General features: G+C 70.2%; 54 protein-coding genes and 1 other RNA gene (2 of these 55 running past the window's edge). 38 read left to right on the top strand and 17 right to left on the bottom strand.

Annotated features, from left to right (window positions below; genetic code table 11):
* From G3576_RS16120 to G3576_RS16105, 4 genes are all read right to left on the bottom strand, one after another.
* A protein-coding gene (locus G3576_RS16120) for a BCD family MFS transporter (protein WP_164695452.1) crosses the window boundary here: on the bottom strand, positions 1-756 show its 5' portion. It extends 588 nt beyond the left edge of the window; 756 of the gene's 1344 nt are visible here — the first part of the coding sequence; the start codon lies at positions 754-756; the stop codon falls past the left edge of the window.
* Positions 753-1664, bottom strand: coding sequence for a chlorophyll synthase ChlG (gene chlG, locus G3576_RS16115; RefSeq protein WP_164695451.1), 912 nt, complete (start codon positions 1662-1664; stop codon positions 753-755). The genes G3576_RS16120 and chlG overlap by 4 nt, the downstream gene beginning before the upstream one ends.
* A 2-nt stretch (positions 1665-1666) precedes the next feature.
* Positions 1667-3094: a transcriptional regulator PpsR gene (gene ppsR / locus G3576_RS16110; protein ID WP_164695450.1), complete on the bottom strand. Its 1428-nt coding sequence runs from the start codon at positions 3092-3094 to the stop codon at positions 1667-1669.
* A gap of 105 nt (positions 3095-3199) precedes the next feature.
* Positions 3200-4129: a cobalamin B12-binding domain-containing protein gene (locus G3576_RS16105; RefSeq protein WP_164695449.1), complete on the bottom strand. Its 930-nt coding sequence runs from the start codon at positions 4127-4129 to the stop codon at positions 3200-3202.
* A gap of 326 nt (positions 4130-4455) precedes the next feature.
* Here G3576_RS16105 and bchF point away from each other — a divergent pair, with 326 nt between their 5' ends.
* From bchF to bchJ, 20 genes are all read left to right on the top strand, one after another.
* The gene (gene bchF / locus G3576_RS16100; protein WP_235952076.1) at positions 4456-5022 is read left to right on the top strand and encodes a 2-vinyl bacteriochlorophyllide hydratase; all 567 of its coding nucleotides are present in this window, start codon (positions 4456-4458) and stop codon (positions 5020-5022) included.
* The gene (locus G3576_RS16095; protein WP_164695447.1) at positions 5019-6305 is read left to right on the top strand and encodes a ferredoxin:protochlorophyllide reductase (ATP-dependent) subunit N; all 1287 of its coding nucleotides are present in this window, start codon (positions 5019-5021) and stop codon (positions 6303-6305) included. Before bchF ends, G3576_RS16095 begins: the two co-directional genes overlap by 4 nt.
* A 4-nt stretch (positions 6306-6309) precedes the next feature.
* Positions 6310-7920 carry a ferredoxin:protochlorophyllide reductase (ATP-dependent) subunit B gene (gene bchB, locus G3576_RS16090; protein WP_164695446.1) on the top strand — a complete coding sequence of 537 codons (1611 nt, stop codon included), beginning with the start codon at positions 6310-6312 and terminating at the stop codon, positions 7918-7920.
* A gap of 27 nt (positions 7921-7947) precedes the next feature.
* Positions 7948-11553: a magnesium chelatase subunit H gene (locus G3576_RS16085; RefSeq protein WP_164695445.1), complete on the top strand. Its 3606-nt coding sequence runs from the start codon at positions 7948-7950 to the stop codon at positions 11551-11553.
* Positions 11550-12458: a ferredoxin:protochlorophyllide reductase (ATP-dependent) iron-sulfur ATP-binding protein gene (gene bchL / locus G3576_RS16080; RefSeq protein ID WP_164695444.1), complete on the top strand. Its 909-nt coding sequence runs from the start codon at positions 11550-11552 to the stop codon at positions 12456-12458. Before G3576_RS16085 ends, bchL begins: the two co-directional genes overlap by 4 nt.
* Positions 12451-13161, top strand: a complete 711-nt coding sequence (gene bchM / locus G3576_RS16075) for a magnesium protoporphyrin IX methyltransferase (RefSeq protein WP_207622858.1) — start codon at positions 12451-12453, stop codon at positions 13159-13161. The genes bchL and bchM overlap by 8 nt, the downstream gene beginning before the upstream one ends.
* Complete coding sequence (locus G3576_RS16070; protein WP_164695442.1) at positions 13158-14597, top strand: BCD family MFS transporter; 1440 nt, start codon at positions 13158-13160, stop codon at positions 14595-14597. Before bchM ends, G3576_RS16070 begins: the two co-directional genes overlap by 4 nt.
* 31 nt (positions 14598-14628) lie before the next feature.
* Positions 14629-15396 carry a photosynthetic reaction center subunit H gene (gene puhA, locus G3576_RS16065; RefSeq protein ID WP_164695441.1) on the top strand — a complete coding sequence of 256 codons (768 nt, stop codon included), beginning with the start codon at positions 14629-14631 and terminating at the stop codon, positions 15394-15396.
* Positions 15393-16067: a photosynthetic complex putative assembly protein PuhB gene (puhB, locus tag G3576_RS16060; RefSeq protein ID WP_164695440.1), complete on the top strand. Its 675-nt coding sequence runs from the start codon at positions 15393-15395 to the stop codon at positions 16065-16067. The genes puhA and puhB overlap by 4 nt, the downstream gene beginning before the upstream one ends.
* Positions 16068-16081: 14 nt before the next feature.
* Complete coding sequence (gene puhC, locus G3576_RS16055) at positions 16082-16531, top strand: photosynthetic complex assembly protein PuhC (protein ID WP_164695439.1); 450 nt, start codon at positions 16082-16084, stop codon at positions 16529-16531.
* Positions 16528-16848 (top strand): hypothetical protein, encoded by a 321-nt coding sequence (locus G3576_RS16050; RefSeq protein WP_164695438.1) that lies wholly within the window; start codon positions 16528-16530, stop codon positions 16846-16848. The genes puhC and G3576_RS16050 overlap by 4 nt, the downstream gene beginning before the upstream one ends.
* Complete coding sequence (gene acsF, locus G3576_RS16045) at positions 16848-17939, top strand: magnesium-protoporphyrin IX monomethyl ester (oxidative) cyclase (RefSeq protein ID WP_164695437.1); 1092 nt, start codon at positions 16848-16850, stop codon at positions 17937-17939. Before G3576_RS16050 ends, acsF begins: the two co-directional genes overlap by 1 nt.
* 15 nt (positions 17940-17954) lie before the next feature.
* Positions 17955-18758, top strand: a complete 804-nt coding sequence (gene puhE / locus G3576_RS16040) for a putative photosynthetic complex assembly protein PuhE (protein ID WP_164695436.1) — start codon at positions 17955-17957, stop codon at positions 18756-18758.
* Positions 18759-18861: 103 nt separating this feature from the next.
* Entirely contained in the window at positions 18862-20073 is a 1212-nt protein-coding gene (gene hemA / locus G3576_RS16035) for a 5-aminolevulinate synthase (RefSeq protein ID WP_164695435.1), read from the top strand.
* Positions 20073-21185, top strand: coding sequence for a magnesium chelatase ATPase subunit I (gene bchI, locus G3576_RS16030; protein ID WP_407926121.1), 1113 nt, complete (start codon positions 20073-20075; stop codon positions 21183-21185). The genes hemA and bchI overlap by 1 nt, the downstream gene beginning before the upstream one ends.
* A complete protein-coding gene (locus G3576_RS16025) occupies positions 21182-22960 on the top strand; it encodes a magnesium chelatase subunit D (RefSeq protein WP_164695434.1) in 1779 nt (592 codons plus the stop codon). Before bchI ends, G3576_RS16025 begins: the two co-directional genes overlap by 4 nt.
* 6 nt (positions 22961-22966) lie before the next feature.
* Positions 22967-23836 carry an alpha/beta fold hydrolase BchO gene (bchO, locus tag G3576_RS16020; RefSeq protein ID WP_164695433.1) on the top strand — a complete coding sequence of 290 codons (870 nt, stop codon included), beginning with the start codon at positions 22967-22969 and terminating at the stop codon, positions 23834-23836.
* A 64-nt stretch (positions 23837-23900) separates the two neighbouring features.
* Positions 23901-24920 (top strand): phytoene/squalene synthase family protein, encoded by a 1020-nt coding sequence (locus tag G3576_RS16015; protein ID WP_207622857.1) that lies wholly within the window; start codon positions 23901-23903, stop codon positions 24918-24920.
* A gap of 95 nt (positions 24921-25015) precedes the next feature.
* A complete protein-coding gene (gene bchE, locus G3576_RS16010; RefSeq protein WP_164695431.1) occupies positions 25016-26704 on the top strand; it encodes a magnesium-protoporphyrin IX monomethyl ester anaerobic oxidative cyclase in 1689 nt (562 codons plus the stop codon).
* Between the two features lie 4 nt (positions 26705-26708).
* Entirely contained in the window at positions 26709-27311 is a 603-nt protein-coding gene (bchJ, locus tag G3576_RS16005) for a bacteriochlorophyll 4-vinyl reductase (RefSeq protein WP_164695430.1), read from the top strand.
* Between the two features lie 6 nt (positions 27312-27317).
* Here the strand turns inward: bchJ and G3576_RS16000 are convergent, their stop codons facing one another.
* Both G3576_RS16000 and G3576_RS15995 read right to left on the bottom strand, forming a co-directional pair.
* Positions 27318-28109, bottom strand: coding sequence for a DUF2189 domain-containing protein (locus G3576_RS16000; protein WP_164695429.1), 792 nt, complete (start codon positions 28107-28109; stop codon positions 27318-27320).
* A 123-nt stretch (positions 28110-28232) separates the two neighbouring features.
* On the bottom strand, positions 28233-29567 hold the full coding sequence (locus tag G3576_RS15995; protein WP_164695428.1) for an NAD(P)/FAD-dependent oxidoreductase: 1335 nt from the start codon (positions 29565-29567) through the stop codon (positions 28233-28235).
* Between the two features lie 157 nt (positions 29568-29724).
* Between G3576_RS15995 and G3576_RS15990 the strand changes: the two genes are divergently transcribed.
* From G3576_RS15990 to G3576_RS15930, 13 genes are all read left to right on the top strand, one after another.
* Positions 29725-30588, top strand: a complete 864-nt coding sequence (locus G3576_RS15990) for a polyprenyl synthetase family protein (protein ID WP_164695427.1) — start codon at positions 29725-29727, stop codon at positions 30586-30588.
* Between the two features lie 8 nt (positions 30589-30596).
* Positions 30597-31739: a methyltransferase gene (locus tag G3576_RS15985; RefSeq protein ID WP_207622856.1), complete on the top strand. Its 1143-nt coding sequence runs from the start codon at positions 30597-30599 to the stop codon at positions 31737-31739.
* Between the two features lie 103 nt (positions 31740-31842).
* Positions 31843-32781, top strand: a complete 939-nt coding sequence (gene bchC / locus G3576_RS15980; RefSeq protein WP_164695426.1) for a chlorophyll synthesis pathway protein BchC — start codon at positions 31843-31845, stop codon at positions 32779-32781.
* Positions 32778-33797 (top strand): chlorophyllide a reductase iron protein subunit X, encoded by a 1020-nt coding sequence (locus tag G3576_RS15975; RefSeq protein WP_164695425.1) that lies wholly within the window; start codon positions 32778-32780, stop codon positions 33795-33797. The genes bchC and G3576_RS15975 overlap by 4 nt, the downstream gene beginning before the upstream one ends.
* A gap of 3 nt (positions 33798-33800) precedes the next feature.
* On the top strand, positions 33801-35327 hold the full coding sequence (gene bchY, locus G3576_RS15970; RefSeq protein WP_164695424.1) for a chlorophyllide a reductase subunit Y: 1527 nt from the start codon (positions 33801-33803) through the stop codon (positions 35325-35327).
* Between the two features lie 4 nt (positions 35328-35331).
* The gene (gene bchZ, locus G3576_RS15965; RefSeq protein WP_164695423.1) at positions 35332-36843 is read left to right on the top strand and encodes a chlorophyllide a reductase subunit Z; all 1512 of its coding nucleotides are present in this window, start codon (positions 35332-35334) and stop codon (positions 36841-36843) included.
* A 148-nt stretch (positions 36844-36991) separates the two neighbouring features.
* Positions 36992-37186: a hypothetical protein gene (locus G3576_RS15960; RefSeq protein ID WP_164695422.1), complete on the top strand. Its 195-nt coding sequence runs from the start codon at positions 36992-36994 to the stop codon at positions 37184-37186.
* 65 nt (positions 37187-37251) lie between these two features.
* Positions 37252-37431: a light-harvesting antenna LH1, alpha subunit gene (gene pufA, locus G3576_RS15955; RefSeq protein WP_164695421.1), complete on the top strand. Its 180-nt coding sequence runs from the start codon at positions 37252-37254 to the stop codon at positions 37429-37431.
* 120 nt (positions 37432-37551) lie between these two features.
* Positions 37552-38376 carry a photosynthetic reaction center subunit L gene (pufL, locus tag G3576_RS15950; RefSeq protein ID WP_164695420.1) on the top strand — a complete coding sequence of 275 codons (825 nt, stop codon included), beginning with the start codon at positions 37552-37554 and terminating at the stop codon, positions 38374-38376.
* An 18-nt stretch (positions 38377-38394) separates the two neighbouring features.
* On the top strand, positions 38395-39375 hold the full coding sequence (gene pufM / locus G3576_RS15945) for a photosynthetic reaction center subunit M (protein ID WP_164695419.1): 981 nt from the start codon (positions 38395-38397) through the stop codon (positions 39373-39375).
* Entirely contained in the window at positions 39372-40439 is a 1068-nt protein-coding gene (gene pufC, locus G3576_RS15940; protein WP_164695418.1) for a photosynthetic reaction center cytochrome PufC, read from the top strand. The genes pufM and pufC overlap by 4 nt, the downstream gene beginning before the upstream one ends.
* Positions 40440-40568: 129 nt before the next feature.
* A complete protein-coding gene (locus tag G3576_RS15935) occupies positions 40569-41006 on the top strand; it encodes a YqaA family protein (protein WP_164695417.1) in 438 nt (145 codons plus the stop codon).
* Between the two features lie 22 nt (positions 41007-41028).
* Entirely contained in the window at positions 41029-42552 is a 1524-nt protein-coding gene (locus G3576_RS15930) for a phytoene desaturase (protein WP_164695416.1), read from the top strand.
* Here the strand turns inward: G3576_RS15930 and crtD are convergent.
* On the bottom strand, positions 42539-44020 hold the full coding sequence (gene crtD, locus G3576_RS15925; RefSeq protein WP_164695415.1) for a 1-hydroxycarotenoid 3,4-desaturase CrtD: 1482 nt from the start codon (positions 44018-44020) through the stop codon (positions 42539-42541). The two genes, G3576_RS15930 and crtD, sit on opposite strands and share 14 nt — an antisense overlap.
* Before the next feature lie 5 nt (positions 44021-44025).
* Entirely contained in the window at positions 44026-44772 is a 747-nt protein-coding gene (locus tag G3576_RS15920) for a hypothetical protein (RefSeq protein WP_164695414.1), read from the bottom strand.
* A gap of 73 nt (positions 44773-44845) precedes the next feature.
* Here G3576_RS15920 and G3576_RS15915 point away from each other — a divergent pair, with 73 nt between their 5' ends.
* Both G3576_RS15915 and G3576_RS15910 read left to right on the top strand, forming a co-directional pair.
* Entirely contained in the window at positions 44846-46219 is a 1374-nt protein-coding gene (locus G3576_RS15915; protein ID WP_164695413.1) for a cytochrome P450, read from the top strand.
* A complete protein-coding gene (locus tag G3576_RS15910) occupies positions 46216-47346 on the top strand; it encodes an ATP-grasp domain-containing protein (protein WP_164695412.1) in 1131 nt (376 codons plus the stop codon). The genes G3576_RS15915 and G3576_RS15910 overlap by 4 nt, the downstream gene beginning before the upstream one ends.
* On the opposite strand, the gene G3576_RS15905 is transcribed toward G3576_RS15910, so the two are convergent.
* The 5 genes from G3576_RS15905 to phnC are packed head-to-tail and all read right to left on the bottom strand — an operon-like array spanning position 47339 to position 51287.
* Entirely contained in the window at positions 47339-47620 is a 282-nt protein-coding gene (locus tag G3576_RS15905) for a hypothetical protein (RefSeq protein WP_207622854.1), read from the bottom strand. The genes G3576_RS15910 and G3576_RS15905 overlap by 8 nt on opposite strands.
* 45 nt (positions 47621-47665) lie before the next feature.
* Positions 47666-48529: a phosphonate ABC transporter, permease protein PhnE gene (phnE, locus tag G3576_RS15900; RefSeq protein ID WP_164695411.1), complete on the bottom strand. Its 864-nt coding sequence runs from the start codon at positions 48527-48529 to the stop codon at positions 47666-47668.
* 4 nt (positions 48530-48533) lie between these two features.
* Entirely contained in the window at positions 48534-49439 is a 906-nt protein-coding gene (phnE, locus tag G3576_RS15895) for a phosphonate ABC transporter, permease protein PhnE (RefSeq protein ID WP_164695410.1), read from the bottom strand.
* Positions 49440-49442: 3 nt separating this feature from the next.
* The gene (phnD, locus tag G3576_RS15890) at positions 49443-50408 is read right to left on the bottom strand and encodes a phosphate/phosphite/phosphonate ABC transporter substrate-binding protein (RefSeq protein WP_164695409.1); all 966 of its coding nucleotides are present in this window, start codon (positions 50406-50408) and stop codon (positions 49443-49445) included.
* A gap of 51 nt (positions 50409-50459) precedes the next feature.
* Positions 50460-51287, bottom strand: coding sequence for a phosphonate ABC transporter ATP-binding protein (gene phnC / locus G3576_RS15885; RefSeq protein ID WP_164695408.1), 828 nt, complete (start codon positions 51285-51287; stop codon positions 50460-50462).
* A gap of 158 nt (positions 51288-51445) precedes the next feature.
* Here phnC and G3576_RS15880 point away from each other — a divergent pair, with 158 nt between their 5' ends.
* Entirely contained in the window at positions 51446-51775 is a 330-nt protein-coding gene (locus tag G3576_RS15880; protein WP_164695407.1) for an NIPSNAP family protein, read from the top strand.
* Between the two features lie 311 nt (positions 51776-52086).
* On the opposite strand, the gene recR is transcribed toward G3576_RS15880, so the two are convergent.
* The 4 genes from recR to ffs all read right to left on the bottom strand — a co-directional run bounded on the left by recR (position 52087) and on the right by ffs (position 55322).
* Positions 52087-52686: a recombination mediator RecR gene (gene recR / locus G3576_RS15875; RefSeq protein WP_164695406.1), complete on the bottom strand. Its 600-nt coding sequence runs from the start codon at positions 52684-52686 to the stop codon at positions 52087-52089.
* 224 nt (positions 52687-52910) lie between these two features.
* A complete protein-coding gene (locus G3576_RS15870) occupies positions 52911-53237 on the bottom strand; it encodes a YbaB/EbfC family nucleoid-associated protein (RefSeq protein ID WP_164695405.1) in 327 nt (108 codons plus the stop codon).
* Between the two features lie 8 nt (positions 53238-53245).
* Positions 53246-55177 (bottom strand): DNA polymerase III subunit gamma/tau, encoded by a 1932-nt coding sequence (locus G3576_RS15865; protein ID WP_164695404.1) that lies wholly within the window; start codon positions 55175-55177, stop codon positions 53246-53248.
* 46 nt (positions 55178-55223) lie between these two features.
* Positions 55224-55322: signal recognition particle sRNA small type (gene ffs, locus G3576_RS15860), an RNA gene on the bottom strand.
* A 189-nt stretch (positions 55323-55511) separates the two neighbouring features.
* On the opposite strand from ffs, the gene nudC reads away from it, so the two are divergent.
* Together nudC and G3576_RS15850 are read left to right on the top strand one after the other, a co-directional pair.
* Positions 55512-56441: an NAD(+) diphosphatase gene (gene nudC, locus G3576_RS15855; RefSeq protein WP_164695403.1), complete on the top strand. Its 930-nt coding sequence runs from the start codon at positions 55512-55514 to the stop codon at positions 56439-56441.
* A protein-coding gene (locus G3576_RS15850) for a hypothetical protein (protein ID WP_164695402.1) crosses the window boundary here: on the top strand, positions 56438-56687 show its 5' portion. Its footprint extends 50 nt past the window's final position; only the first 250 of its 300 coding nucleotides appear in the window; its start codon is at positions 56438-56440; the stop codon falls past the right edge of the window. Before nudC ends, G3576_RS15850 begins: the two co-directional genes overlap by 4 nt.

The following is a 56687-nucleotide window of genomic DNA, read 5'->3' as shown; positions in this document are numbered from 1 at the left end:
GGGTTCCAGGATCAGGTCCTGCGCGCTGTAGGCCAGCATGGAGACGAAGACGAAGATGGTGAACTGCCTTGCCTCGGGCTCCGCCCAGACCTGCTTCAGCGCCACCATGAAGGGCGCCTTGGCGCCCGCCTCGGCCTCCCGCCGCGCCGCACCCGGCCCCTCGATCCCCGCCACCGCCAGCAGCGCCAGCAGGAAGGCGAGCACGGAGACGCCCGCCGCGACGGCCACCAGCCGCGGCCCCGAATAGGGGTCGAGCAGCCGGCCGGAAATCGCCGTCGTCACCACGAAGCCCGCGATCATCATGATCCAGACCAGCGAGGCCGCCGCCGGCCGCCGCGCCGGCGCGACCCGCGCTGCCAGCAGCACCAACAGCGAGGTTCCCGCCGCGCCGACACCCACGCCCACCAGCAGGAAGGCCAGCACGGCCAGTGCGATGCCCGGCACCAGCGCCGTGCCCATCCAGGCCGTCGCCACCGCCGCCAGCACGCCGCCCAGCCCCAGCACCGCCATGCCGCCGATGATCCAGGGCGTGCGCCGCCCGCCCTGGTCCGACCCATGGCCGAGCCGGGGCCTCAGCATCTGCACGGCATAGTGCAGCGCCACCAGCACGCCCGGCAGCGTCGCCGGCAGCGCGTGTTCCACCACCATCACCCGGTTCAGCGCCGCCGTGGTCAGCACCACGATGGCGCCGAGCGCCGTCTGCACCAGGCCGAGGCGCAGGATGCCGAGCCAGCCGAGGGGCGGAAGGGCGTTCATGGAAGACCTCCCGACAGCGCGACGGCGCTGACCATCATGCCCGAGACGTAGAGCGTGATGCCCGTGCCGTTGTACCAGGGCGCCAGCCCGCGCGGATCGCGCAGCAGCTTCCGCATCAGCAGCCCCTGCGCCACCAGCACGCCCGCGACCATGGCCGCCTGCAACGGCGCACCGCAGGCCAGCAGCAGCGCCACCACCACCGCCTGCGGCGCCGCCATGAACAGGCACGCGACCTTCGCCGCGCGCTCCGCGCCCAGGATCACCGGCAGGGACCGCAGGCCGAAGCGCGTGTCGCCCTCGATCGACTTGAAGTCGTTCAGCGTCATGATGCCATGCGCGCCGAGCCCGTAGAGCACGGCCACGACCACGACCTTCGCATCCGGCGCGCCGCCCGACAGCACAGCGGTCGCGGTGATCCAGGGCAGCGTCTCGTAGCTCATCCCGCAGGCGAGGTTACCCCGCCAGCCATTCTGCTTCAGGCGCAGCGGCGGCGCGGAATAGATCCAGGCCATCACCACCGCCAGCACCGTCGCCGCGAAGCCCCAGGGCCCGAGCGCCGCACCCACCAGCAGCGACGCGATCGTCCAGCCGATGGCGACATAGAGCCCGCTCCGCCCCGGCATGCGGCCCGAGGGGATCGGCCGCTGCGGTTCGTTGATGGCGTCGACGTGCCGGTCGAACCAGTCATTCACCGCCTGGCTCATGCCGCAGACCATCGGCCCCGCCAGCAGGATGCCGAGTGCGATGAGCGGATAGACATCGAGGAAGGCCGCGCCCGACGCCACCGCGCCGCAGGCGAAGGCCCACATGGGCGGGAACCAAGTGACGGGCTTCAGCAGTTCCAGCACCGCCGAGGGCTGCAGCCGCTGGCCCCCCACACGCCCGGCGATCTCGGTCCCGCTCGGCATGGTCAATCCTGGCCCTCATCCGCACCGAGGTCGCCGAGCCCGTAGCGCCGCAGCTTCACGTAGAGCGATTGCCGCGACAGGCCGAGCATCTCCGCCGCCGAGGCGCGATTGTCCCCGGTCAGCTCCAGCGCCGCCTCGATGCAGAGCCGCTCGATCGCATCGGTGGCTTCGCGCACCAGGTCCTTCAACGGCACGCGGCCAATCAGCTCCGTCAGCTGCTCCACCGACCGCGTCGCGCCTTCCTGCGCGCGCACCGGCGGGCGCAGCCGCGGCCCGATATCGCGGATGGCGAAGCCGAAGCAGGGCTGCCCGCCATTCATGACGGAGACCGCGGAGATCTCGACCTCCGACTGCCCGCCCAGTTCGCCCCGCAAGGTGGAGGCATAGAGCCGGACGGAGCCGCGGCTGCGGAGGTTGGAGAGCAGCACCTCCACCTCCACCCCCTGGCGGCCGAGCCAGCGGTCCAGCGGCTCGCCCCGCGCCTGCTCCTCGCTCGTCACCTGCGCCATGTCGAGGAAGGCGGCGTTCGCCGTCAGGATGCGCGCCGCGCTGTCCGTCACCACGAAGGCGTCCGGCACCACCTCCACCACCTTCAGCAGCTTGGTCTTGGCTTCCGGCAGCATCAGCGCCTGGCCGGCATCGCCCACCACGGTGAAGCGCACCAGGAAGAGCAGCCCGCCTTCCTGGCGGAAGGTGGAGGCGGAGACGAGGACATCCTGCGCCCCCTCCGCCAGCCTGGCGCGGACATCATCCGCGCGCCCGGCGCTGCGCACGGTGGCGAGCAGCGCCTGCACGGCGGCGCGATCCTCGGGCGCGAAGACATCGGCCAGCACGCGGCCCGGCATCCGCCGCGCGGTGCGGCCGAACAGCCGCTGGGCGGAGGGATTGGCCTCCATGATCCGCTGCGACTCGGCGTCCAGGATCAGGACGGGGTCGACCGACATCTGGAACAGCAGGCGGTAGCGGGTCTCCGCCTGGCGGAGCCGGGAATAGTCCCGCTCCATGGATTGCTGCACCTCGACCAGCCGCTGCTGCAACTGGGAGACGGGGCGGAGGTCCCGTCCGAACACCACGCGCCGCCCCTGGCTGCCGATCGGCGCCACGGAGCAGAGCAGGGGGATGGAGGTGCCGCGGGCGGAAAGCTGGTTCACATGCCGCCAGCGCGGCGCGTCACGCGCGGGCGCCTGGTCCAGCATCGCCTCCACCTTCGGGCGGCTGTCCTTCGCGACGGTGTCGGCCCAGGGGCGGCCCAGCCAGCCCTCATGCGCATCGAACTCGCGCGCGAGTTCCTCGCTGCTGAAGGCCAGGTCGCGAATGGCTCCGCCCTCGTCAAGCACGAGCGCGATGTCCGCCGCAGCCGCGATCAGGCCCGCGGTGGCATCCGCGTCGAGCTGACCGAGCGACGTGCTGGGGGCATTGAACGCTTTCACGAGGCATCCCGTCCTTCATCCCAGGGGCCTCCCCTTCTCAACCCACCCCTCGTGGTCGTCAACCTACTGATCCAATGCACAAAAACCGGACAGCTTGCCGCCCGGTCAACCTTCCCGCATCAGCAGCGCGAGCAGCGTCTCCGCCTTGAGCGCCGCCTGCTGCCCATCCGGCGCCGTGGCATCGGCGCCGACCAGCGCCGCCAGCTCCGGCCGGTCGATGAACACCCGTCCGCCGACGAGCACACCGATCTGCGGATTCCGCGAGGCCCGGCGGACCTCCCGGATCGTTGTGGCCAGCGTCTCCAGCCTTTCCTCGCAGGCGAGGGAGAAGCCCACCGCCGCGAACCATTGCCGCCGCACCATGGCCGCCAGTTCCTTGGCCGTGGTGCCGGTGCCGGAGCTCACATCCCAGCCCTGGCGCCGGAAGAACTCGCCCACCATCAGCAGGCCGAAGCTGTGCTGTTCCCCCGGCACCGGTGCCAGCAGGATGCGCCGCTCGACATCGGGGCGACCCATGCGCGGCTGGAAGGCCGGGCTGTTCTCCAACACCACCTGCTGCAGGCAGCAGAGACCCACGGTCACGGCGGTGAAGTCGCAGCGATCCTGTTCCCACAACTCGCCCAGCCGCCGCGCCACGGGCGCCAGCAGCTGCAGATAGATGATCTCCAGCGGCATGCCGCGCCCGCGCAGCCCGCTGACATAGGCCAGCGCACCGGAGAGGTCGCCCGTCATGGCCAGGCCGGCGACCACGGAAATATCCTCGACCGTCGGGAAGGAACTGCCCGGGCTGTCGATATAGGCGGGGGAATTCGCCTCCCGCCGTGCCAGCACGAGGCGGGGAATGACCTCCGTCTCCAGCGTCCGTGCCAGCAGCGCGACGCGCCGGCGTTCCGCACCTGGCGGCTTCGCCTGCCGCGGGGGAGCCCGGGGGCTGGAGGGGGGCGCTTGTCGATCGCCATCGGCGCCCTGGTCGCGCGACAGGCCCGGGGAGCCTGCGGCTCCGCCCTCCTTGGCCTGTGTGCTGACCTCGCTCATGGCTTTTCCCGTGGTCGTGGGCTTCGGCGACATCGCCCTGCTCCCGTACTGACACTTCAACCGTGCCGGCCTTCCGTGTCAATCGCGATTTACGTCAATCGAGCTTGACACTGCGAGGTCCGGGCTTCTAGCCTCCCTGAACAAGCACGAGCGGGGGAGAAAGAAATGCGCGGTTTGAGGCCCACGGGGCCATGCGGCGCAGCCTTTCTCGGCTCTTCCTCCCCTCGTCGGCCGCCGTGCAGGGGCAGTGGCGGCCTGAACGGGCCAACGGACCGCCTTTGACGGAGGGTTGTCAAGCAATGCTTACAACGAACGGTTTGTCCGGCTTGCTTGACGCCCTCGATGCCTCCCCCTGGGGTGCCACGACGGGTCGTTCCGCTCGCCACGCGCGCAGCCAGTCCGGCCAGCGTCAACCGCTCTATACGGCGGAGGAGCGGCGGCGCCGCGATGCCTCCCCCTGGACGCTGGTGCAGGGGATCCTGGCGCCGCTGCAATTCGCGGTCTTCCTGGTCAGCCTCGGCCTGGTGATGCGCTACCTCGCCACCGGCGAGGGTCTCGCCGTCGCGACGGCCTCCGTCATCGTCAAGACCGTGGTGCTCTACGTCATCATGGTCACCGGCTCGATCTGGGAGAAGGTGGTCTTCGGCCGCTGGCTCTTCGCCCCCGCCTTCTACTGGGAAGACGTCTTCTCGATGCTCGTGCTGGCGCTGCACACCGCCTATCTCGGCACGGTGTTCTTCGGCATCGGCGACGGGCAGGGGCAGATGCTGCTCGCGCTGGCCGCCTACGCCGCCTACGTCGTCAACGCCGCGCAGTTCGTCCTGAAGCTCCGCGCGGCCCGCCGCGACGAGGCCTCCGCCCGCAGCAGCCCGGCCGGGATGTCGGCCGCATGAGCGCCGCCGCAGCCCTTCCCGCCGTGCCTGCCCATGGCTGCGGCGACGCCCCCGTCCTGCGGGAGCGTGGTCAGCGGGAAGTGTTCTGCGGCCTCACCGGCATCGTCTGGCTGCACCGCAAGATCCAGGATGCCTTCTTCCTGGTGGTGGGCAGCCGGACCTGCGCCCACCTCCTCCAATCCGCCGCCGGCGTCATGATCTTCGCCGAGCCGCGCTTCGCCACCGCCATCATCGATGAGCGTGACCTGGCCGGCCTCGCCGACTGCAATGACGAGCTGGATCGCGTGGTCACGCGGCTCATCGAGCGTCGCCCCGACATCAAGCTGCTCTTCCTGGTCGGCTCCTGCCCGAGCGAGGTCATCAAGCTCGACCTCTCCCGCGCCGCGCAGCGCCTGTCCCGCCGCTTCAGCCCCGGCGTCCGCGTGCTGAACTACAGCGGCAGCGGCATCGAGACGACCTTCACCCAGGGCGAGGATGCCTGCCTCGCCGCCCTGGTGCCGGAGATGCCGGCGGAGCCCGGCACGGCGCGGTCCCTGCTGGTGGTCGGCGCCCTGGCCGAGGTGGTGGAGGACCAGTTCCTCCGGCTCTTCGCCGCGCTGGGCGTCGGCCCTGTCCGCTTCCTGCCGAGTCGCCGCGCCGCCGAACTGCCGCCGATCGGCCCGGGCACGCGCTACATCCTGGCGCAGCCCTTCCTCGGCGACACCGCCCGCGCCCTCGATGCCCGCGGCGCCACCCGCATCGCGGCGCCCTTCCCGCTGGGCGTGGAGGGCACCACCGCCTGGCTCACCGCCGCCGCGGAAGTCTGGGGGACGCCCGCTGGCCGCATCGCCGATGCGATCGCCCCCGCCGCGACGCGCGCCCGCGCCGCGCTCGGCCGGATCCGGGAGAGGCTCTCGGGCAAGAGCGTCTTCTTCTTCCCGGACAGCCAGCTGGAGATCCCGCTGGCGCGCTTCCTCTCCCGCGAACTCGGCATGCGGCTCGCGGAGGTCGGCACGCCCTACCTCCACAAGCAGCACCTCGCGGAAGAACTCGCGATGCTGCCGGAGGGCACGCTTCTCTCCGAAGGCCAGCATGTGGAGCGCCAGCTCGACCGCTGCCGGGCGGAGAAGCCGGACATCGCCGTCTGCGGCCTCGGCCTGGCGAATCCGCTGGAGGCCGAGGGCATGACGACCAAATGGTCGATCGAGCTGGTCTTCACGCCCATCCAGGGCTTCGACCAGGCGGCCGACCTCGCCGAACTCTTCGCGCGGCCGCTGGTGCGCCGCGCCAAGCTGATGGTGTAGCGCCATGCAGCTCGCCGTCTGGACCTATGAAGGCCCGCCCCATATCGGGGCCATGCGCATCGCCACCGCGATGGAGGGCGTGCACTACGTGCTGCACGCGCCGCAGGGCGATACCTACGCCGACCTGCTCTTCACGATGATCGAGCGTCGGTCGAAGCGCCCGCCCGTCACCTACACCACCTTCCAGGCGCAGGACCTCGGCGGCGATACCGCCAACCTGTTCCGCGATGCGGTGCTGGATGCCTATGACCGCTTCCGCCCGCAGGCGCTGCTGGTGGGTGCAAGCTGCACGGCGGAGCTGATCCAGGACGATCCGGGCGGCCTCGCGAAGACGCTCGGCCTGCCGATCCCGGTCGTGCCCCTCGAGCTTCCCGCCTATCAGCGGAAGGAGAATTGGGGCGCGTCGGAGACGTTCTACCAGCTGGTCCGCGCCTGCGCCGGCCCGCATGTCCCGCCGCCCGGCACGAAGCGCGCCCGCGGCGCCACGCCCCGCTGCAACATCCTCGGCCCGACGGCGCTCGGCTTCCGGCACCGCGACGACGTGCCGGAGGTGGAGCGGCTGCTGGAGACGCTGGGCATCGAGGTCAACGTCATCGCGCCGATGGGCGCGACGCCGGCGGACCTGGCGCGACTCGGCGATGCCGATTTCAACGTCGTGCTCTACCCGGAAGTGGCGGGGCAGGCGGCGTCCTGGCTCAAGCGCAGCTTCGGCCAGCCCTTCACCACCATCGTCCCCATCGGCGTCGGCGCCACGCGCGATTTCGTCGCGGAGGTCGCGGCCCTGGCCGGCGTGCCCGCCACCACCGCGACCGGCACGCTGCGCCTGCCCTGGTATTCGCGCTCGGTGGACAGCACCTATCTCACCAACAAGCGCGTCTTCATCTTCGGCGACGCGACGCATGCCATCGCGGCCGCGCGGGTCGCTTCCCAGGAACTCGGCTTCCAGGTCGTCGGCCTCGGCAGCTATTCGCGGGAGTTCGGCCGCGAGATCCGCGCCGCCGCCGCGACCCATGGCGTGGAGCCGCTGATCACCGACGACTACCTGGAGGTGGAGCAGCAGATCGCGGCGCTGCAGCCGGAACTGGTCCTGGGCACGCAGATGGAACGCCACGTGGCCAAGCGCCTCGGCATTCCCTGCGCGGTCATCTCGGCCCCGGTGCACGTCCAGGATTTCCCCGCCCGGCATTCGCCGCAGATGGGGATCGAGGGTGCGAACGTGTTGTTCGACACCTGGGTCCACCCCCTGATGATGGGGCTGGAGGAGCATCTCCTCGGCATGTTCCGGGAGGATTTCGAGTTCAACGACAGCGCGTCGCCGTCCCATCTGGGGCACGGCGCGCCGTCACAGCTGGGTAAGGAGGCAGCGCCCGCCGCGCAGCCCCTGCCCGCGCCCGCGGCAGTGACTCCCCACGCTGCCGCGGGCGACCCCTCTGCCGCCGTCACTGGCACGCTGGTGGTCACCTGGGGTGCCGATGCCGAGAAGGAGCTGAAGAAGATCCCCTTCTTCGTCCGCGGCAAGGCGCGTCGCAACACCGAACGATTCGCGCAGGAACGCGGCATCGGGACCATCACCCTCGAGACGCTCTATGACGCCAAAGCGCATTTCTCGAGGTGACTTTCGTCAAGACACGCAGGAGGCAGCATGCCTGAGGGCGTGAACCGTATCGGCACCACGATGCGCGTCGTGGTCGTCACCATGGATAGTCATCTGGCCGGCGCCATGATGCAGGCCCGCGCCACGCTGCGGCGGGAAGTCCCTGGGCTCGAACTCGCCGTCCACGCCGCCGATGAATGGGGCAGCGACGCCGCCGCGCTGGAGCATTGCCTGGCCGATATCGCCCGCGGCGACATCATCATCGCCGCCATGCTGTTCCTCGAGGATCACATCCGCCAGGTGCTGCCCGCGCTGAAGGCGCGGCGCGATGCCTGTGACGCCATGGTCTGCTGCATGTCGGCCGGGGAGGTGATGAAGCTGACGCGCATCGGCCGCTTCGACATGAGCGCCGAGGCAACCGGCATCATGGGCATGCTGAAGCGGCTGCGCGGTGCCAAGAAGGAAGGCGCGCCGGCCTCCGGCAAGGGCCAGATGAAGATGCTGCGGGAGTTGCCGAAGCTCCTCCGCTTCATCCCCGGCACGGCGCAGGATGTCCGCATCTATTTCCTGGCCCTGCAATACTGGCTGGCTGGCAGCCAGGCGAACCTGGCCAACCTCGTCCGCATGCTGGTGAACCGCTACGCCACGGGTCCGCGCGCCCGCCTCGCCGGCACGCTGAAGGTCTCGCCCCCGATCGAGTATCCGGAGGTCGGCCTCTATCATCCGCGGCTGCGCAGCCAGGTGACGGAACGCGTGGACCAGTTGCCGAACGAGGGTCGTCTCGGCACCGTGGGTTTGCTGGTCATGCGGTCCTATGTGCTCGCCGGCAATGCTGCGCATTACGATGGCGTCATCGCGGCGTTGGAGACCAAGGGGCTGCGCGTCATCCCCGCCTTCGCCTCGGGCCTCGACAACCGCCCGGCGATGGAACGCTTCTTCATGCGGGATGGCGCGCCGGCGGTGGACGCGGTGCTGTCGCTCACCGGATTCTCGCTTGTCGGCGGCCCCGCCTACAACGATGCCCATGCGGCGGAGGAGATGCTCTCCCGCCTCGATGTCCCCTACCTCGCGGCGCATCCCCTCGAATTCCAGACCATCGAGCAGTGGGATGGCGACGCACGCGGCCTGACGCCGGTCGAGGCGACGATGATGGTCGCGATCCCGGAACTCGACGGCGCGATCTGGCCCATGACCTATGGGGGCCGCTCCACTGCGGGGGCCGAGGATGTGCGCCGTGACATGGTGCCCCACCGCGAACGCGCGGCGACGCTGGCGGACCGCGTCGCGAAGCTGGTGGCGCTGCGACGCAGCGCGCGGCGGGACCGCAAGGTGGCGGCCGTTGTCTTCAACTTCCCGCCCAATGCGGGCAACACCGGCACGGCCGCCTACCTCTCCGTCTTCCAGTCGCTGTTCAACACGCTGACGGCGATGAAGGCAGCGGGCTACACGGTCGATGTCCCTGCCGATGTGGACGCGCTGCGGGCCGCGATCATCGAGGGCAACGCGGCGCAATACGGCGCCATCGCCAATGTCGCGGCGCGCATCCCCGCCGATGACCATGTGCGGCGGGAGCCCTATCTGCGCGACATCGAGCGCCAATGGGGCCCGGCACCCGGCCGCGTGCAGTCCGATGGCGCGACCATCCATGTGCTCGGCGCCCGCTTCGGCAATGTCTTCGTGGGCGTGCAGCCCGGCTTCGGCTGGGAAGGCGACCCGATGCGCCTGCTCTTCGAACGCGGCTTCGCCCCCACCCACGCCTTCAGCGCCTTCTATCGCTGGATCCGGGAGGATTTCGGCGCCCATGCCGTGCTGCATTTCGGCACCCATGGCGCGCTGGAATTCATGCCGGGCAAGCAGGCCGGTCTTTCCGCCGATTGCTGGCCGGACCGGCTGATCGGAGACCTGCCGAACCTCTACCTCTATGCCTCGAACAACCCGTCGGAGGGCATGCTGGCCAAGCGGCGCGCGGGGGCGGCGCTGATCAGCTACCTGACGCCGCCGGTGACGAATGCCGGCCTCTATCGCGGCCTGCTGGACCTCAAGGCCTCGCTCGATCGCTGGCGGGCGCTCGAGCCCGACTGCGACGCCGCCGTGCGCGCCTCCCTCGCGCAGCTCGTCCAGGCGCAGGCCTCGGCGGTGGATCTGGCCGCGGCGGAGCCAGCCTGGACAACTGATGCGGCACCGGAGGCAATCCGCCTGCTCGGCAATGCGCTGCTGGAACTGGAATACACGCTGATCCCGCACGGGCTGCATGTGGTGGGCGAGGTCCCCAACCGCGAACAGCGCGCCGCCATGCTGGATGCCGCCGGCGTGCCGCTGGGGGAGGAACGCTCGCGCCTCGATGCCCTGCTGGCCGCGGAGCACGAGATCCCGGCGATCCTGCATGCGCTGGATGGCGGCTACATCCGCCCCGCGCCCGGCGGCGACCTGCTGCGCAACACCGCGGTGCTGCCCACGGGCCGCAACCTGCACGGCTTCGACCCCTTCAAGATCCCCTCCGCCTTCGCGGTGAAGGATGGCGCCCGCCAGGCGGACCGCCTGCTCGCGCGCCACCAGGCCGATGGCAAGGGCCTGCCGGAGACGGTGGCGATCGTCCTCTGGGGCACCGACAACCTCAAGACCGAGGGCGGCCCCATCGCCCAGGCGCTGTGGCTGATGGGCGCCGAGCCGCGCCACGACAGCTACGGCCGCCTGACCGGCGCGAAGCTGATCCCGCTGGAGGTGCTGGGCCGCCCGCGGATCGACGTGATGGTCACGCTGTCCGGCATCTTCCGCGACCTGCTGCCGCTGCAGACCCGCCTGCTGGCGGAAGCCGCTTTGCTCGCGGCGGAAGCCGAGGAGCCCGTCGAGCAGAACTACATCCGCAAGCACGCCCTGGCCTTCATCGCGAGCCATGGCGGCACGATGGAACAGGCGGCGCTGCGGGTCTTCGGCAATGCGGAAGGCGCCTATGGCGCCAACGTCAACCAGATGCTCGATGCCGGGCTCTGGACGGATGAGGACGAACTCGCCGAGGCCTATGTGAAGCGGAAGGGCTTTGCCTATGGCATCGACGGCAAGGCCGCGCGCCAGGACAAGGTGCTGGGCCACATGCTCGGCAGCGTCGATGTCACCTACCAGAACCTCGACAGCATCGAGGTCGGGCTGACGACCATCGACCAGTATTTCGACACGCTCGGCGGTATGTCCCGCGCCGTGCGCCGTGCCCGCCACGGCCAGGAAGCCGCCGTCTATGTCGGCGACCAGACGCGCGGCGAGGGCACCATCCGCACCGTCGCCGAACAGGTGGCGCTGGAGACGCGGACTCGCGCGCTGAATCCCAAGTGGTTCGAGGCGCTGCTGGCGCATGGCTATGAGGGCGTGCGCCAGATCGAGGCGCAGGTCACCAACACCATGGGCTGGTCCGCCACCACCGGCCAGGTCGCGCCCTGGATCTACCAGCAGATGGCCGAGACCTACATGCTCGACCCCGCGATGCGGGAGCGGCTGGCGAAGCTCAACCCCACCGCATCGGCCAAGATCGCCAACCGCCTGATCGAGGCGCAGGAGCGCCGCTATTGGGAACCGGATGCCGAGGTCCTGGAGGCGCTGAAGCGCGCCGGCGAGGAACTCGAGGACCGGATCGAAGGAATCACCGTGGAGATGGCCGCATGACCGTGATCATGAGACCACCGCCGGGGGCGAGCATCTCCCGTCGCGGCGACGGCGACGGCAGCGTCCAGGTCCATATGGACGACCCGCTGAAGATCGACGGCGCCAAGGTCTTCGCCGTTTATGGCAAGGGCGGCATCGGCAAGAGCACGACGAGCTCCAACCTCTCGGTCGCCTTCGCCAAGCTCGGCAAGCGCGTGCTGCAGATCGGCTGCGACCCGAAGCACGACAGCACCTTCACCCTGACCGGCCGCATGATCCCGACGGTGATCGACGTGCTGGACGGCGTCGGCTTCCATTCGGAGGAGCTGCGGCCGGAGGATTTCGTGGTGGAAGGCCGCCACGGCGTCATGTGCGTGGAAGCCGGCGGCCCGCCGGCCGGCACGGGCTGCGGCGGCTATGTCGTCGGCCAGACGGTGAAGCTGCTGAAGGAGCATCACCTGCTGGAAGACACGGATATCGTGATCTTCGACGTGCTGGGCGATGTGGTCTGCGGCGGCTTCGCGGCCCCCCTGCTGCATGCCGATCGCGGCGTGATCGTCGCGGCCAACGATTTCGACAGCATCTTCGCGATGAACCGCATCGTCGCCGCCATCAAGGCGAAGGCGGCGAATTACGGGGTCCGGCTGGGGGGCGTGATCGTCAACCGGTCGAAGGACACCGACCAGATCCAGAAATACAACGAGGCGACGGGCATGAAGATGCTCGCGCATCTTCCGGACCTCGACATCATCCGCCGCTCCCGCCTGAAGAAGGCGACGCTGTTCGACATGGACAGCTCGCCGGAGGTCGAGGCCGTGCGCGCGGAATACCTCCGCCTCGCCGCCGGCCTTCTCGCCGGCGTCACGCCGCTGGACGCGACGCCGCTGAAGGATCGCGAGATCTTCGACCTGCTGGGGTATGACTGACGTGCCGACCGCGACCTACCAGACGCGCCGGGGCGAGCTTGAGACCTACTTCGACCGCACCGCGGTCAAGGCATGGGAGAGGCTGACCTCCGACGCCCCGGTCGGGCGCATCCGCGCGACGGTGCGGAAGGGGCGGGAGGAGATGCGCAACACGCTCCTCTCCTGGCTGCCCGCCGACCTGACCGCGCGCCGCGTCCTGGATGCGGGTTGCGGCACCGGTGCGCTGGCGGTGGAAGCCGCGCGGCGCGGCGCCGATGTCGTCGCCGTCGACATCTCGCCGACGCTGGTGCAGCTGGGGCGCGACCGCACCGCGGGCCGGCACGGCACGGGGCAGGTGAGCTTCCATGTCGGCGACATGCTGGATGAGGGCTTCGGCGCCTTCGACCACATCGTCGCCATGGATATCCTGATCCACTACCAACCCGCCGACGTGACCCGCGTGCTGGGGCTGCTGGCGAAGCGTACCGCGGGCTCCGTCGTCTTCACCTTCGCGCCGCGCACGCCCCTGCTGGCGGCGATGCACAATGTCGGCAAGCTCTTCCCACGCGGCGACCGCGCGCCGTCCATTGTCCCGGTCGCGCCTGGCCATCTGCGCGCGCTGATCGAGGCTGATCCCGCGCTGCGGGACTGGACCATCGGGCGGGAGAGGCGCGTCGCCGGCGGTTTCTACATCTCCCAGGCGCTGGAGCTTCGCCGGCGATGAGCACGCAGCCCGGCCGCATCATCCGTCTCTGGCAGGGCGTCGGCCCGCATCTCCTGCCCTTCGCCAGCGCGACGTCGGAGCGTCTGCCGATGTCGCGGCTGCTGCGCCTCTCGCTGTTCCAGATCTCCTGCGGCATGGCGGCGATCCTGCTGGTCGGCACGCTCAACCGCGTCATGATCGTGGAGCTGAAGGTGCCGGCCTGGCTGGTGGCGAGCATGGTCGCGCTGCCGCTGGTCTTCGCGCCGCTGCGCGCCCTGATCGGCTTCCGGTCGGACAACTACAAATCGGTTCTCGGCTGGAAGCGCGTGCCCTATCTCTGGCTCGGCACCACCATCCAGTTCGGCGGGCTCGCCATGATGCCCTTCGCGCTGCTGGTGCTGTCGGGCGATACCTGGGCGGACCCCTGGGCCGGGCAACTGGCCGCTGCCATCGCCTTCCTGATGACGGGGGCGGGGATGCACATGGTGCAGACGGTGGGGCTCGCCTTGGCGACGGACCTGTCGCCGCGCGACCAGCAGCCCAATGTCGTCGCCATGCTGTCGGCCATGCAGCTCTTCGGCATGGTGCTGGCGGGGCTGATCTTCGGCGCGCTGCTGGCGGATTTCTCGCAGCTGCGCCTGATCCAGGTGGTGCAGGGCGCGGCCGCTCTGACGCTGGTGCTGAACTTCATCGCCGCCTGGCAGCAGGAAGCGCGCGACCCCAGCCGCACCGCGCGGACGGATGCGGAGGAGCCGGGCTTTCTCGAGAGCTTCCGCATGCTGCGCCGGACCGGGCCCTGGAACCGCCGGCTGCTCGGCGCGGGGCTGGGCACTGCGGGCTTCGCCATGCAGGACGTGCTGCTGGAACCCTATGGCGGCCAGATCCTGGGCCTCACGGTCGGCGGCACCACGGCGCTCTCGGCCGGCCTAGCGGCGGCGGCGGTCTGTGGCTTCCTGCGGGCGGCGCGGCGGCTCAGCCAGGGCACGGATGCCCATATGGTCGCGGCCCATGGCGCGCTGTTCGGCATCGCGGGCTTCACGCTGATCGTCTTCGCCGCGCCCTTCGACACGGCCATCCTCTTCGCGCTCGGCATCCTGCTGATCGGCTTCGGCGCGGGGCTCTTCGGCCATGCGACGCTCACCGCCTGCATGGCCTCCGCGCCCGCGGACCAGGTGGGCCTGGCGCTCGGCGTCTGGGGGGCCGTGCAGGCCACCGCCGCCGGCTGCGCCATGGCCTTCGGGGGCGGGCTGCGGGATGCGGTCTCCTCCCTCGCGGAATCCGGCGCGCTGGGCGATGCCATGATGAGTCCTGCCACCGGCTATGTCGGCGTCTATCTCATCGAGATCGCACTGCTCTTCGTCACTCTCGCCGTCGTGGGCCCGCTGGTGCGCAGGCAGCGCCAGCCCGCCCTGCAGCGGCAACACGGGACCGGCATCGCCGGCCCCGCGCCCGTGTAACCCGAACTGCATCCAAGGAAGCGGAGGCCGCATGTCCACGCCCGTCAATTTCGACATCGCCGCGATGTCGCTCTACGTCTTCTTCGCCTTCTTCACGGGGCTGGTGCTGTGGCTCCACCGTGAAGGGAAGCGGGAAGGCTATCCCCTGGTCTCCGACCGGCCGGAGAAGCCGCTGCGCGCGCCCATCCAGGGCTTTCCTGGCGTGCCGGATCTGAAGGTCTTCAAGCTCGCCCATCCCGAGCACATCCCGGCGCGCGAGCCCGAGCGGGACATCAGCGCGCATGTCGTGGCCTATGACCCCTATCCCGGCGCGCCCCTGATCCCGACCGGTGACGCCATGAAGGACGGCATCGGCCCGGCTGCCTGGGCGCATCGCGCCGACGTGCCGGACATGACCTTCGACGACAACGTCCCCAAGATCGTCCCCCTGCGCGCTGCGCCGGGCTGGGTGGTGGACGAAGGCTGCCCCGATCCCCGCGGCAAGCCGGTCCGCACGCTGGATGGCAAGATCGCCGGCGTGGTCGTGGATCTCTGGGTCGACAAGTCCGAATACATCCTCCGCTACCTGGAAGTGGAGGCCACCGGCAGCGATCGCCGCGTGCTGGTGCCGATGTTCCTCGCCACCGTGAACAGCAACGGCGTGGTACGCGTCGTCTCCGTCACGGCGGAACAGCTGGCCGCGGCGCCGGGCATCAAGAACCCTGAGCAGATCACGCTGCTCGAGGAGGACAAGGTCGCGGCCTATTTCGGTGGCGGCCACATGTATGCGACGCCGGACCGGATCGGGCCCTTCGTATGAGCAACCCGGCGAAGCTGCCCATCTTCGAGCATGACGGGGAGCCCGTCCCGGGCCTCCCGGCCATGCTCCCGGAAGGGGAGGTGATCCTCTGGCAGGGCGCGCCTCGCTGGGGCGGCATCGCCAGGCGGGCGCTGCACCTTCGCGGCCTCGCGCTCTACTTCGCCCTCATCGGCGTGCTGCGCGGCACGGCCCTCGCAGCGGAGGGGGCCTCGACGACCGATGCGGTGCTGGGCGGGCTGCTGATGCTGGTGGTCGGCGCGGTGCCGATCGCGCTGCTGGCCGGCTTCGCCGTGCTGGCAGCGCGCACCTCGCTCTACACCATCACCAACCGCCGCGTGGTGATGCGCGTCGGCGTCGCGCTGCCCATGACGATCAGCCTGCCCTTCGCCCTGATGCAGAGCGCGGGCGTCGTGAAGCACGCCGATGGCACGGGCGACATCAGCATGGCGCTGACGGCGCCGCATCGCGTCGCCTGGATTGCGGTGTGGCCGCACACGAAAAGCTTCCGCTTAGCGCGGCCGGAGCCCACACTGCGTGCGCTGGCCGATGCGGATCAGGCCGCGCAGATCCTGGCACGGGCGCTCGCCGCCCATGCCGCGATGCCGGTCCCGGCGATGGAGTCCGGCAGCAATCGCCAGACCGCGCGCCCCGGCGCCGCGGCACTGGCCTGAAGGGGAGGGAGGCGATGGCACAGACAATGCGGCGACCCGTCTTCGCCAAGGGGCCGCTGCTCGGCGCCGGTCTCCTCATCGCCGCGACGCTGGCGCTGACGACGGCACCGCCGATCGGTGGCGGCGTGCAATACCAGGGCGAGGTGAATGCCCAGCGCGACCTGCGCTTCACCGATCGCGCCGATGGCGGCGTCACCGTCACCGATGCGCGGACGGGCCAGCCCATCGGCGAACTCGCACCCGGCGAGGATGGCTTCATCCGCGGCGCGCTGCGTGGCCTGGTGCGGGAACGCCGGATCGGCGGCCTGGGCCAGGAGACACCCTTCCGCCTCACCGGCTGGTCCGATGGCAGGCTGACGCTGGAAGATCCCGCAACCCGCACGCGGCTGGACCTTGCCGCCTACGGCGCCACCAACGCCGAGAGTTTCGCGCGTTTCCTGTCAACCAAGGAGAGTCAGAGATGAACGGCCACTGGGGAGTGGGCCGGGCGATCTTCGGCGGGGCTGAGACCCTCGAAGTGCCCTGTTCAGTGGATATCGAACGCACGGCGGACAGCTTCCATGCCTATGCGGTGCCGGAGGACGTGTTCCTCAAGCCCGGCGACCAGGTGATCGTGCATGGCACGCCCGATCGCGTGGAATTCGGCGAGCGCTACACCTTCGAGACCAGCGCGACGGTGATCCGCGCCAACGCCTTCCAGCGATTCTGGACGCAATGGGTCGCGATCTTCGAGCTGACGGAACTCTACCACTGCGGCTTCGAGCCGAAGGAGGTGGCGTGATGGACTCGCTTCCCCCGAATGGTCTGACCCCCGGCGGCCGGCCCGACGCCGATGGCGTCGCGACGCGGATGGCGCTGACCGAGACCGTGCTCTCGCCGCGCTTCTACACCACCGATTTCGACGCGATGGACAGCATCAGCATCGAGCCTGTGCGCAAGCAGTGGGACGAGATGATGGCGGAATTCCACGCCGACCCGAATCGCGGCCACTTCACCCGCACGGCGGAGTTCGACCAGTTCGACCTGAAGTCGCTGCCGGAGCCCCTGCAGAAGGAGCTGCTGGAATTCCTCGTCAGCTCCGTGACGGCGGAGTTCTCGGGCTGCGTGCTCTACGCCGAGATCAAGAAGCGCGTCACCAATCCCGACATGAAGGACATCTTCAGCGTGATGGCGCGGGATGAAAGCCGGCATGCCGGCTTCATCAACGACGCGCTGAAGGACCTTGGCGTCGGCGTCGACCTCGGCTTCCTGACCAAGGCGAAGAAGTACCACTACTTCCAGCCGAAGTTCATCTTCTACGCCACCTACCTGTCGGAGAAGATCGGCTACGCCCGCTACATCACCATCTTCCGCCAGTTCGAGCGGCACCCGGAGCTGCGCTTCCACCCGATCTTCAAGTGGTTCGAGAACTGGTGCAACGACGAGTTCCGGCATGGCGAGGCCTTCGCCCTGCTGATGCGCGCCAACCCGCACCTTCTTCATGGTTTCAACACCTATTGGGTGCGATTCTTCCAGCTCGCGGTCTTCGCCACCATGTATGTGCGGGACCATGCGCGGCCGGAATTTCACAAGGCGCTCGGCATGACGCCGACGGAGTATGACATGCGGGTCTTCCGCATCACGGAGGAGATCTGCCGCCAGGTCTTCCCCGCGACGCTCGACATCGACAACCCCGCCTTCCTTCGCGGGCTGGAGCGGCTGCGGAAGATCTCGGATGCGCTGGGCGAGGCGAAGCGGCAGGGTGGTATCACCGGGCGCATCAAGCGCATCGGCCTCTCTGCCGCGGCCGCCGCCAGCTTCGCGCGGCTCTACTTCCTGAAGCCCCGCCGCCACGCCCTGCCGGACGATGCCCGGCTGGCGCCGGCCTGGTAGGCGGGGCAGGACCCCATGGCGGAGCATGGCCTGCCCGCGCTGTTCACCCTCTTCCTCTGGTGGTTCAGCACGGGCGTGATCCTCTACCTCGACGGTCTCCGGCAGGAGACCTTCCGGTGGACCATGCTCGGCGCCTCCACCCTGGCGCTGGCAGGCCTTGCGGGCCTGCATGCCACGGCCTGGGACACGACGATCCAGGGCGCCTACATCGCCTTCGTCTGTGCCGTGCTGGTCTGGGGCTGGATCGAAACGGCCTTCCTCACCGGCATGGTCACCGGCCCCTCCCGCGCGGCCTGCCCGCCGGGCGCAACCGGCTGGGTGCGGCTGCGGGCAGCGCTGGCGGCGATCCTCTGGCATGAACTCGCCATCATCGCCGGCGCAGGGCTGATCCTGGCCGTCACCTGGGGCGGATCCAACCATGTGGGATTCTGGACCTTCATCGCCTTCTGGGTGATGCGGCAGAGCGCCAAGCTCAATGTCTATCTCGGGGTGCGCAACCTGGCGGAGGCTTTCCTTCCCGACCATCTGCGCTATCTCGAGAGCTTCTTCCGTCGGCGGCGGATGAACGCGCTGTTCCCGGTCTCCGTCATCGCCGGCACCGCGGCCTGCGTGCTGCTGTCGATGAAGGCGGCCGCGCCGGGCGCGACGCCGCATGAGGTGGCGGGGTTCTCGCTGCTCGCGAGCCTCGTGGCACTCGGGCTGCTGGAGCACTGGTTCATGGTGCTGCCGGTGCCCGCGGATGCGCTGTGGCGCTGGGGGCTTGCCTCCCGCTCCGCCGCGCAACGGGAAGGGCGGCCTTCGCCCTCGCCCGTCGCTTGATCCTGCGCAAGGCCAGGGCGGCACGCCGCTGCCAGGCTGCGCGAAACACCAGGCCATCGGGGCGGTTCCCGGCGGCTGACGACACGGCCATGGGGGGTCCGAGATGAACTACGAGTCCTTCTTCCGCACCCAGCTCGATGGCCTGCGGCGCGAGGGCCGGTATCGCGTCTTCGCCGATATCGAACGCCAGGCCGGCGAATATCCGAAGGCGATCCGGCACCGCAACGGCCGCACCTCCGAAGTCACGGTCTGGTGCTCCAACGACTATCTCGGCATGGGGCAGCACCCGAAGGTGCTGGCCGCGATGCATGCGGCGCTGGACCGCTACGGCGCGGGCGCCGGCGGCACGCGCAACATCTCCGGCACCAACCACGAACACGTCCTGCTGGAACGCGCGCTGGCCACGCTGCACGGCACGGAGGACGCGCTGCTGTTCAACAGCGGCTACATGTCCAACTGGGCCTCGCTTTCCACCCTGGCTTCCCGCATGCCGGGCTGCGTGATCGTCTCCGATGAGATGAACCACGCCTCGATGATCGAGGGCATGCGCCATAGCCGCGCCCAGCGCCGCATGTTCCGCCACAACGACGTGGCCGATCTGGAACGCGTGCTGGCGGAACTCGACCCGGCCTGCCCGAAGCTCGTGGCCTTCGAGAGCGTCTATTCCATGGATGGCGACATCGCCCCCATCGCCGCGATCTGCGACGTGGCGGAGAAGTACGGCGCCATGACCTATTGCGACGAGGTGCATGGCGTCGGCCTCTATGGCGCGCATGGCGGCGGCATCACGGACCGCGATGGCGTCTCCCACCGCCTCACCGTCATCGAGGGCACGCTGGCAAAAGCCTTCGGCGTGATCGGCGGCTACATCGCCGGCAGCAATGCCATGTGCGATTTCGTCCGCAGCTTCGCTTCCGGCTTCATCTTCTCCACCGCGCTTCCCCCCGCCGTCGCCGCCGGCGCGCGGGCGAGCATCGAGCATCTCATGGTCTCGAATGTCGAGCGTGAGCGGCTGCACGAACGCGCGGCGACGCTGCGCCGCCGCCTGGATGCGATCGGCGTGCCGCACCTCGACAATCCCAGCCACATCGTGCCGGTGATGGTCGGCGATCCCGTGGTCTGCAAGGCGATCAGCGACATCCTGCTGGATGACCACGGCGTCTATGTGCAGCCCATCAACTACCCGACGGTGCCGCGCGGCACGGAAAGGCTGCGCATCACGCCGGGCCCCGTGCACAGCGACGCGGATATGGATCACCTGGTGGCGGCGCTCTCCGCCGTCTGGTCGCAATTCAGCCTGAGGCGGGCCGCCTGATGGACCAGGCGCCCGGCAGCCTTCCCGCCAAGGGGGAGGAGGCGATGGCCAGCACCGTTGCGCGGCGCCGTCGCTTCGCGCCGCCGGCGCCGACGGGCAAGCCCGTCTTCCCCTTCGATGCCATCGTAGGGCAGGACGAGACGAAGCTCGCCCTGCTGATCGCCGCCGTGGACCAGTCCGTCGGCGGCGTGTTGGTCTTCGGCGATCGCGGCACCGGCAAGTCCACCGCGGTGCGCGCCTTGGCGGCGCTGCTGCCGCCGATGGAGGTCGTGTCCGGCTGCCGCTTCGGCTGCGATCCCGCCAAGCCCGCGCGAGACTGCGCCCATTGCCGCGGCCTGTCCTCGCCGCCTTCCCAAACCGTGCCGGTGCCGGTGGTGGACCTGCCGCTCGGCGCCACGGAGGATCGCGTCGCCGGCGCGCTCGACATCGAGCGGGCGCTGGCCGAGGGCGTGAAGGCCTTCGAGCCCGGGCTGCTCGCCCGCGCCCATCGCGGCTTCCTCTACATCGACGAGGTGAACCTGCTGGAGGACCATCTCGTGGACCTCCTGCTCGATGTCGCGGCCTCCGGCGAGAATGTCGTGGAGCGCGAGGGCATCAGCATCCGCCACCCCGCCCGCTTCGTGCTGATCGGCTCCGGCAACCCGGAGGAGGGGGAGCTGCGCCCGCAACTGCTGGACCGCTTCGGCCTGAGCGTCGAGGTCCGCACGCCGACTGACCTGCCGACGCGGGTCGAGGTGGTGCGCCGCCGCGACTCCTTCGAGCATGACCCCGAGGGGTTCGTCGATCGCTGGCACCGCGCCGCCCAGGCCACGCGCAAGAAGATCCTCGCCGCCCGCCGCCTGCTGCCGCGGATCACCGTGCCCGATGCGACCGTGGAGAATGCCGCGCGGCTCTGTCTGGCGCTCGGCACCGATGGGCTGCGCGGCGAGCTCACGCTGATCCGCGCCGCGCGCGCGCTCGCGGCGCTGGAGGGCGACCGGGAGGTGACGCTGGCGCATCTCCGCCGCATCGCTGCCCCCGCGCTGCGCCATCGCCTCCGGCGCAACCCGCTGGACGAGGCTGTCGCCACCACTCGGGTCGAACGGGCACTCACGGAAGTGTTCGGCGCGTGACGGAAGCGGCGGGACACCCGCCGGCCGAGGATGCGGCCCGCGCCGCGCTTCTGCTGGCCGTGGATCCCGTCGGCCTCGGCGGCGCCGCGCTGCGCTGCGCGCCGGGTTTTCCGCGCGACCGCTGGCTCGGCCTGCTGCGCGTGGCGTTGCCCGAAGGCGTGCCCCTCAAGCGCCTGCCGATCGGCGTGCCGGATAGCCGCCTGCTGGGCGGGCTCGACCTGACCGCGACGCTCAGCGCCGGCCGGCCGGTGCTGGAACGCGGCGTGCTGGCCGATGCGCATGGCGGCCTGGTGCTGGCCGCGATGGCGGAGCGGATGGACAGCGCGACGGCGGCCAAGATCGCCGCCGTGCTGGATGCCGGAGAGGTTGCGGTCCAGCGCGATGGGCTCGGCGTGACCATCCCCGCCCGCATCGGCCTCGTCGCGCTGGACGAAGGCGCGTCGGAGGAGGAGCAGCCGCCCCCTGCGCTGCTGGAACGCCTCGCCTTCCGCCTGGCGCTTGATGAATTGCCGCAGCAGGCGGTGCTGCGCTGGCCGGTGCCGGACCGCGCCGCCATCGCCGCCGCCCGCGCGCGCCTGCCCGATGTGGCGGTGCCTGAGGCGACGCTGGAGGCGCTGGTCGCCGCTGCGCTCGCCTTCGGCATCGACAGCGCCCGCGCGCCCCTGCTGGCGCTGCGCACGGCCCGCGCCGCGGCGGCGCTCGCGGGGCGTGACACGGTGGGGCCGGAGGAGGCCGGTCTCGCCGCGCGCCTCGTCTACGGCCACCGCGCGACGCGCCTGCCGGCCGCAGAGGAAGCGCCGCCCGAGCCGCCCCCGCCCGAGCCTCCGCCGCCGGACGCCGAGAGCAGCGCGGAGCAGAAGCCCGAGGGTGGGCCGGACCCGCAGGCCCTGCAGGAGATGCTGCTGGCCGCCACCCAGGCGGCGCTCCCCTCCGGCCTGCTGGCCGCACTCGGCGCCGATGCCCGCAACGCCGCCCGCCGCAGCGCCGGCGCGCAGGGGCGGGAGGGTCAGCGCCGCCAGTCGCGGCTGCGTGGCCGCCCCATCGGCACCCGCGCCGGGACGCTGCGGGATGGCGCGCGGCTGTCGATCGTGGAGACGTTGCGCAGCGCCGCGCCCTGGCAGCCGCTGCGTCTGCGCGAACGGGCCGGCCGACCCGGCCCGCGCATCCTGGTCAAGCGCGACGACATCCGCCTGATGCGCTTCCAGCAGAACACGGAGACGACGGCGATCTTCGTCGTGGATGCCTCCGGTTCCGCCGCGCTGCATCGCCTGGCGGAAGCCAAGGGCGCGGTGGAGATGCTGCTGGCGGATTGCTATGTCCGCCGCGACCGCGTGGCGGTCATCGCCTTCCGCGGCCAGGCGGCGGAGTTGCTGCTGCCGCCGACCAATTCCCTGGTGCGCGCCAAGCGCAGCCTCGCCGGGTTGCCTGGCGGCGGCGCGACGCCGCTGGCCCTCGGCCTCGATGCCGCCATGGCCCTGGCGGAGGAGGAGCGGCGCCGCGGCCGCACGCCGCTGGTCATCCTGCTGACGGATGGGCGCGCCAACATCGCCCGCACCGGCACGCCGGGCCGCCCGCAGGCGGAGGCCGATGCGCTCTCCGCCGCCGTGCCGTTCCGCCTGGCGGGCCTCTCGACGCTGCTGGTCGATACCGCGCCGCGCCCTGCCCCCTTCGCGAAGCAGATGGCGACCGCGATGGGCGCGAAATATCTCGCCCTGCCGGCGGCGAATTCGGAAAAGCTCTCGGCCGCGGTCACCGCCACCCGCGGCGCGGCGTGACGCGCCATGGCGCAGTATCCGGCATGGGATCGCGAGGGCCGCGACTGGCCCAACCGGGAGGCCAGCCGCTTCGTGCAGGCCGCCGGTTTGCGCTGGCATGTGCAGGTGATGGGGCAGGGGCCCGTGCTGCTGCTGCTGCACGGCACCGCCGCCGCCACGCACTCCTGGCGTGCCCTCATGCCGCTGTTGGCGGACCACTTCACCGTCGTCGCGCCCGACTTGCCGGGGCATGGTTTCACGCAGCCCGTGACGGGGCCGCGCCTGTCGCTGCCGGGCATGGCGGCGTCGGTCGGCGCGCTGCTGCAGGTGATGCAGATGAAGCCTGCCCTGGTCGCGGGGCATTCCGCCGGGGCGGCCATCCTGCTCCGCATGGCGCTGGACCAGCGCATCGCCCCCGCTTCCATCATCAGCCTGAACGGCGCGCTGCAGCCGCTCGGCGACCAGCACGCGGCCTTCTTCACCCGCACCGCGCGGCTGCTGGTCGGGCTGCCCTTCGTGCCGAGCCTCTTCGCCTGGCGCGCCGCGGACAAGGCGGTGGCGGAGCGGCTGCTGACGGATACCGGCAGCCGGATCGAGGCCGCGGGCGTGGACTACTACGCCCGCCTCTTCCGCCACTCCGGGCACCTCGCCGCCGCCCTCGGCATGATGGCGAACTGGGACCTCGTGCCGCTGCTGCGGGACCTGCCGCGCCTAGCGCCGCGACTCGTGCTGGTGGTCGGCGCGAAGGACCGCGCCGTGCCGCCCGCGCAGGCCGAACGCGTCCGCGCCCGGCTGCCGACCGCGCGCATCGTCACGCTGCCCGGCCTCGGCCACCTCGCGCACGAGGAAGCGCCGGACCAGGCCGCGGCGATCATCATCGCGGAGGGCGCGGCATGATCGCTTCGCGCTCGCATCCCGCTGCCCCGCGCGCTAGCCTGCTGTCATGGCAGGGAGGTCCGACATGACGAACGCCGAGGACCTTGCCGTCTGCCATCGCCTGCTGTCGGGCGGGTCCAAATCCTTCCGCGCCGCCTCCCTGCTGCTGCCCGCGCGCATCGCCGACCCCGCCGCCGCGCTCTACGCCTTCTGCCGTGTCGCGGATGACGAGATCGATGAGGCCGCGGCCACGCAGGAAGCGCTGGCCGGGCTGTATCGCCGGCTCGACGACATCTATGCCGGACGCCCTCAGGCCCATGCCGCGGACCGCGCCTTCGCCGGCGTCGTCACCGCCTTCGGCATCCCGCGCGTGCTGCCGGAAGCCTTGCTGGAAGGCTTCGCCTGGGATGCGGAGGGCCGGCACTACCGCGACCTCGCGGCGCTGGAGGATTACGCCGCGCGCGTCGCCGCCACCGTCGGCGCCATGATGACGCTGCTGATGGGCGTGCGTGATCCCGTCGCCATGGCACGCGCCTGCGACCTCGGCGTCGCCATGCAACTCACCAACATCGCCCGCGACGTGGGGGAGGATGCGCGCAACGGCCGCCTCTACCTCCCGCTCGACTGGATGCGGCAGGAAGGCGTGAACCCCGCCGAGTTCCTGGCCGACCCCGTCTTCACCCCGGCGCTCGGCCGCGTGGTGCAGCGGCTGCTCGATGCCGCGGACGCGCTCTACGCACGGTCGGAGCAGGGCATCCCGCTGTTGCCGCGCGATTGCCGCGCGGGCATCGGTGCGGCGCGCCACGTCTATGCGGAGATCGGCCGCGCCGTCGAACGCCAGGGCCTCGATTCCGTCAGCCGCCGCGCCACCGTCTCCGGCCGCCGCAAGGCCTGGCTGCTGGCGCGCAGCATGGCCGCCCTCGCACTGCGCCCCGCGACGGAAGCGGCGCCGCCGCTGCCCGCCACGCGCTTCCTCGTGGATGCCGTGAGCGCCACCCCCGCGCCGCAGGATCGCGCCGCGCCGCAGCGCCTGCCCGACCGCATCGCCTGGGCCGTCGAGCTCTTCGACCGGTTGGACCATGACCCCGGACAATTCGCGCGCTGACGCGCGCTGCTGTCGCGTTGGGTTGACACACATCAAGGCCTGATCGCCGCCGCCCGCGCCAGGATCACCCCGCCGGCCAACGGTGGGAGGCGTCGATGCGCATTGTCCTGGTTCATCCGAACTACCACTCCGGCGGCGCCGAGATTGCGGGCAATTGGCCGCCCGCCTGGGTCGCCTATCTCGCGGGCTATCTGAAGAACGCCGGCTACACCGACGTCACCTTCATCGACGCGATGACGGACCACATGAGTGACGACCAGGTGCGCGATGCGTTGCGCCTGCTGCAGCCGGACCTGGTGGGCGCCACCGCCATCACGCCGGCCATCTACGCCGCCGAATCGCTGCTCAAGCTGGCCAAGGAATGCTGCCCCAAGGCCGTCACCGTGCTGGGCGGCATCCATGGCACCTTCATGTATCCGCAGGTGCTGACGGAAGCGCCCTGGATCGACGCCGTCGTGCGCGGGGAGGGGGAGCAGGTGCTGCTCGACCTGGTCCGCTGCATCGATCGCGGCGCCTGGGCGACCGAGCGCGGCACGGTGAAGGGCATCGCCTATCTCGAGGATGGCAAGGTCACCGCCACACCCGCCGCCAAGCCCATCGCGGATCTCGACCTCATCCAGCCGGATTGGGGCATCCTCGACTGGAAGAAATACATCTACATCCCGACCGGCAAGCGCGTCGCCATCCCCAACATGGCGCGCGGCTGCCCCTTCACCTGTTCCTTCTGCAGCCAGTGGAAGTTCTGGCGCGACTACCGCGTACGCGATCCCAAGAAGGTGGTGGACGAGATCGAGACGCTGGTCCGCGACCATGAGGTCGGCTTCTTCATCCTGGCGGACGAGGAACCGACCATCCACAAGAAGAAGTTCGTCCAGTTCTGCGAGGAGATGATCGCCCGCGGCCTGCCCGACAAGGTGCAATGGGGCATCAACACCCGTGTCACCGACATCCTGCGCGACGAGGCGCTGCTGCCCTTCTACCGCAAGGCCGGCCTCGTCCATGTCTCCCTCGGCACGGAAGCGGCGGCGCAGCTCAAGCTCGACCGCTTCAACAAGGAAACCACGGTCGCGCAGAACAAGCGCGCCATCCAGCTGCTGCGCGACGCCGGCATCGTGACCGAGGCCCAGTTCATCGTGGGGCTCGAGAACGAGACGGTGGAGACGCTCGAGGAAACCTACCGCATGGCGCTGGACTGGAACCCGGACATGGCGAACTGGGCCATGTACACGCCCTGGCCCTTCAGCGACCTGTTCCAGGAACTCGGCGACAAGGTGGAGGTCTTCGACTTCTCCAAATACAACTTCGTCACGCCGATCATGAAACCGGATGCGATGGACCGCGCCACGCTGCTCGATCGCACCATGGCGAACTACCGCCGCTTCTACATGCGCAAGGCCTTCCTGGGCTACCCCTGGGAGAGGGACAAGCGCCGGCGCAGCTACCTCGTCGGCTGCCTGAAGGCCTTTCTCAAATCGGGCTTCCAGCGGACCTTCTACGACCTCGGCAAGGTCGGTTACTGGGGCCCGCAGTCGAAGAAGAACGTCGACTTCCGCTTCGACGAAAGCCGCACGCTGGCCGCCCGCAACCCCGTCGCCATCCCGCACAACGCGATGTGGAAGACCATGCACCGGCCGAAGGTGAAGCTGCCCGCGGCCAATGCTGCCGCGATGGCCTGCGGTGGCGGCAAGGAACAGTATGAGGAGGATGAAGCACCGCGGATGAAGGCCTGCGGCGGCGGCACGCAGCAGCTGCCGGAATCCGTGCAATCCCCGGTGCGCGAGTAGCGCCATGGATGGCGGCGCGGCGATGGCGGGCGGCCGCATCGGCCCCAACGCCATCACCCGCATGGCGGAGGCCATGCGCAACTCGATCGGTGAGGCGCGCGCCCGCGCGATCTTTGCCGCGGCGGGGCTGGAACAGCGGCTCGACCACCCGCCGGCGGCGATGGTGCCGGAGCGCGAGGTCACGCTGTTGCATCGCGCGGCGCGCGACGCGCTCGGCACCGCCCATGCCACGCAGCTCGCGCGGCGCGCGGGGATGCTGACGGGCCAGTACCTGCTGGCCCATCGCATCCCGAAGCCCGTGCAATGGCTGCTGCGCGCCCTGCCGGCACCGGTGGCGGCGAGGCTCCTCGTCAAGGCCATCGCCCGCCACGCCTGGACTTTCGCGGGCAGCGGCCGCTTCAGCGCGCGGCCCGGCAATCCGCTGGTGCTGGAAGTGGCTGGCGGGCCCATCGCACTGGCGGGCCCCGCGGAACAGCCGGTCTGCGACTTCTACACCGCGACCTTCGGCACGCTGTTCCGCGCGCTGGTCAATGCGGAGGCGCAGGTGGTGGAGACCCAATGCACCGCCATGGGCGCCACCTCCTGCCTCTTCGAGGTCCGCTGGTAGCGGACGCTACTTCGCGACCACCATCCGGTAGAGATGCCAGGTCGCATGCCCCAGCACCGGCAGCGCGACCGCGAGGCCGATGAACAGCGGCAGCGACCCCAGCAGCAGCACGACGGCCACCACCAGGCCCCAGCCCAGCATCGGCACCGGGTTTGCCGCGAAGGCCCTGACCGAGGTCCCGACCGCCTGCGCCACGCCGCCATCGCGGTCCAGCAGCATGGGGAAGGACACCACCGTCAGCACCAGCACGGCCAGCGCGAAGCCGGCTCCCGCCAGGTTGCCCCAGAGCAGCAGCCGATGGCCGTCGGGCGTGCTGAACACCACCCGCATCGCCTCGCTTGCATCCGCCGGCAGCGTGCCGACCGTGCTGGCGAAGATCAGATGCGCCACCCAGAGCCACGCCAGGAAGATCGCCGCCAGCAGCAGCGCCAGCGCCGTGATGCTGCCGATCGCGGGGGATCGCAGCACGTCGAAGGCGTTGCGCCAGCCTGCCTTGAAGCCGCGCTCCCGCCGCCGGCTGATCTCATACAGTCCGAGCGCCGCCACCGGCCCCACCAGCGCGAAGCCCGCCGCCATGGGGTAGAGCAGGTGCATCGCATCGCCGCCCGCCGCCAGCGTCCCCGCCAGCAGCCCGACCAGCGGATACAGCACGCAGAGGAATACCAGCTGCGTGGGAGCCGCCACGAAATCCGACCAGCCCCGCCTGAGCGCCGTGCCGAGCGCGTCCATCCCGATCCGTCGCACCTCAGGGCGATCGGCCACCATCGGGGCCGTCGCCGTGGTCCAAGCCTCAGCCATCGCGTGATCCTCCGGGGAGGGTTGCGCGGACGGCCCGCTGCCGGCGGTGACCAGCAAGGGACCCCGCAGGCGAGACATTGGCGCGAAACGCGCGGCTTCCCGTTCAAGCCGCCGTGAGAATCGTCAATGCAGCTTCACACCCGGCTCCGCCCGCTGGCTCACCAGCCCCGCCAGCGTGCGCCACAGCGTCGGCGCGCTGCCATGCAGCGCGGTCTGGTGCATCTTGTAGAGCGACCGGTACATCAGCCGCGCGAAATAGCCCTCGATGAACATGGACTTGCCGACGAGGAAGCCCATCAGGCTGCCGACGGTGCTGTACTGGCCCAGCGAGACCAGGGAGCCGAAGTCGCGATAGACGAAGGGCGCCGGCGTGCCGCCCGCGATGATGGTCTCGATCTGGGTGAAGAGATGCGCGGCCTGCTGGTGCGCCGCCTGCGCGCGCGGCGGCACCCAGGCTCCCTCTCCCCGCGGGCAGGCCGCGCAATCGCCCATGGCGAAGACCGATGGATCGCGCGTCGATTGCAGCGTCGGCGTCACCACGATCTGGTTGATCCGGTTGGTCTCCAGCCCGCCGATCTCCTTCAGGAAATCCGGGCCCTTCACGCCGGCGGACCAGACCGTCAGCTCCGCCGGCAGCAGCGACCCATCGGCGAAGACGACGCCATCGGCCCGCACCTCCGCGACCCGCGTGCCGGTCTTCACCTCCACGCCCATCTGCTCCAGCAGCCTGGTCGTCGCCTCCGAGATCCGCTCCGGCAGCGCGGGCAGGATGCGCGGCGCGGCCTCCACCAGCACGATGCGGATGTCCTGCTCCGGCTTGATGCGATCGAGCCCATAGGCGACGACGGCGCGCACCGTGCGATGCAGCTCCGCCGCCAGCTCCGTGCCCGTCGCGCCGGCGCCGATGATGGCGATGTGCAGCTGGCCCGGCCGCACCGGCTCCTCCTGCGCATTGGCGCGCAGGCAGGCATTCACCAGGCGCCGGTTGAAGCGGCTGGCCTGTTCCGGCGTCTCCAGCGGGATGGCATGGCGCGCGGCGCCGGGCGTGCCGAAATCATTGGTCACGCTGCCGACCGCCATGATCAGCGTGTCGTAGCCCAGGCGGGACGCCGGCGTGATCTCCCGCCCCTCCTCATCCAGCATGGCGCCGAGCTCGATCTCCTTCGCCGCCCGATCCAGCCCCACCATCTCCCCGAAGCGGTAGGTGAAGTGGTGCCAATGCGCCTGGGCCAGGTAGTTCAGCTCATGCTGCGCGCGGTCCATGCTGCCGGCGGCCACCGCATGCAGCAGCGGCTTCCACAGATGGGTGCGCGCCTTCTCCACCAGCGTCACCGTGGCGCGTCGCCCGTCCCGGTACCGGTCGCCGAGCCGCGTCGCGAGTTCCAGCCCCGCCGCGCCGCCGCCCACCACCACGATGCGATGGGGCCCCGCCCCATCGGCACTGGCACCTGCTTCCATGGGAAGGCTCCTCGGTGGCGCGCCAGCGGCGAAAGCCGTTGACTTCAGTGTCAAGATAGACTGACAGTATGAACTGACAAGCAAAGATGACGGCTCGCCTGTTCGCGACCCCATCGCCACCCCGGACCGGGGCGGCCACCGCATGGAGGATAGCCGCATGGACGCCATGACGCGCATCGAATCGAGCCTGGCCGATGCGGTGCTCTACGCGGAGGCCACCGGCGCGCCGCCGCGCCTGGCCGCCGCGCTGCGCCATGCCGTCTTCCCCAAGGGCGGGCGCATCCGCCCGCGCCTCACGCTGGCCGTCGCCGCCGCCTGCGGGGACGACAAGCCGGCGCTCTCCTCCGCCGCCGCGGCGGCGATCGAGCTGCTGCATTGCGCCAGCCTGGTGCATGACGACATGCCCTGCTTCGACGATGCCGCGACGCGGCGCGGCAAGCCCAGCGTGCACCGCGCCTTCGGCGTGCCGCTCGCCGTGCTGGCCGGCGATGCGCTGATCGTGCTGGCTTTCCAGACCCTCGCCCGCGCCGCCCCCTGCGCGCCGGAACGGCTCGGCCCGCTGATGATCACGGTGGGCGATGGCGTCGGCGTGCCCTTCGGCATCGTGGCCGGCCAGGCCTGGGAATGCGAGCCGCGCGCCGACCTCTCCGAATACCAGCGGCAGAAGACCGGCAGCCTCTTCGCCGCCGCCACCATCGCCGGCGCCGCCGCCTGCGCCCATGCGGAGCCCGAGGCCTGGCGCCTGCTGGGCGACCGGCTGGGGGAGGCCTACCAGGTCGCCGACGACCTCCGCGACGCGGTCGAGGATGAGGCGACGCTGGGCAAGCCCGTCGGCGTGGACAAGGCGCTGGGCCGGCCGAGCGCCGTCGCCGAATTCGGCCTGATGGGCGCCGTCGCCCGCCTGCGGCGCCTGTCCCAGGATGCGGTGGAGAGCATCCCCGAATGCCGCGGCCAGGCCATGCTGCGCGGGCTGATCCTGCAGGAGGCCGGGCGCCTGGTGCCGCAGAAGCTGGCGGCCTGACGCACCCCATGTCCCAGGCCATGGCCGCCCCCGCGCCGGGCTGGCGCGACCGCTTCCGTGAATGGCGCGAAGGCGTCACCGCCAATCCGCGCTTCCGTGCCTGGGCCGCCCGCTTCCCGCTGACGCGCCCCATGGCGCGCAAGCGGGCCGGGCAGCTTTTCGATCTCTGCGCCGGCTTCGTCTATTCGCAGGTCCTCTTCGCCTGCGTGCGGCTGAAGGTCTTCGACCTGCTGCACGAATCCGGCCCGATGACGGAAGCCGCGCTGGCGCATCGCCTCTCCCTGCCGCCGGAGGGGGCATCCCGCCTGCTCAACGCCGCTGCCGCGCTGCAGCTGACGCATCGCCGCGACGATGGGCTCTGGACGCTCGGGCCGCTGGGCGCCGCCATGATCGGCAATCCCGGCATCAGCGCGATGGTCGAACACCATGCGCTGCTCTATGCCGACCTGGCCGATCCCGTGGGGATGCTGCGGCGCGAACGCGGGGGCAATGCGCTGTCGGCCTACTGGGCCTATTCCGGCGCCGACAGCCCGGACCAGCTGGCGCCCGATCGAGTCGCCGACTACTCCGCGCTGATGGCGGCTTCCCAGCCCATGGTGGCGGAGGAGGTGATCGCGGCCTTCGATTTCCGCCGCCACCAGGTGCTGCTCGATGTCGGCGGCGGGGAGGGCGCCTTCCTGTCGCATGTCGCCGCCGCCGCGCCGGCGCTCCGCCTGATGCTGTTCGACCTGCCGCCCGTCGCCGCGCGCGGTGCCGCGCGCTTCGCCGAAAAGGGCCTTGCCTCGCGTGCACAGACCTTCGGCGGCGATTTCACGACGGATCCGCTGCCCCGCGGCGCCGACCTCATCAGCCTGGTCCGCGTGCTGCACGACCATGACGACGACGTGGTGATGGGCCTGCTGAAGCGCGTGCGCGAAGCCCTGCCGCCAGGCGGGCGCCTGCTCATCGCCGAACCCATGGCCGGCACGGCGGGGGCGGAGGCGATGGGCGATGCCTATTTCGGCTTCTACCTGCTCGCCATGGGCCGCGGCCGCCCGCGCCGCCCGGCCGAATTGCAGGCCATGCTGGCCGCTTCCGGCTTCGCCACCTCCCGCCTCATCCCCACCGGCACGCCGCTGCTGACGCGCGTGCTGGTGGCGGATGTGGCCTGAGCGCCGCGCGTCTCTTTTGCCTGACGGTTGAGTGTCAGTTCTTCTTGACATTGTCTGTCGTCAATTTACCCTGACAAACAACCAGAGGGAGCGGTTGGTCCAAGTGGACACCGTCGCAGTCATCCTAGAAGCGCCAGAGCGCCTCAGCCTCAGCCGGCTCCAGCTGTCGGAGCCGGGCGACGAGGATGTGGTGGTCGACGTGGAGTGGAGCGGTATCAGCACCGGGACGGAGCGCCTGCTCTGGTCCGGCCGCATGCCGCCCTTCCCGGGCATGGGATACCCCCTGGTTCCAGGCTACGAGACCGTCGGTCGCGTCAGCGCCGTTGGCATCCGCGCTGATCGCCGTGTCGGCGAACGCGTCTTCGTCGCCGGTGCCAAATGCTTCGGCGAGGTGCGCGGGCTCTTCGGTGGTGCCGCCGCCCGCCTCGTCGTCCCGGCCACGCGCGCGCTGCCGATCGATGAGCGACTCGGCGCCGACGGCGTGCTGATGGCGCTTGCCGCCACCGCGCGCCACGCCATCGCGGCCGAGCATGCGGAACTGCCGGACCTCATCGTCGGCCATGGCGTGCTGGGTCGCCTCGTCGCGCGCCTCGTCGTCGCCGCCGGCGGCAATCCCACGGTGTGGGAGACCAACGACGCGCGCGCCGATGGTGCCCAGGGCTATCGGGTGATGCAGCCGGAGGATGACCAGCGCCGCGACTATCGCTGCATCTGCGACGTCTCCGGCGATGCAGGCCTGATCGATCGCCTGGTGCAGCGCCTGGCGCCGCAGGGGGAGATCGTGCTGGCCGGCTTCTACAGCGCGCCCATCAGCTTCTCCTTCCCGCCCGCCTTCATGCGCGAAGCCCGCTTCCGCATCGCGGCGGAATGGCGGGAGCCCGACCTCATCGCCGTGCGTGACCTGATCGGCGACGGCAAGCTCAGCCTCGAAGGCCTGATCACCCACACACGCGACGCCGCCGCCGCGCCGGATGCCTATCGAACGGCCTTCGGCGATCCCGCCTGCCTCAAGATGATCCTCGACTGGAGACAGACGTCATGAATGGCCCCGCCGCCATCGCGCCCGTGCGTTCCGCCCAGGCCAGCATGACGGATGCGCTCCGGCAGGAAGCTGCCGAGGGGCCCGATCCCGTGCACACCGCGCCCGCGAAGCGGGAGACGCAGATCATCGCGATCTACGGCAAGGGCGGCATCGGCAAGTCCTTCACCCTGGCCAACCTCAGCTACATGATGGCGCAGCAGGGCAAGCGCGTCCTGCTGATCGGTTGCGACCCGAAGTCGGACACCACCAGCCTGCTCTTCGGCGGCCGGTCCTGCCCGACCATCATCGAGACCTCGTCGAAGAAGAAGGCGGCCGGCGAGCCCGTCGCCATCGGCGATGTCTGCTTCAAGCGCGACGGCGTCTTCGCCATGGAACTCGGTGGTCCCGAGGTCGGCCGCGGCTGCGGCGGGCGCGGCATCATCCACGGCTTCGAACTGCTGGAGAAGCTCGGCTTCCATCAATGGGACTTCGACTACGTCCTTCTCGACTTCCTGGGCGATGTGGTCTGCGGCGGCTTCGGCCTGCCGATCGCGCGCGACATGTGCCAGAAGGTGATCGTGGTCGGCTCGAACGACCTGCAGTCCCTCTACGTCGCGAACAACGTCTGCAGCGCGGTCGAGTACTTCAAGAAGCTCGGCGGCAATGTCGGCGTGGCCGGCATGGTCATCAACAAGGATGACGGCACCGGTGAGGCGCATGCCTTCGCGGAAGCGGCCGGCATCCCCATCCTCTCCGCCATCCCGGCCGATGACGACATCCGCCGGAAGTCCGCGAATTACGAGATCGTCGGCGTCCCGGGCGGCCCCTGGGCCAGCGTCTTCGAACAGCTGGCGACGCAGGTGGCGGAAGCGCCCCCGCTGCGCCCGAAGCCGCTGACGCATGATGCGCTGCTCGGCCTGTTCAAGGGCGATGCAGTGGGCCGTGGCGTGGTGCTGAACCCCGCGACGATGGAAGACATGTGCGCGGCCGATGTGCTGAACAAGCCGTCCCTCGAAGTGGTCTACGAGGGCGCCTGAGCCATGGACCAGCTCCCCCTCACCGCCGTGCCTGAAGCAGCCGCCTCCGTGGCGACCGGCTCCGGCTGCCATGGCGGCCGGGAGACGCTGGACGCCGCGGCGCGCGCCGCCGGCAAATCCGCCACCATGGACAAGCTGGCCGCGGACTATCCGCAAGGTCCGCACGACCAGCCGCAATCCATGTGCCCGGCCTTCGGCAGCCTGCGCGTCGGCCTTCGCATGCGCCGCACGGCGACCATCCTCTCGGGCAGTGCCTGCTGCGTCTATGGCCTGACCTTCACCAGCCATTTCTACGGCGCCCGGCGCACCGTGGGCTATGTGCCCTTCAACTCGGAAACGCTGGTCACCGGCAAGCTCTTCGAGGATATCCGGGACGCCGTGCACGCCACGGCGAAGCCGGAAGACTACGACGCAGTGGTCATCATCAACCTCTGCGTCCCCACGGCCTCCGGCGTGCCGCTGGACCTGCTGCCGAAGCAGATCGACGGCGTCCGCATCATCGGCATCGATGTCCCGGGCTTCGGCGTGCCGACCCATGCGGAAGCGAAGGATGTGCTGGCCGGCGCCATGCTGCGCTACGCCCGCAACGAGGCCGAATCCGGCCCCGTCGCCCGCCCCCGCCAGATGGTGGATGGCGAACGCACCGTCGCCCTGATCGGTGAGCTGTTCCCCGCGGACCCGATGGGCGTCGGCGCCATGCTGGCGCCGATGGGCCTGGCGCTGGCGCCGCAGACCCCGGCCCGCGAATGGCGCGACCTGTATGCCGCGCTGGATTGCGAAGTCGCCGCCGCGGTGCATCCCTTCTACACCGCCTCCATCCGCGAATTCCGCGCCGCCGGCCGCCCCGTCGTCGGCTCCGGTCCCGTGGGCGTGGAGGGCACGGAAGCCTGGCTGGCCAGCATCGGCCGCGCCGCCGGCATTCCCGACAGCGTCGTCGATCTCGCGAAGCAGCGCGTGCTGCCCGCCATCCGCGGCGCGCTGGCCGCGGCCCCCATCAAGGCGCGCGTCACCGTCTCCGGCTATGAGGGCTCCGAACTTCTCGTGGCGCGCCTGCTGAGCGAAGCCGGCGCCGAGGTTCCTTACGTCGGCACTGCCTGCCCGCGTACCGAGTGGAGCGAGGCGGATCGCCAGTGGCTCGAGGCGCGCGGCACGCATGTGCAGTACCGCGCGAGCCTGGAGCAGGACGTCGCCGCGATGCGCGACGCGCAGCCCGACCTGGCGCTCGGCACCACGCCGCTGGTGCAGAAGGCGAAGGAGCTCGGCATCCCCGCGCTCTACTTCACCAACATGGTCTCCGCCCGTCCCCTGTTCGGCCCCGCCGGCGCGGGTTCGATGGCCGCCATCGTCGCGGCCCAGACGAAGGGGCGCGAACGCTTCTCCCGCATGGTCAGCTTCTTCGAAGGTGTCGGCACGCCGGATGGCGCGGGCTACGGCTTCAAGGACAAGCCCGTCGATCCGCCCGGCTTCCGCGACCGCCAGCGCAAGCTGCGCGCGGCGAAGGCCAAGGCTGAAGAATCGGTGGGCACGTAAGACCATGCTCGTCCTCGATCATGATCGTGCCGGCGGCTATTGGGGCGCCATCTACGCCTTCTCCGCCGTGCGTGGGCTCCGCGTCGTCATCGACGGCCCGGTGGGCTGCGAGAACCTGCCGGTCACGGCGGTGCTGCACTACACCGATGCGCTGCCGCCGCATGAACTGCCGATCGTGGTCACCGGCCTCGACGAGGACAGCCTCAGCAAGAACGGCACCGAGGATTCCATGCGCCGCGCCGCCGCGACGCAGGACCCCGACCTTCCCGCCGTCGTCGTCACCGGCTCCATCGCGGAGATGATCGGCGGCGGCGTGACGCCGCAGGGCAGCAACCTGCAGCGCTTCATCTGCCGCACGATCGATGAGGATCAGTGGCAGGCCGCCGACCGTGCCATCATGTGGCTCTGGACGGAATTCGGTGCCCGCGGCCGCAAGATGCGCGCGCGCAACGCCAAGCTCGGCCCGAAGCCGCGCGTGAACCTGATCGGCCCGATCTACGGCACCTTCAACATGCCCTCCGACCTCGCCGAGATCCGGCGCCTGGTCGAAGGCATCGGCTGCGAGATCAACCTGGTCTTCCCGCTCGGCAGCCATGTCGATGACATCGCGAAGCTGCCCGATGCCGACGTCAACATCTGCCTCTACCGCGAATTCGGCCAGAAGCTCTGCGAGGAGCTGGAACGCCCCTGGCTGCGCGCGCCGATCGGCCTCTTCGCCACGACCAACTTCCTCCGCAAGCTCGGTGAGCTGACGGGCCTCGACCCCGAGCCCTTCATCGAGCGGGAGAAGCACACCACCATCAAGCCGATCTGGGACCTCTGGCGCAGCGTCACCCAGGATTTCTACGCCACCGCCAGCTTCGCCGTGGTGGCGACGGATACCTACACCCGCGGCCTGCAGCGTTTCCTCGGTGAGGAAATGGGCGTGCCCTGCGCCTTCGCCTTCAGCCGCAAGGCCGGCGAGAAGCCGGACAACGCGGCCGTGCGCGACGCCATGAAGAAGACGCCGCCGCTGGTGCTCTTCGGCAGCTTCAACGAACGGATGTATGCGGCGGAGCTGCACAGCCGCGCCGCCTACATCCCCGCTTCCTTCCCTGGGGCGATCATCCGTCGCGCCACCGGCACGCCCTTCATGGGCTATGCGGGCGCGACCTACATCATCCAGGAATACTGCAACGCGTTGTTCGACGCGCTCTTCCACATCCTGCCCCTCGGCACCGACCTCGATCGCGTGGAACCCACGCCGGTCAGGAAGGCGGAGCCCTGGGACGATGATGCGGTGGCGCTGCTGGACGCGCATGTGGATGCCGCGCCCTTCCTGCTTCGCATCTCCGCCTCCAAGCGGCTGCGCGAACAGGTGGAGCGTGCGGCGCGCGAGGCTGGGGAGCCGCGCATCGTGCAGGAACGCGTATTGGCAACGCTGGGGGCGGCACCCGCCATCCCGATCGCTGCCGGTGCCGAGACCAAAGCCGCCGGCGATCCCGCCGCGGCCAGTGTTGCGGAGGGTGTCGCTTGACGTCGCCCCTGCGTCCTTCCGATCCCGTCGTCCCCAACCCAGCGACAGCTTTCGTCGTCGGTACCAGGACCTCGGGTCGGCCATGGCGGTTTCCCGCCACGCCGTACCCTGCCGCGCGGGCAAAGCGCGGTAACGGCCGAAAGGCAAGTTGGAGGTCATCATCATGGCCGAAGGTTCAAGGACCGGCCTGACCGAAGGCGAAGCGCGAGAGATCCATAGCCTGCTCATCCAGGGCTGGGCCTTCTCCGTCTTCGCGTCGATGGGCGCGCATATTCTGACGTGGCTGTGGCGGCCGTTGGTTTACGGCAACTCCGTGGTCCCGCCGGATTGGCGCTTCTTCTGAGGCTGAGCCGGGCCACCGGCTGAGGCCGAAGGCCCGGACACGACGAAACGAAGGAGAGAAGATCCATGCATAAGATCTGGATGGTGGTTGATCCCCGCCGGTCGCTGTTCCTGGCGATGGTCGCGGTCCTCGCGGTCGCAGCCCTGCTCCACATCGTGGTGCTGAGCTCGCCCCGCTACTGCGACCACTGGGGCTGGTGCGCCACGAGCCCGACCTTCACCCCGGGGCAACCCGTGGGGCGATAGGCGGATCGCGCCAGTGTCGCTCCGCGACAGCGGGCGAGGCAAGCACAGCGGGCTCCGCCCGCTGTCGAGGACGGCACGGCACGGCGGGCACTCGTCCCGCCCTGATGGGAGCGTCAAGCGATGGCGATGCTGACTTTTGAGCGGAAATATCGCGTCCGCGGGGGCACCCTGGTGGGCGGTGACCTGTTCGACTTCTGGATAGGGCCGTTCTGGATCGGCTTCTTCGGGATCACCACCGCCTTCTTCACCTTCATCGGTGTGGGGCTGATCCTGATGGGGGCGTCGATCCAGGGGACCTTCAATCCCTGGCTCATCAACATCCCGCCGCCCGACCTGGCCTATGGCCTGCGCCTGGCGCCGATGCGGGAAGGTGGGCTTTGGCAGGCGATCACCGTCTGCGCCATCGGGGCCTTCGTGTCCTGGGCACTGCGCCAGGCGGAGATCTCCCGCAAGCTCGGCATGGGCTACCATGTGCCGATCGCCTACGGCGTCGCGGTCTTCGCCTACATCACGCTGGTCGTGTTCCGGCCCATCCTGATGGGCGCCTGGGGCCACGGCTTCCCCTACGGCATCTGGTCGCACCTCGATTGGGTGTCGAACGTCGGCTACCAGCACCTGCATTTCCACTACAACCCCGCGCACATGCTCGCCGTGACCTTCTTCTTCACGACCGTGCTTGCGCTGTCGATGCATGGTGGCCTGGTGCTGTCCGCGCTGAACCCGCCGAAGGGCGAGCCGGTGAAGACGGCGGAGCATGAGAACACCTACTTCCGTGATCTCATCGGCTACTCCATCGGCACGCTCGGCATCCATCGCCTGGGCCTGTTCCTGGCGCTGTCCGCGGGCTTCTGGAGCGCGGTGTGCATCATCATCAGCGGGCCCTTCTGGACGCGCGGCTGGCCCGAATGGTGGGGCTGGTGGCTCAACATGCCGATCTGGAAGTGAGGCGAGGAGGAAACAGCCATGCCCGAATATCAGAACCTCTTCACCCGGGTGCAGGTCAGGGGTCCCACCCCTTACCCCGGCGTCCCGCTTCCCCGCGGCGACGTGCCGCGGGAAGGCGGCTCCCGCCTCGTCCGCCTGTTCGGTTACTTCGGTGATGCGCAGGTCGGCCCGATCTATCTCGGCCAGCTCGGCATCCTCTCGATCTTCTTCGGCTTCATCGCCTTCGAGATCATCGGCCTGAACATGCTGGCCTCCGTGAACTGGAACATCGGCCAGTTCATCCGGCAATTGTTCTGGCTGGCGCTCGAACCGCCGCCGGCGCAGTACGGCCTGCGCATGCCGCCGCTGCGCGAAGGCGGCTGGTGGCTGGTCGCTGGCTTCTTCCTGACGCTGTCCATCCTGCTGTGGTGGGCGCGTACCTATCGCCGCGCACGGCAGCTCGGCATGGGCACGCATGTGGCCTGGGCCTTCATGGCCGCGATCTGGCTCTACCTGGTGCTGGGCTTCATCCGCCCGATCCTGATGGGCTCCTGGAGCGAGGCGGTGCCCTTCGGCATCTTCCCGCACCTCGACTGGACCGCCGCCTTCTCGATCCGCTACGGGAACCTCTTCTACAACCCGTTCCACGCGCTCTCGATCGTCTTCCTCTACGGCTCCACGCTGCTCTTCGCGATGCATGGCGCCACGATCCTGGCGCTCGGCCGCTACGGCGGCGAACGAGAGATCGAGCTGGTGCTGGACCGCGGCACCGCGGCGGAACGTGGTGGCCTCTTCTGGCGCTGGTGCATGGGCTTCAACGCCAGCTTCGAAAGCATCCATCGCTGGGCCTGGTGGTTCGCCGTCCTCTGCCCGATCACGGGCGGCATCGGCATCCTCCTGACCGGCACCGTCGTCGACAACTGGTACCTCTGGGCCGTGGATCGTCACTTCGCACCGTCCTACCCCGCCCTCTGGGCTCCGGTGGCCGATCCCTCACTCCTGCAAGGAGCCCCGCGATGAGGTTCTCCACCCAGGTCCTGCTCGGCCTCGCCGCGCTGGTCTGCACGGTCGTGATCGTGCTGAGCTTCGAGCGGCCGCCGGTACGCAGCACGCAGATCGGCTTCCGCGGTGTCGGCATGCAGGATCTGAACAACCCCCGCACCCTGGCGGTGCGGGTGGCGGCCAACCGCCTGCCGGAAGTGCCGGAGGCCGCCGACACCGATGGCCCGAAGGCGTCCGAGCTCTATGAGAACGTCCAGGTCCTGGGCGAACTCAGCGCCGCGCAGTTCGGCCGCATCATGCAGGCGATGACCGAATGGATCGCGCCGGCGCAGGGCTGCACCTACTGCCACAACCCGGAGAACATGGCCTCCGACGAGGTCTACACGAAGGTCGTGTCCCGCCGGATGCTGCAGATGACGCGGCGGATCAACACGGACTGGACGGCGCATGTCGGCCAGGTCGGCGTCACCTGCTACACCTGCCACCGCGGCCAGCCGGTGCCATCCGAGGTGTGGGCCACCGCAGTGCTCCCGCATTCCGGCCTGCAGGCGCAGCGTGGCCAGAACCATCCCGCGCCGGCGGCGAATGACAGCTCGCTGCCCGGCGATCCCTTCACGCCCTTCCTGCTGCAGGCGAACGAGATCCGCGTGATCAGCAACTCCTCCCTGCCTGGCCGCAACCCGGCCAACACCATGCAGGCGGAGTGGACCTATTCGCTCATGATGACGATGAGCGAGGGGCTCGGCGTGAACTGCACCCACTGCCACAACAGCCGCTCCTTCGCGAACTGGGAAACCAGCCCGCCGGCGCGCCTGACGGCATGGCACGGCATCCGCATGGTGCGGGATCTCAACACTGCCTACATCACGCCGTTGCAGCCCCTCTGGGCCGCCAATCCGCGTGGTCCGGCGGATGGCCCGCATGGCGCGCGCCTTGGCCCGGGTGGGGATGCGCTGAAGATCAACTGCGCCACCTGCCACCAGGGTGCCAACCGGCCCTTCTACGGGGCGCCGATGCTGGAAGGCTATCCGGAACTGCGGCTGATCAGCGCGGGCCCCGCCCGCGCGGCCTCGGCCGAATGACCGGCGCGGCGCCCGGCCGCGCTGGCCGGGCGCCGGACCGGTGCCAAGACTGCCGCGGCCGGCCCCCTGGCAAAGGGGGCCGGCCGCGGCGCTTTCCGGGCCATCGGCCAATGGGGCATATCCGGGCCGATGACACGCCTCGCCGAACTGATCGGGCTCTTCGCCTCCGCCTTCGGCGCGGCGAGCCTGCTGCCCCTGCAATCCGAACCCGTGCTGGTCGGGCTGCTGCTGCTGGGGGAGACACCCGCCTGGCTGCTGGTGCTGGTGGCCAGCATCGGCAACACGCTCGGCGCGGTGCTCAACTGGTGGCTCGGCCGGCAGGTGGACCGCTTCCGCGACCGGCGGTGGTTCCCGGTGCCGCCCGCCGCGCTGGACCGCGCCACGGGCTGGTACCATCGCTGGGGCCGCTGGTCCCTGCTGCTGAGCTGGGCGCCCCTCATCGGCGATCCCCTGACGCTCGTCGCCGGCGTGCTGAGGGAGCCCCTGCCCACCTTCCTGCTGCTGGTCGCCATCGCCAAGACCGCGCGCTACGTCGTCCTCGCCTGGGCGACGCTCAGCCTCGCCTGAAACCCCGCCAGGACAAACACCCATGATGGACGGCATCGCCTTCCACGCCGATCCGCGGCCCCATGCCCTCGTCATCGGCTCAGGCTTCGGCGGGCTCGCCGCCGCCATCCGCCTGGGCGCGCGCGGCTGGCGCGTGACGGTGCTGGAGAAGCTCGATGCCCCCGGCGGCCGCGCCTATGTCTACCGGCAGGATGGCTTCACCTTCGATGCCGGCCCTACCATCATCACCGCGCCCTACCTGCTGGAGGAACTCTGGACGCTGTGCGGCCGCCGCATGGCGGATGACCTCGACCTGCGGGCGATGAACCCCTTCTACCAGATCCGCTTCGACGACGGCACGGTGATGAACTGCTCCGCGGACCTCGACGCCACGCGCGCCGAGATCGCGCGCATCGCGCCGGAGGATCTGCCGGGCTTCGAGCGCTTCATCGCCACCAGCGAACGCATCTTCGACGTCGCCTTCGCCAAGCTCGCGGATCAGCCCTTCCACCAGCTGTCCACCTTGCTGGCCGCGGTGCCGGACATGATCCGGCTTGGTGGTTGGCGCACCGTCTTCGGCAAGGTCGGCGACTATTTCACCAATCCCAAGCTGCGCGTCGCCTTCAGCTTTCATCCCCTGCTCATCGGCGGCAACCCGATGACGACCACGGCCTATTACTGCCTGATCGCGCATCTGGAGCGGCTGCACGGCGTGCACTACGCCATGGGCGGCATGGGCGCGGTGGTGAACGGCCTGGTCGGCCTCATCGAGGGCCAGGGCGGGCGGCTACGCTACGGCGCGGAGGTCGAGCAGATCACGGTGCAGGACGGCCGCGCCACCGGCGTGCGGCTGTGCGGCGGCGAACACATCGCGGCCGATGTCGTCGTCTCCAACGCCGATGTCGGCTGGACCTATTCGAAGCTGCTCAGCGAGACGAAGCGCAAGCGCTGGACCGATTCCAAGGTCGCCCGCGCACGCTACTCCATGTCGCTCTTCGTCTGGTATTTCGGCACCAACCGCCGCTTCGACGATGTCTATCACCACACCATGGTGCTGGGGCCGCGCTACGAGGCGCTGCTGGCCGACATCTTCAAGCGCAAGAAGCTGGCGAAGGACTTCTCCCTTTACCTGCACCGGCCGACGGCGACGGACCCGTCGATGGCGCCGCCGGGCTGTGACAGCTTCTACGTCCTCTCGCCCGTGCCGCATCTCGGCAGCGGGACGGATTGGGCGACGCAGGCGGAACCCTATCGCGCCGCCATCCAGCAGCGGCTGGAGCGGACGGTGCTGCCCGGCCTTGGCGAGTCCATCGTGACGTCGCGGCTGCTGACGCCGCAGGATTTCCGCGACCGGCTGCTGTCGGTGAACGGCGCCGCCTTCTCGCTGGAGCCGCAGCTTTTCCAGTCCGCCTGGTTCCGTCCGCACAATGTCAGCGAGGAAGTCGCCGGCCTCTATCTCGTCGGCGCCGGCACCCATCCCGGCGCCGGCGTGCCGGGCGTGGTGAGTTCGGCAAAGATCCTCGACCAGGTCGTGCCGCATGGCAGCGCGCTGGTCAGGGCCGGCTGACCGACTCCTCCAGCAGCCTCGCCGCGGCGAGGCGCCCGGACATCGCCGCCATCGGGATGCCGGGGCCGGGATGGACGGAGCCGCCGGCGAGATAGAGGCCGCGCACGCCACCCGTGGCACCCGGCCGCGCGAAGGTGCCCGTCGCGCCATGGCTCGCGCGCCCATAGAGCGCGCCGCCGGTGCCGGGGAACAACTGATGGAAGCCGGCCGGCGTCGTCGTGACGCTTTCGCCGGACCCGATCTCCAGCCCGCAATCGCGCATCAGGGCGGTGCTGCGCGCCTCGATATCCGCCAGCACGCGTGGATCGGGCTCGCCGCGATCGCCATCGGCGGGGGCGTTCACCAGCAGCAGCATGCGCTCCGCCGCACCCGCGGCGACCTCCCCATGCCCGCGATCCTGCGCGCAGAGATAGACCGTCGGCGCCGCGGTCACCTGGCGGCGGCGGAAGACCGCGTCGAACTCGTCCGCGTAATCCTCGGCGAAGAAGACGTTGTGGTGCATCAGCGGGAAGCCGCGCGTCGGCGCCTTCACGCACCAGGTGATGGCGGAGAGCGACCGCGCCGCGCGCGGCGTATCGCGCAGTCCGCGCCGCGCGCGTTCGCCGAGCAGCCCCTGGCCGAGCGCCGCGACATCGCCGTTGAAGACCACGGCATCGGCCTCGATCCGCTCGCCATCCATCAGCCGCACGCCGATGACGCGTCCGCCCTCCACGATGATCTCCGCGGCCTCCGCCCCGAAGCGGAAGCGCGCCCCCTGGCTTTCTGCGAGTTCGCGGATGGCGGCGGCGACGCGCCTGATGCCGCCCTTCACCAGCCAGACGCCGTCCTGTTCCACATGCGCCACCAGCATCAGCGTCGCCGGCGCCAGGAAGGGGGAGCAGCCGCAATAGGTGGCGTAGCGGCCGAAGAGCTGCCGCAGCCGCGGGTCCGTGAAATAGCCGCCCAGCGCCTGCCATAGCGTCGCCCAGGGCATCGTCCGCCACAGCGCATCGATCCGCGACAGCCCGACCCGCCGCACCAGGTCGAGCGGCGAGGGCCGCTGCCCCGCGATGAAGCTGTCCTTCAGGGTGGCGAAGATGTCGCCGCTGCGCGCGACGAAGTCGCGATACCCCCGCGCATCGGCTGCGCCCGCAAACTCCCCGATGGCGTCGGCGCTCCGCTCCACATCGGCGAACAGGTCGAGCCGCCCGCCGGCGCGCCACGCATGCCGTGCCAGCGTCTCCGCTGCGTACAGCTCGAGAAAATCCTCGATCCGTCGCCCGCAATCCTCGAACAAACTCGAGAAAATCCAGCGCATGGTGAAGACGGTGGGGCCGCCATCGATGCCCGCGCCGTCCACCATCACATGGCGCGCCTTGCCGCCCTCGGCGGCCGCGCGATCCAGCACCGTGACCTCCGCGCCGCGCCGCGCCAGGTCGGTGGCCGCGGCCAGCCCGCCCATGCCCGCGCCGATCACCACCACGCGCATGGTGTTCAGGCCGCCGCCCCCACGCGCCGCGCCCGCACCCGCCGCGCCTTCCGGTCGATGTCGAGCCGATGCCAGATGATGATGGCGAGCCCCACGATCAGCGGCACCGACCACATGCCGGGATGCAAGGCCAGCTCAGGGAAGATGCGCACCGATCCGAAGGCCATGAAGGCGGTGTAGACGCTGATGCCCGCGCCGACCAAGGCCTTGATGTGCTCCTTCAGCCAGTCCGCTCGCTCCACCTGGGGCTTGTGGATGAACCAGAGATTCGTGAGCCCCGTCGCCACGCCGACCACCGCGATGCCGATCATCAGATGCTGCCCGATCAGCCAGCCATCGACGGCGCAGGCCAACGCCGCCGCCATCACCGCGTATTGCAGCCCGACATTCAGCGGCGTCCGGTTCAGCGCGTGCCGCCCCTTGTTGCGGATGGCGAGCCAGCCATACCAGGCGAGGTTGATCGTGAGGATGCCCGTATGCAGCATCATCCAGCCGAACAGCCCGCGGATGAAGTTCGCGTCGAACTGCCCTTCCAGGTGCGGATGCGTGCCGAAGGGATCGGCCAGCGTCATCAGGCTCATGCAGACGGCGAAGCTGCCTGTCGCCAGCATGGCATAGGCGAAGACCTTCCCCCAGCGCGCATGGTTCACGCCGCCCTTGCGCCCGATCACCGGCACCCAGAAGGCTATGGCGCCCGTGCTGCCCGTGACGATATGCGCGGCGATGAGGCCATGGAACACCAGCAGCTCCATCCATCGCTCCTCGTGTGACGGAAGTGACAATGCCACTTGACACTTCGTGGTGTAAAGCGAGGGATAGTGTCGCATGTCGATGACCGCGCCCTTCATCCCGCCGCACCCCACGCCGCGCTCCCCCATCATCTCCCTGTTCCGCGCCCTGCTGCAGGGGGAGGGCAATCTGCTCGGCCTGCTGCCGGCCGAGGCCTACCGCATGCCGATCGGGCCGCTCGGCTATTCCCGCCGCTCCATCGTGGTGGTGAACGAGCCCAGGCTGGTGCGCGATGTCCTTGTGGACACGCAGGGCATCTTCCCGAAATCGGACCTGATGGTGAATGCGCTGGAGCCGCTGATCGGCGACAGCATCTTCGTGAGTTCCGGCGCCACCTGGAAGCGCCAGCGCGCCATGATGGACCCCGCGCTGACCCTGATGCGCGTGAACCGCGCCTTCGCCAGCATGGAAGCCGGCGCCGCCGAATACGAGGAGACGCTGCACGCGCAGGCGCAATCGAAGGAACTCTTCTCCCTCGACCTCGCCATGAGCCACCTGACGGCTGACATCATCTGCCGCTCCGTCTTCTCCACCTCGCTGGCCACGACCGTGGCGCATGAGGTCTTCGACGCCTTCACCTTCTTCGAGCGCAGCGTCGCGCAGGTGGAGATCCGCCGCCTCATCATGGATCGCGCCTGGACGAAGATTCCCCAGACCCAGGCAGTGCTCGACAGCTGCGCGCTGATCCGCCGCTGCCTCGGCGATCTGCTGGACAGTCACCTCGATGCCGGCCAGAGCTTCGACGACATCGCCAGCGCCGTCGTCGCCGCGCATGACGTCGATGGGAAGGCCTTCACGCGGGAGGAGCTGATCGACCAGCTCGGCGTGCTGTTCCTGGCGGGGCACGAGACCAGCGCCAGCGCGCTCACCTGGTGCTTCTACCTGTTGGCCACGCGCCCGGAACTCGTCGCCCGCATCCGCGCCGAAGTGGCGGAGGTCTGTGGCGATGGGCCGATCAGCTTCGAACAGACGCGCCGCCTCGTCTTCACGCGCAACGTCTTCAACGAGACGCTGCGCCTCTACCCGCCCATCACCTTCCTGCCGCGCGTCGCCAACGAAGCCACGCGCATCGGCGAGTATCGCGTGAAGCGCGGCGCGCTGATCATGGTGGCGCCCTGGGTGCTGCACCGCCACCGCCTCTATTGGAAGGACCCCAACGTCTTCGACCCCGACCGCTTCACGGCGGAACGGAAGTCGGAGTTGACGCAGGGCGCCTATATCCCCTTCGGCATCGGCCCCCGCATCTGCGCCGGCGCCGCCTTCGCGACGGTGGAGGCGACGCTGCTCATCGCGCGCCTCTTCCGCCATTTCGACTTCCAGGTGGAGAACCCCGCCGCCGTCCGCCCCGCCGCGCGCCTCACGACGCGGCCGGTGCGCCAGGTCATGTGCCGGGTGACGCGCGCGCGATGACGCGGACGGTGGTGCTGACGCTGGGTCGCCTGCCCAAGGCCCTCGACCTCGCCCGCGGATTTGCCGCCATCGGCTGGCGCGTCGTCGTCGCGGAGCCCTTCGCGCGCCACCTCTGCGGATCGTCGCGCGACGTCGCCCGATCCATCCGCGTCCCACCGCCCAGCGCGGGCAAGCGCGCCTATCTGGAGGCGCTTGCGAAGATCGTGCGGGAGGAGCGCGCGGAGCTCGTCCTGCCGGTGTCGGAGGAGACGATGCATGTCGCGCATCTGGCGCCCCTGCTGCCCCCCGGCGCGAGAGTCGCTACCATGCCGCCCGACCAGGTCCTTGCCCTGCACCACAAGGGCGGTTTCGTCCGCGCCGGCCTCGACTACGGCGTGACGGTGCCGGAGAGCCTTCCGCTCGGCACGCCGGAAGCCGCCGAACTGGCGCAGAGCGCCGCGGTGGTCGTGAAGCCCGTGCATAGCTGCTCCGGCCGCGGCGTCCGGCGCCTGGCCGCCGGCGATCCCCTGCCGACCGAGGCCGATCCCCATCTCGTCCAGCGCCTGATCGTGGGCGAGGAGTTCAGCACCTGCTCCCTCGCCCATCAGGGCCGGGTCCTCGCCACCACCGTCTATCGCGGCGCCCAATTCTCGGGCTCGGTCGCCGTCTCCTTCGAACGGGTGGACCACCCCGCCATCGAGGCCTGGACCGCCCGCTTCATCGAGCGTGCGAACTGGTCCGGCTTCATCAGCTTCGACCTGATCGTGGATGCGCAGGGCACGCCCTGGGGCATCGAATGCAACCCGCGCACGACCAGCGGCCTGCATTTCTTCGAGCCCGCGGACATCGCGAGAAGTCTCGCCGATCCCACCGCGCCGCCCCCGCGCCACCGCCCGGAACGCACGCTGCAGCAATTCTGGTCCTGCCTGACGGAGACGCAGCTTTCCCTCTTCAAGGGCGGGCCCTTCGGCGCGAATCTCAAGCGCCTGCTCACCACGCGCGACGTCTGCTGGCAGGCGCGCGACCCCTGGCCGCTTCTGGTCATGCCCTACACGTCCTGGCCCATCATCCGCGACGCCGCCCGGAAAGGCGTGCCCTTCGGAGAGGTCGCGACGCTCGATGTCGGCTGGTTCGACGGTGCTACTTGAGCGGCATGCCGTTGGCGGCGGCCACCGCGGCCGGATCGACGCGCAGCTCATTCGCCGGCGGCGGCACGCGCGGCGCCCGCAGCGGCCGGCGGCCCATGGACCAGTTCGGTGCCATCCGGACCTCCGGATTCGGCACCGTCCAGCAGGAGCCATCGGCATCCATAAAGACGACCCACATCAAATGGGTCTCGGCACCGTAGTCGATGAGGAAATGCGCGATCCCCTCACCCTTCGGCGTCGTCATCGGCAGCGGGGGATCGAGTTGCAGGATCATGCGGCCCGAACGCGATCGTCCGCGGCCCCGTTCCCGTCATGATTCTCAGCGCTTCGCGATCCCCTCGCGATCCCCGATCAGCCGGCGCCGGATGCGCGCCGACAGCATGTCGATCAGCGCGACGGCCGCGATCATCAGGATGATGATGAAGGCGACCTCGTCCCAGTAGCGCACCTTGATGCGCTCCGCGATCTGCAACCCGATGCCCCCGGCGCCGACCACGCCGAGGATGGCGGCCGACCGCGTGTTGGATTCGAGGAAATAGAGCGCCTGCGCCACCATCACCGGCAGCACCTGCGGCAGCAGGCCGAAGCGGGTGCGGAGCAGCCGGTTGCCGCCCACCGCATCGATCCCCTCCGCCTGGCGCTTCTCCGCATTCTCGATCGCCTCGGCATACAGCTTGGCCAGCACCGCGATATCGGCCGTCGCGATGGCCAGCACGCCGGCCAGCGGGCCGAGCCCCACGGCGCGCACATAGGCCAGCGCCCAGATCAACTGGTCCACGCCGCGGAAGCCGTCGAAGACGCGTCGCAACGAGAAATGCGCCAGCGTGTTCGTCACCACGTTGTTGGCGCCGAGGAATCCCAGCGGCACCGCGATGATCGCGGCGAAGAGCGTGCCGAGGAAGGCCATCGCGATGCTTTCCGCGATGCCCTTCAGGATCTCCTCCCACTGCTCCCCGGGGGAGGGCGGGATCATCAGCGTGACGATGGTGCCGAGCCCGGACAGACCGTTCCACAGCCGGGCCGGCGTGATGTCGAACCACCAGAACAGGAAGACCAGCCAGCCGATCCCCACCGCCCAGGTCACGGCCCGCAGCGCGCGGGTGGCGGGCGTGGCGCCGAAGGCATGGGGATAGCGGGCGCGGAGTGCCGCGATCTGCTCCGGGGTCGGTTGCGCCAGCGCCATCGCTTCAGCCCTTCCCGCCGGCGGCCGCGTTCAGCCCCATGCGCAGCTTCTCCGACACCACGTCGATCAGCGCGACCGCCAGGATGATCAGCACGACGATGGCGCTGATCTCCTCGTAATAATTGAACGCGATCACCTGGTAGAGCTCCTGCCCGATGCCGCCCGCGCCGACGAAGCCGATCACGCTGGCGCCGCGCACATTCACCTCGAATCGCAGCAGCGCGTAGCTCAGGAAATTGGGTGCGACCTGCGGCAGGATGCCGAAGCGCGCGCGGTGGAACCAGTTGCCGCCCGCGGCGCGGATGCCCTCCACCGGCCCCGGCTCCGCATTCTCCACCACCTCGGCGAAGAGCTTGCCATTGGCGCCGATGGTGTGGATGGCGATGGCCAGGATGCCGGCGAGCGGCCCGATGCCGAAGGCCCAGACGAAGATCAGCGCGAAGACGATCTCCGGCACTGTCCGGCATACTTCCAGGAAGCGGCGCGCCAGGTGATAGACCCAGGCGTTCGGCGCCATGTTGCGCGCCGCCGGGAAGCACAGCAGCAGCGCCACCAGCGTGCCGCCGAGCGTCGCCAGCAGCGCCATCTGCGCCGTCTCGAAGATCAGCCAGGCCCATTTGTCGGCCCGGTACATCCAGGAGGCGAAGCTTCCCTCCGTCTCCCAGTTCGCGAAGAACACCTCCCACCGGAAGGTGGGCAGGGTGCGCCAGAAATACTCGCCGATGCGCGGCAGCCCGGCCAGGATCGCGGCCGGCGAGGCCTCGCTGACCAGGGCTGCCACATAGATGCAGACCAGCAGGACGCCACCCCAGAGGAGGGTGGCGTTGCGTCGGGCGCGGCGCGCCGCCTGGAAATCCGCCTCGATCCGCGGCACGGCGGGAAGGCGGGGGAGGGGAAGCGCCGCGGACACGGATCAGCTGCGCCGGCGCCGCTCGGCCGCTTCCTCGCGGCGCAGCTGCACGATCGGCTCGAACTGCGCATGCGTCACGGCCGCGTAGCCGAGCCCGCCGCCGCGCTCGACCTGCGCGTAGATCTGCGGATGGGCGGTGGCCAGCGCCAGGTGGAAGGCGGTGATGTCGGCCTTGAAGGCCGCCGGCAGGTCGGCGCGCACCGTCATCGGCCCGTTCAGGATCGGGCGCGACCGCCAGATGATGCGCAGGTCCCGCATGTTCAGCATCCCCTTCTCGACCATGGCGCGAAGGTTGCCGCGGGTGAAGCCCTGCGCTTCGTCGCCCTGGCCGGAGGCCCAGGTCACGGCCGCATCATACTGGCGCTGCAGCACCGCGACCACCGCCTGTTCATGCCCGCCGCCGAAGCCGGTGCGGGAGAAGTACTGCCCGCTTTCCGTGTTGATCCCGGCCGCCCGCAGCTCGCTGCGGGGCACCAGGTAGCCGCTGGTGCTGTTCGGGTCCGCCCAGGCCAGCGACTTGCCGCGCAGCTGCTCCAGGCTCGTGATGCCGCTATCGGCCCGCACCACCATGACGGCGATGTAGGAGATGCTGCCATCCGCTTCCCGCGCCACGAAGAGCGGCTCCACGCCGCCATTGGTGTCGAGCCAGGCGCCGGCATAGGCGGAGGCGCCCATGGAGGACATCTCGATCTGCCGCGCGCTGAAGGCCTGCATCACGCCGGCATAGTCGGAAGCCGGGAAAAGCCGCACGGGCACGCCGAAGGTCGTCTCGATGAGCTGGCGATAGGCGTCGTAGCGGCCGAGCCGGTCGGACTCGTTCTCGCCGCCCAGCAGGCCGATGCGGATCTGGGGAACCTGCTGCGCCCAGGCGCGGCGGCCGGCCGCGGGCATGGCCGGGGCGGGCGCTTGCGCAAGCGCGGGGAAGGGGGCCGCCGCGGCGGCGGCCAGCATCAGGCGACGGGTGATCATGCGGGTCTCTCCGTTGGGTGGAAGAACGCCGCCGATCCCGCCGCACGCCACTCAGGCGATGGCGAGACCGGCCTTCGGCGCGCGCTGGGCCTTGGGCTTCACAGCCTCCTCGGCCTGCTCGTCGAACTCGTCCTCGGACACGCCGTAGATCTCGCGCACCTTCTCCCCGGTCAGCGCGGCGGGCGGGCCATCGAACATCACGCGCCCGGCCTGCATGGCGACGATCCGGTCGCAATAATGCCGGGCGGTATCGAGGTGATGGAGGTTGGTCAGCACGGTGATGCCATCCTCCCGGTTCACCTGGCGCAGCGCCTCCATCACCGTCCGCGCATTGCGCGGGTCGAGGCTCGCGATCGGCTCATCGGCCAGGATGAATTTCGGCTCCTGCATCAGGGCGCGGCAGATCGCGACGCGCTGCTGCTGGCCGCCGGACAGCGTATCGGCGCGCTGCAGCGCGGTATCGGCCAGGTCGAAGCGGTCCAGCGCCTGGATGGCGAGTGCCCGTTCCTCCGCGGTGAAGAGGCAGAGCAGGCTGGTCAGCGTGCCCATCACGCCCGGCCGGTGGTTCAGCCGCCCGACCAGGACGTTGGTCAGCACATCCAGCCGCTGCACCAAATTGAACTGCTGGAAGATCATGGCGCAGTCGGTGCGCCAGCGCCGCAGCGCGGAACCGCGCAGCGCGGTGATGTCCTGGCCGTCATGCAGGATGCGGCCCTCGGAGGGCTCGGTCAGGCGGTTGATCATCCGCAGCAGCGTGGACTTGCCCGCGCCGGAGCGACCGATCACCCCCACCATCTGGCCATCCGGGATCGAGAGGCGGACGTCATTCACCGCCGTCACCGAACCGAATCGCCGTGTCAGACCCTGAAGCTCCAGCATCCCCGCCGCCCTTCGATGGTGCGGCCTATACATGCACCCTATGACATCGGCGTTGCAGAGGGATGATGGTCCCGTGGCAGCAATTCCGAGGGGCGGGCCCTTCCGCGCTCCGCCGCCCTGGGCGATCCTCCGCGCCCAACCCCAGGGGGAACTGCCCGATGATCGTCGACTTGCGCATCTACACCACGGCGCCCGGCAAGCTGGCCGAGTTCGTCTCGCTCTACGAGACCATGGCCTGGCCGCTGCAGACCAAGTACCTGGAGAACTGCCTGGGCTGGTACACGACGGTGGAGGGGGAGCTGAACACCGTCGTCCATCTCTGGGGCTATGCGGATTTGGCGGATCGCGACCGCCGCCGCACGGCCATGGCCGCCGATCCCGCCTGGGGCGCCTACCTCAAGGAAAGCGCCTCCCGCGGCCTGCTGGTGAAGCAGGAGAACCGCTTCGTCCGCCCGACCGGCTTCTACAGCAAGTTCAAGGCCGGCTGATCGGCCCGGGGGGAGCGCCGCTCCCCCCGATACCCCCCACGCCAGGGTCGAAGGCGACCCTGGACCGCCGGATATGAAACCGAGGACGGTCCAGGGCCGGTTCGGCCCTGGTGGTGGGGGTCCGGGGGAGGCAAAGCCTCCCCCGAAGTAGCCCGCGAAAGCGCTGGCGCCGCGCCTTGGGTTCCGGCTATGTTCACCACGCCGCCACCCTTCTGCGACCTCCGCACCCCCTCGAAAACGGTGCTAAACGCGCATAAACGGCATAATCGGCTTAAGTCACTTAGCGACTAAAAAGTCACACCCGTGACCAGTTACACCGGCCGCCGCGCCCGCAGCGCCGCCGCCAGCGTGCCCTCATCCAGCACATCCAGCGCGCCGCCCATCGGCACCCCCTGCGCCAGCCTGGTGACGGTGACATCCGCGGGCTTCAGCCGGTCCGTCAGGTAATGCGCCGTCGCCGTGCCATCGACCGTCGCCGGCAGGGCGATGATCACCTCGCTCACCCCCTCCTGCTCCACCCGCCGCAGCAGCGGCTGGATCGAGAGGTCCTCCGGCCCGATGCCGGCCAGCGGCGAGAGCGTGCCCCCCAGCACATGGTAGAGCCCGTGATGCGCATGGGCGCGTTCCAGCGCCCAGAGGTCGGCCACGCCCTCCACCACGCAGACCAGGTGCCGGTCCCGCCGCGGGTCGGTGCAGATGCCGCAGGGCGACTGCGCATCGAGGTTGCCGCAGACCTGGCAGGGCCGCACGGCCTCGGCCGCCGCCGTCAGCGCCTCCGCCAGCGGCAGCATCGTCTCCTGCGGCTTCATCAGCATCTTCAGCACCGCCCGCCGCGCGCTCCGCCGGCCAAGGCCGGGCGTGCGCGCCAGCAGCGCGATCAGCCGCTCGATCGGATCATTCGGCAGTGACAAGGGGACGCCCTGCTACTCTCCCGTAGGGCGGGAGAGCTTGTGCGAGAAAAGCTCCGATGCGCCCGCCACCGGCGGGCGAGGCCGCGACTGCGGCCCGCCGACAGTCCGGCGAGCCAAGCGGCCGGAGGCCGCGCGTCACGCCAAAGGCGTGCCTACGGCCCGACGCGCTTGAGGTCATCAAAAACGGTCTGATGCCATCGAGGCGCCGAAGGCGACCGATGGCATCAGAACGGCAGCTTCAGCCCGCCGAGGCCGCCCGGGATGTTCAGCCCGGCCGTCGCCTTCTGCATCTCCTCCGCCATCATCGTCTCCACCTTCTGCTTGGCGTCGGCATGGGCGGCGACGATCAGGTCCTCCAGCACCTCCCGGTCATCCATCAGGGACGGGTCGATGGTCAGGCGGCGCAGGTCGCCCTTGCCGGAAAGCAGGACCTTCACCATCCCGCCGCCGGAGCCGCCCTCCACCTCGGAGGCCTCCAGCTTCGCCTGCATCTCCTGCATGCGGGTCTGCATCTGCTGCGCCTGCTTCAGCATGTTGCCGAGGTTCTTCATGGCGTCGCTCAATCCTCCGGTGAGATGTCGTCGTCGAGCCCGACCGGCTCCGCATCCGGCGGCGCGAAGTCGCGCCCCGGGTCGGAATCGATCGAGGGGGGTGGCAGCCCGTAATTGTCGAGGCTGGCATCGCGCACCGCCTCGATCGTGGCCCCGGGAAAGGCTTCCAGCACCGCCTGCACCAGCGGATGGGTGCGGGCCAGCGCGCGCCGGTCCTGCTCCGCCGCGCGGCCCTGATCGGCCAGCGTCGGCTCGCCCTCGGCATTGGACAGCGCCACGGTCCAGCGGGTGCCGGTGAACTCCAGCAGCAGCGCCGTGATCTGCTGCGCCAGGTCGCGCGGGGCATCGGGCTTGGTGCGGATCTCCACCCGTCCGGGCGTGACCTTCACGGGATGGACGCTGTGCACCAGGTGGGCGTGCAGCATCGGCTTCCGCCCATGCGCCAGCGCCGCGATGTCGCGATAGCTCGCCACCACCGGCGCCACGGCTTCCACCGGCGCCGCAACGGCCTGCGCCACGGCCACCGCCGCGCCGCCGCCCGCGCCCCCTCCGGCAATCGCCCGCAGCCCGCCACCGCCCGGTGGCGGTGCGGCGGGCCCGGCCGGCGCAGAGACGCCCTGTTCCGTCAGCCGCCGCACCAGGTCCCCCGGCGTCGGCAACTCCGCCACATGGGCGATGCGGATCAGCACCATCTCGGCCGCCGCGCGGCGGTCCACGCCATCCTGCGCGACCTCCTGCATCCCCTTCAGCAGCATCTGCCAGCAGCGCGCCAGCACGGGGATGGAGAGGCGATCGGCCAGCTGCGCGCCGCGCACGCGCTCGGCCTCCGGCAGGGCGGGGTCCTTCCGCAGTGCGGGCACCGACTTCATCCGGCTCAGCAGATGCGTCAGCTCCAGCAGGTCGGACAGCACCACGCCGGGGTCGGTGCCGCGGGCATGCGCCTGTTCGGACAGCGCCAGCGCGGCGGCCGCATCGCCCGCCATCAGCGCCTCCATGAGGGAGACGGCCAAGCCCCGCTCCGCGAGGCCCAGCATGTCCACCACGGCTTCCGCGGTCACGCCGCCGCCGCCCGCCATGGCGATGGCCTGGTCGAGGATGGAGAGCCCGTCGCGGACGGAGCCATCGGCCGCCCGCGCCACCATGGCCAGTGCCTCCGCCTCCGCCGGCACCTCCTCCAGCCCGCAGATGCGCTGGAAATGGCCGAGAAGCTGGTCCTGGGGCACGCGGCGCAGATGGAAGGTCTGGCAGCGGCTGAGGATGGTGGTCGGCACCTTCCGCAACTCGGTCGTCGCCAGCATGAACTTCACGTCCGGCGGCGGCTCCTCGAGAGTCTTGAGCAGCGCGTTGAAGGCGGCCGTGGACATCATATGGACCTCGTCCAGGATGATGACCTTGAAGCGGCCCTGGGCGGGGCGGAAGCGCAGCCGCTCCCGCAATTCCCGCACATCGTCGATGCCGTTGTTGCTGGCGGCGTCCAGCTCCTGCACGTCCGGGTGCCGGTCCGCCAGGATGGCGCGGCATTCCGCGCAGACCCCGCAGGGATCGGGCGTCGGCCCGCCCTTGCCGTCGGTGCCGATGCAGTTCAGCGCGCGGGCGATGATGCGCGCCGTCGTCGTCTTGCCGACGCCGCGCACCCCCGTGAGCATGAAGGCGTGGTGCACCCGCCCCTGCGCGAAGGCGTTTCTCAGCGTTCGGACGAGTGCTTCCTGCCCGATCAGGTCGGCGAAGTTCTGCGGGCGGTATTTGCGGGCGAGCACGCGATAGGGCGTGCCACTGGCAGCAACGGGCGCTGGCGGCGCGGGCGGCGGCGGCGGCGCAGCGGCGGTCGGCGGATCGGGCTCCCCGAACAGCCCCGGTCCTTCCTGCGGCGGGGGCGGCGGCAGCCCCTCATCCTCGGGGGCCTCGGGCGGGAGCGGATTGCCGAAGATGTCGCTGGCCATGCGGTTGTCCGGGGTTAGCGGGCGCCCGGAGAAGGGGCCAGAGAAAGGTGGAAGGCCGGCGGGCGACCCGCGCGAGAACTCGTTACGGCTGCTTCCTTCCGGACCTGACCGGGTTGGCGAGGAGCACGTCCGTCGCCGACCTTCCGCCCCCAATATCGGGTCTCCGGCGCCCTGGGGCAATGCCCCCCGCGCCGCCAGGGCAATGTCCCCCGCGTCGCAAGGGCAATGTCCCCCGCGCCGCAAGGGCAATGCCCCCCGCGCCGCAAGGGCGACACCCCGGCTCGTGATCTCCCTCCCTGGACCGGCCGCGGGCCGCGTGGCAGGGTCGGCCGCGATGCTCTCCGTCCCCGCCAGCCGTCCCAATGCCTATACGGGCAGCCCCCTCGATCGCGCCGGCCACCGGCGCGACGACCAGGACTGGATCGCCCAGGCCCTCGCCGATCCCGAGACCCTCTTCGCCCCCGTCTGGCGCAGCCGCAGCCTGATGAAGGGCGTGGAGGCGGGGAAGCCGGAGGCCGTGCTGCTGACCGGCGCCGCGGCCGAGGCCGTGCGCATGGCCGGCGGGCCCTGGGCCTTCCTCGGCCTGTGGGAGGGTCGTCCGGTCTTCACGGTCGATTGCTCCGCGGCCGAGGATCCGCTGCCCCTGCTGCCGGACGGCATGGGCGGCTTCACCGACCTCCGCCAGGTCGCGGGCCTGCTGCCGGCCGGGGAGGCCTCGGTCCTCGCCCATGCGCGCGGCCTGATGCATTGGCGCACCCGGCACCGCTTCTGCGGCGTCTGTGGGGGCGAATGCGCGCCGCGCAGCGCCGGCAACGTCATGGTCTGCACAAACTGCAACGCCCAGCACTTCCCGCGCACCGACCCGGCCGTGATCATGCTGGTGGTGCGCGGCGACCGCGCGCTGCTCGGCCATTCCCACCGCTTCCCCAATTCAAAGATGTATTCGACCCTCGCCGGCTTCGTGGAGCCCGGCGAGAGCCTGGAGGAGGCGGTGCGGCGCGAGGTGAAGGAGGAGACGGGCGTCGAGGTCGGCGAGGTGCTCTACCACTCCTCCCAGCCCTGGCCCTTCCCGGCCTCCATCATGCTGGGCTTCCACGCGGAGGGGCTCACGGACGCCATCACCATCGACCCCGAGGAATTGCAGGACGCCCGCTGGTTCACGCGGGAGGAGATGCGCGACGCCGCGGCGCATGGTTTCTCCCTGCCCCGCATCGATTCCATCGCGCGACGCCTGATCGAGGATTGGCTGGAGCACGGCGCATGAAGCCCCTTTACGCTGCCCTTCCCGTGCTGCTGCCTGTCATGGTGCTGACGGCCTGCGGCAACCCCGCGCCGCGCCAGGCGGAAACGCCCGTCATGGCCGAATGCCGGGCGGAGGCCGAGCGCGTGCCCGGCGCCCAGGCGATGTTCCGGCAGTTGAACCTGGAGAACCCCAACAACCGCGACCGGGTGGAGCGGGAGCGGGAGCAGGTGGTCAACCGTGCCTATGCGGATTGCCTGGCGCGGCGCG

Origin of the sequence: Falsiroseomonas algicola, assembly GCF_011040385.1 — a bacterium.
GTDB classification, from domain to species: Bacteria; Pseudomonadota; Alphaproteobacteria; order Acetobacterales; family Acetobacteraceae; genus Falsiroseomonas; species Falsiroseomonas algicola.
Note: the sequence above shows the minus strand (reverse complement) of the source record. Positions and strands in the feature narration are given on the sequence as shown.

Bases quoted from the DNA above. Each gene is read 5' to 3' on its own strand.
- chlG (WP_164695451.1), bottom strand. From the start codon at position 1,664: ATGCCGAGCGGGACCGAGATCGCCGGGCGTGTGGGGGGCCAGCGGCTG.
- G3576_RS16105 (WP_164695449.1), bottom strand. From the start codon at position 4,129: ATGAGCGAGGTCAGCACACAGGCCAAGGAGGGCGGAGCCGCAGGCTCC.
- G3576_RS16095 (WP_164695447.1), top strand. From the start codon at position 5,019: ATGAGCGCCGCCGCAGCCCTTCCCGCCGTGCCTGCCCATGGCTGCGGC.
- bchB (WP_164695446.1), top strand. From the start codon at position 6,310: ATGCAGCTCGCCGTCTGGACCTATGAAGGCCCGCCCCATATCGGGGCC.
- G3576_RS16085 (WP_164695445.1), top strand. From the start codon at position 7,948: ATGCCTGAGGGCGTGAACCGTATCGGCACCACGATGCGCGTCGTGGTC.
- bchL (WP_164695444.1), top strand. From the start codon at position 11,550: ATGACCGTGATCATGAGACCACCGCCGGGGGCGAGCATCTCCCGTCGC.
- bchM (WP_207622858.1), top strand. From the start codon at position 12,451: ATGACTGACGTGCCGACCGCGACCTACCAGACGCGCCGGGGCGAGCTT.
- G3576_RS16070 (WP_164695442.1), top strand. From the start codon at position 13,158: ATGAGCACGCAGCCCGGCCGCATCATCCGTCTCTGGCAGGGCGTCGGC.
- puhA (WP_164695441.1), top strand. From the start codon at position 14,629: ATGTCCACGCCCGTCAATTTCGACATCGCCGCGATGTCGCTCTACGTC.
- puhB (WP_164695440.1), top strand. From the start codon at position 15,393: ATGAGCAACCCGGCGAAGCTGCCCATCTTCGAGCATGACGGGGAGCCC.
- puhC (WP_164695439.1), top strand. From the start codon at position 16,082: ATGGCACAGACAATGCGGCGACCCGTCTTCGCCAAGGGGCCGCTGCTC.
- G3576_RS16050 (WP_164695438.1), top strand. From the start codon at position 16,528: ATGAACGGCCACTGGGGAGTGGGCCGGGCGATCTTCGGCGGGGCTGAG.
- acsF (WP_164695437.1), top strand. From the start codon at position 16,848: ATGGACTCGCTTCCCCCGAATGGTCTGACCCCCGGCGGCCGGCCCGAC.
- puhE (WP_164695436.1), top strand. From the start codon at position 17,955: ATGGCGGAGCATGGCCTGCCCGCGCTGTTCACCCTCTTCCTCTGGTGG.
- hemA (WP_164695435.1), top strand. From the start codon at position 18,862: ATGAACTACGAGTCCTTCTTCCGCACCCAGCTCGATGGCCTGCGGCGC.
- bchI (WP_407926121.1), top strand. From the start codon at position 20,073: ATGGACCAGGCGCCCGGCAGCCTTCCCGCCAAGGGGGAGGAGGCGATG.
- bchO (WP_164695433.1), top strand. From the start codon at position 22,967: ATGGCGCAGTATCCGGCATGGGATCGCGAGGGCCGCGACTGGCCCAAC.
- G3576_RS16015 (WP_207622857.1), top strand. From the start codon at position 23,901: ATGACGAACGCCGAGGACCTTGCCGTCTGCCATCGCCTGCTGTCGGGC.
- bchE (WP_164695431.1), top strand. From the start codon at position 25,016: ATGCGCATTGTCCTGGTTCATCCGAACTACCACTCCGGCGGCGCCGAG.
- bchJ (WP_164695430.1), top strand. From the start codon at position 26,709: ATGGATGGCGGCGCGGCGATGGCGGGCGGCCGCATCGGCCCCAACGCC.
- G3576_RS16000 (WP_164695429.1), bottom strand. From the start codon at position 28,109: ATGGCTGAGGCTTGGACCACGGCGACGGCCCCGATGGTGGCCGATCGC.
- G3576_RS15995 (WP_164695428.1), bottom strand. From the start codon at position 29,567: ATGGAAGCAGGTGCCAGTGCCGATGGGGCGGGGCCCCATCGCATCGTG.
- G3576_RS15990 (WP_164695427.1), top strand. From the start codon at position 29,725: ATGGACGCCATGACGCGCATCGAATCGAGCCTGGCCGATGCGGTGCTC.
- G3576_RS15985 (WP_207622856.1), top strand. From the start codon at position 30,597: ATGTCCCAGGCCATGGCCGCCCCCGCGCCGGGCTGGCGCGACCGCTTC.
- G3576_RS15975 (WP_164695425.1), top strand. From the start codon at position 32,778: ATGAATGGCCCCGCCGCCATCGCGCCCGTGCGTTCCGCCCAGGCCAGC.
- bchY (WP_164695424.1), top strand. From the start codon at position 33,801: ATGGACCAGCTCCCCCTCACCGCCGTGCCTGAAGCAGCCGCCTCCGTG.
- bchZ (WP_164695423.1), top strand. From the start codon at position 35,332: ATGCTCGTCCTCGATCATGATCGTGCCGGCGGCTATTGGGGCGCCATC.
- pufA (WP_164695421.1), top strand. From the start codon at position 37,252: ATGCATAAGATCTGGATGGTGGTTGATCCCCGCCGGTCGCTGTTCCTG.
- pufL (WP_164695420.1), top strand. From the start codon at position 37,552: ATGGCGATGCTGACTTTTGAGCGGAAATATCGCGTCCGCGGGGGCACC.
- pufM (WP_164695419.1), top strand. From the start codon at position 38,395: ATGCCCGAATATCAGAACCTCTTCACCCGGGTGCAGGTCAGGGGTCCC.
- pufC (WP_164695418.1), top strand. From the start codon at position 39,372: ATGAGGTTCTCCACCCAGGTCCTGCTCGGCCTCGCCGCGCTGGTCTGC.
- G3576_RS15935 (WP_164695417.1), top strand. From the start codon at position 40,569: ATGACACGCCTCGCCGAACTGATCGGGCTCTTCGCCTCCGCCTTCGGC.
- G3576_RS15930 (WP_164695416.1), top strand. From the start codon at position 41,029: ATGATGGACGGCATCGCCTTCCACGCCGATCCGCGGCCCCATGCCCTC.
- crtD (WP_164695415.1), bottom strand. From the start codon at position 44,020: ATGCGCGTGGTGGTGATCGGCGCGGGCATGGGCGGGCTGGCCGCGGCC.
- G3576_RS15920 (WP_164695414.1), bottom strand. From the start codon at position 44,772: ATGGAGCTGCTGGTGTTCCATGGCCTCATCGCCGCGCATATCGTCACG.
- G3576_RS15915 (WP_164695413.1), top strand. From the start codon at position 44,846: ATGTCGATGACCGCGCCCTTCATCCCGCCGCACCCCACGCCGCGCTCC.
- G3576_RS15910 (WP_164695412.1), top strand. From the start codon at position 46,216: ATGACGCGGACGGTGGTGCTGACGCTGGGTCGCCTGCCCAAGGCCCTC.
- G3576_RS15905 (WP_207622854.1), bottom strand. From the start codon at position 47,620: ATGATCCTGCAACTCGATCCCCCGCTGCCGATGACGACGCCGAAGGGT.
- phnE (WP_164695411.1), bottom strand. From the start codon at position 48,529: ATGGCGCTGGCGCAACCGACCCCGGAGCAGATCGCGGCACTCCGCGCC.
- phnD (WP_164695409.1), bottom strand. From the start codon at position 50,408: ATGATCACCCGTCGCCTGATGCTGGCCGCCGCCGCGGCGGCCCCCTTC.
- phnC (WP_164695408.1), bottom strand. From the start codon at position 51,287: ATGCTGGAGCTTCAGGGTCTGACACGGCGATTCGGTTCGGTGACGGCG.
- G3576_RS15880 (WP_164695407.1), top strand. From the start codon at position 51,446: ATGATCGTCGACTTGCGCATCTACACCACGGCGCCCGGCAAGCTGGCC.
- G3576_RS15870 (WP_164695405.1), bottom strand. From the start codon at position 53,237: ATGAAGAACCTCGGCAACATGCTGAAGCAGGCGCAGCAGATGCAGACC.
- G3576_RS15865 (WP_164695404.1), bottom strand. From the start codon at position 55,177: ATGGCCAGCGACATCTTCGGCAATCCGCTCCCGCCCGAGGCCCCCGAG.
- nudC (WP_164695403.1), top strand. From the start codon at position 55,512: ATGCTCTCCGTCCCCGCCAGCCGTCCCAATGCCTATACGGGCAGCCCC.